Below are 54,444 nucleotides of genomic sequence, written 5' to 3'. Positions count from 1 at the left end.
CGTTGATCACCCCGCCGCCGGCCACGATCAGCGGCCGCTCGGCGGCGTCGAGCATTTCGAGCGCCTTCTCGATCTGCTTGCGCGTCGCCACAGGCTTATAGACCGGCAGCGGCGAATAGGTCTCGTCGTCGAACTCGATCTCGGCCAGTTGCACATCGAGAGGCAGATCGATCAGCACCGGTCCCGGCCGCCCCGAGCGCATGATGTGGAAAGCCTGGCTGAACACCCGCGGCACCAGCGCCGGCTCGCGCACGGTGACGGCCCATTTCGTCACTGGCTTTGCGATCGCCTCGATGTCGACGGCCTGGAAATCCTCCTTGTAGAGCCGCGCCCGCGGCGCCTGCCCGGTGATGCAGAGGATCGGAATCGAATCCGCGATCGCCGAATAGAGGCCGGTGATCATGTCGGTTCCGGCGGGACCCGATGTGCCGATGCAGACGCCGATATTGCCTGCTTTCGCCCTGGTATAGCCTTCCGCCATATGCGAGGCGCCTTCGACATGGCGCGCCAGAATGTGCCGGATCGAGCCGTTGCGCTTCAGCGCGGAGTAAAGCGGGTTGATCGCGGCGCCGGGAACGCCGAACGCACAGGTGATCCCCTCGCGTTCGAGAATGCGCACTGCTGCATCGATTGCTCGCATTTTCATCTGATGATCCCGCTTCGCTATGGGTTGGCTTGAGCGTGATCATCAGGCCCGGGGTCATCGATCTCAACGCAATCGATTGGATTTTCCGCCCAGTGGCAGCGCTTGCGATTTCCTGCATCCCTCCAAGAGATTAGCGCCTGCGAAACAATGGAAGCCGGCAACGGCGAGAACAGCAGCAGGCCTTGCGCCTGCTACGGCTGCGTGCGGCTGCTGCCGCGAAGCTCTGCCGAGAGCTCGGCTGCGATCTGATGCACGATGGCGCCAATCTCCGGCAAGCGCTCGTCCGTCAGCCGATCCGCCATCCCCGATACCGAAACGGCGGCGAACGGCTCGCTGCAATCGTTGAAGACGACCGCGGCCACACAGCGCAGGCCGAGCCGCGCCTCTTCATCGTCCACCGCGTAGCCCTGGCGTCGCACGGTCTCCAATTCCCTGAACAACTCGCCCGGCCGAATGATCGACTTCTCCGTCAGGCGCGGCATGCCGCGACGGCGGATGATCGCGTTGATGTCGGCGTCGGAATACGCGGCCAGCACCGCCTTCCCCACGCCCGAGGCGATCAACGCCACGCGTCCGCCGACCTTGGTCAGCGAACGCATGATCTCCCGGCTTTCGATGCGGGATACGACGATGATGGAATCATCGTCGACCACTGCAAGATTTGCGGTTTCCCTGGTCTGGTCGCGCAACTTGCGCAGATAAGGCAAAGCCCGCGCGGAAAAGTTGCGCCGGCGCATGAAGGTCGAGCCGACCACGAAGCTTTGCGCACCGATGTGCCACTTCGACTCCTCGCGATCGAACTGCACGAACCTGCGGTTCTCCAGCGTCGTCAGCAGCCGGTGAGCCGTCGACGGCGGCAAGCCGATGCGGATCGCAAGATCGGTCAGCCGATAGCCTTCGTCATCCTCAGCAAGCGCTTCCATGATTTGCAGCGCGCGATCGACCGATTGAACGCCGCCGTCTCGCGCGTCTTGATCCGACGGAGTGCGAAGATCGGGATCGGACGGCTTGCGCCGGATCGGCTCTCTTTTCATCACGACCTGCCCCTAACCGGTTGCGGTTCAGAACGAAATTGCTCGCCGACAACGAGCGTCACATTTGGCATATGGCATACCAAATGACCGAGGAGTCAAGGTAACAGAATTCGCGAATAGGTCAGTCTTTTTGCCATTTTTATCACAGAAAGCGGCGATTCTTTTGTTTGACTTCTGGGATAATGTATACCACGATTGTTTCTTAACGGCCCAATGATACAACCGGGAGGACCATACCATGTATGTCGGGGACATCCTTCGCGCCAACCGCGCGCACGTGGTGACGATCGGCTCGAGCGAAACCGTGAGCATTGCGGCGAACTTGATGTACGCGAGCAATGTCGGCGCGCTCGTGGTCAGGAACGGCTCGCGCAGCGTCGACGCCGCCGTGGTCGGAATGTTCACCGAGCGCGATGTCGTCGCTGTGATCGCCGAGCGCGGCACGGGTGGTCTTGCCGCGAAGGTCGCGCAATTCATTTCGCCGCGGCCGCTGGTGTCCTGCACGTCGCAGGACGCGCTCAGCGATGTCGAGCATCTGATGGTCCGTCATGACATCCGCCATGTCCCCGTCATCGACAACGGCCGGCTCGTCGGCGTCGTGAGCATGCGGGACATCGGCTTTGCCCTGGAAGAAGCCGCCTGCGCGGCCTGACTGACTTTCGCGAGGCCATCGCCACGCAATTCGGTTCGAGCCGTTGTGGCTCATGCTGTGTCCCCACTCTGCTCGAGAGGATTTCATGAAGGTCTGCATTTACGGCGCCGGTGCCATCGGCGGCTATCTCGGTGTCGAATTTATGCGCGCTGGCGCCGATGTCAGCCTGGTCGCGCGCGGTGCGCACCTCGCCGCGATGCGGCAGAACGGCCTGAAGCTCCTGATCGGCGACGAGGAGCGCGTGGTGCATCCTCGCTGCACCGACAATCCCGCCGAACTCGGCGAGCAGGATTTCGTCATCATCTGCCTCAAGGCGCATTCGATCACCGGCGTCATCGAACCGATGCGGCCCCTCTTGGGTGAGCGGACCCGTATCGTCACCGCCGTCAACGGCATCCCCTACTGGTATTTCTACAAGCACGGCGGACGGCACGAGGGATCGGCGCTCGAAAGCATCGATCCCGGCGGACGGCAGTGGAACGAGCTCGATCCCGCGCGTGCCATCGGCTGCGTGGTCTATCCCGCCACCGAGATCGAGGCGCCCGGCGTGATCCGTCACGTCTATGGCAACAGCTTTCCGCTCGGCGAACCCTCCGGTGAGATCACACCTGATGTCGAGCGGCTTGCCGCCCTGTTCGCGGCAGCGGGCATGAAGGCGCCGGTGCTCGACCGCATCCGCGACGAGATCTGGCTCAAGCTGTGGGGCAACGTCTGCTTCAACCCGATCAGCGCCCTCACCCACGCGACCCTCGACGTGATCTGCACCAATCCCGGCACGCGCGCGCTGTCGAGGGCAATCATGCTGGAGGCCCAGGCGATCGCGGAAAGCCTCGGCGTCAAGTTCCGGGTCGATGTCGAACGCCGCATCGAGGGCGCGCGCAAGGTCGGCGCGCACAAGACCTCGATGCTGCAGGATCTCGAGCGCGGACGTCCGGTCGAGATCGATCCGCTGATCACCGTGGTGCAGGAGATGGGCCGGATGACCGGGATTGCGACGCCCGCCCTCGATGCGGTGCTGGCGCTGGTCGCGCAGCGCAGCAGACTGGCCGGCCTCTATGACGGGGCGGCCGGCGTCGAAGCCCAATCGCTTGCGGTGGCGTGATCGCGATGGCCAATGTAACGCGCTGGGTCCGCTTCCGCCACCATGCCGAAATCGGCTTCGGGCAACTCACCTCGTCCGGCATCTCCGTGCACGCAGGCGAGATGTTCGGCGAGACACGACCGACCGGCCAGACGCTGGCGCTTGACGATGTCGAGCTGCTCGCACCGACCGAGCCGAGCAAGATCATCGCGCTCTGGAACAATTTTCACGCACTGGCGGCGAAGCTGAAATCACCTGAGCCGGCCGAACCGTTGTACCTGTTGAAAGCCCAGACCAGCGTGACCGCGCCTGGCGCCGTCATCACACGCCCCCCGGGTTACGACGGCAAAACGACCTACGAAGGCGAGCTCGGCATCGTCATCGGCAAGAGCTGCACGGCCGTCACCCCCGAACAGGCCGACGGCTTCATCTTCGGCTATACCTGCACCAACGACGTCACCGCCGCCGACATTCTCAATCGCGATCCGACCTTCCCGCAATGGGCGCGGGCCAAGGGTTTTGACGGATATGGCCCGTTCGGTCCCGTGATTGCCTCGGGCGTCGACCCCGCACGTCTCGTGGTGCGCACCATCCTCAATGGCGTGGAGCGCCAGAACTACCCGATCGCCGACATGATCTTCAGCGCGCAGGCGCTGGTCAGCAAGATCTCACACGACATGACGCTGTTGCCGGGCGACCTGATCTGCTGCGGGACATCGATCGGCGTCGGGGTGATGAAGGAGCCCGTCAATACGGTCACCGTCGCGATCAACGGGATCGGCGAGTTGACCAACGAATTTCGTCAGTAGGCCGCGGCAGGACATAGCCCGACGCAGCCGGACCAAACGATCAACATCTGTTTTGGGAGCACACATGACCTCCAGCACGAAACCGGCATCGTCGCCCGGCGGCTTCCGCTGGCTCCAGCTCGCGATCGGCATCGTCTGCATGGCGATGATCGCCAACCTGCAGTATGGCTGGACGCTGTTCGTCGATCCGATCGACGCGAAGTTTCACTGGGGCCGTCCGGCGATCCAGCTCGCGTTCACGATCTTCGTGATGACGGAGACATGGCTGGTGCCGGTGGAAGCCTGGTTCGTCGACAAATACGGCCCGCGCATTGTCATCATGTTCGGCGGGCTGATGATCGGATTGGCCTGGGTGCTGAACTCATACGCCTCCTCTCTGGTCATGCTCTATGCGGCGGCTATTGTCGCGGGCATCGGCGCCGGCGCCGTCTACGGCACCTGCGTCGGCAATGCGCTGAAATGGTTTCCGGACCGGCGCGGACTCGCCGCGGGCGCGACCGCCGCAGGGTTTGGCGCCGGCGCGGCCCTCACCGTCGTGCCGATTGCCAACATGATTGCCACCAGCGGCTACCAGAGCACCTTCCTGACGTTCGGAATCGGGCAAGGCCTCATCGTTCTCCTGCTGGCCTGGTTCGTCCGCCCGCCGCATGGCGTCGAGGCCCCGAGGAAAAAGCAGCTCAACCTGCCGCAGAGCGCAATCGACTACACGCCGCCGCAGGTCCTGCGCACGCCGATCTTCTGGGTCATGTACCTGGTCTTCGTCATGGTGGCTTCGGGCGGCTTGATGACCGCCGCGCAGATCGGACCGATCGCCCACGACTTCAAGATCGCGGATACGCCGGTCACCCTGGCGGGCTTCCAGATGGCGGCGCTGACCTTTGCCATCTCGCTCGATCGCGTGTTCGACGGCTTCGGCCGTCCGTTCTTCGGCTGGGTCTCCGACACGATCGGCCGTGAGCACACGATGTTCATCGCGTTCGCGACCGCGGCGCTGATGTTGCTGACGCTGTCCACCTACGGCCACATTCCGGTTGTCTTCGTGCTCGCCACGGCGGTCTATTTCGGCGTCTTCGGCGAAATCTACAGCCTGTTTCCGGCGACGTCGGGCGACACGTTCGGCGCCAAATACGCAACCACCAACAACGGCATGCTTTACACGGCGAAGGGCACGGCGGCGCTGCTCGTGCCGCTCGCGAGCATCATCTCCTCGCAACTCGGCTGGCAGGCCGTGTTCATCGTCGCGGTTGCGCTCAATGCTACAGCAGCCCTCACCGCCTTGCTGGTGATCAAGCCGATGCGGCGCGCGTTCATTCTCGGCAGTGAGACGACGGCAAAGGCCACAATCACCCCTGCACCTGGCCGGAGCGCGGCGATTGAACACTGATTGGACGGACCTGCGGGCGCGGACGGCGCTCCGGAGAATCTTCGAGGCTGCAATCGCCAGCTGCGATCCAAGGCTAACCATCGCGCGCGCCTTGCCGGCAAAGCCGAAGGGCAGATGCATCGTGGTCGGCGCCGGCAAGGCTTCCGCCGCGATGGCGGCAGGCCTCGACGCGGCCTGGCCCGATGTCGACCTTTCAGGTGTCGTGGTCACGCGCCACGGTCATTCAGTTTCCGCGGGCCGCATCGAGGTGCTCGAGGCGTCTCACCCCGTGCCTGACGACACGAGCAAGACGGCCGCCCTTCGCGTGCTCCGAGCCGTTCAGGGACTTTCCGCCGACGATCTCGTCATTGCGCTGATGTCCGGCGGAGGCTCGGCCCTGATGACCCTTCCGGCATCGCCGATGACCCTCACCGACAAGCAGGCGGTCAACCGGGCGCTGCTTGCAAGCGGCGCGACGATTGCCGAGATGAACGTCGTCCGCAAACATCTGTCGGCGATCAAGGGCGGACGGCTGGCGCTGGCCGCCCGCCCCGCCCACGTCACAACGCTCGTGATCTCGGATATTCCCGGCGACGATCCAACCGCGATCGGCTCCGGTCCCTCGCTGCCGGACAGCAGCACAAGAGCCGATGCGCAGGAGATCGTGAGGCGGTTTGCGATCGACCTGCCTGCCGCGGCGCGGCTTGTGCTCGAGCAAACCGACGAGACCCCGAAACCCGGCGAGATCGACGCCGATGTCCGCATCCTTGCCGCGCCGATCCACGCGCTTGACGCTGCGGCAAAAGTCGCGCGAGATGAGGGCCTGATCCCGATCATCCTTGGCGACGCGATCGAAGGCGAGGCGCGCGAGCTCGGAACCGTGATGGCGGGCATCGCCCGGTCGGTCGCAAGCCATGCGCAGCCCGGCCCTGCCCCCGCCGTGCTGCTCTCCGGCGGCGAGACGACGGTGACGATCGGACGCGGACCGGCGGGCCGCGGCGGCCGCAACACCGAATTCCTGCTGGGGCTTGTCATCGCTTTGTCCGGTACGTCCGATATCTGGGCGATTGCCGGAGACAGCGATGGTATTGATGGAACGGAAGATGCGGCTGGAGCTTTGATCAGTCCGGATACGCTGCGGCGCGCCGCCGCGAGCAGCCTCGACGCGCGGGCCTATCTGGCCGCTCATGACAGCTACACGTTCTTCGACCGCCTTGGAGACCTCGTGCGCACCGGTCCGACGCTTACCAATGTCAACGACATCCGCGCCGTGCTGATAGCAGCCGGCACGCCAGCAATGAGGTAACCCATGCGTCGTCATCGACGGGCCAAGATCGTCGCAACCGTCGGCCCCGCCAGCAGTTCCCCCGAGATGCTCAAGGCGCTGCTGCTGGCCGGCGTCGATACGTTCCGTCTCAACTTCAGCCACGGAACCCAGAGCGACCACGCAAGCATCCATGCCGCGATCCGAAGGCTCGAGCAGGAGGTCAGCCGGCCGATCGGCATTCTGATGGACCTTCAGGGTCCGAAGATCCGCGTCGGCACCTTGCGCGACGGCAAGATTGCGGTGGCCGCCGGCGAGACCATCCGGTTCGTGCTGTCCGGATCGGATGGCGAGCGAGGCTCAATTCCGCTGCCGCATCGGGAAATCTTTGCCGCCGTGGCTCCCGGCCACGACCTTCTGATCGACGACGGCAGGGTCCGGGTACGCGTCGCCGGGCTCGGTGACGATTTCATCGAGGCCAAGGTGATCGTCGGCGGCACGATCTCGAATCACAAGGGCGTCAATCTGCCGGGGACGGTGCTCGATCTTTCGCCGCTCACCGCCAAGGACCGCCTCGATCTGGAGTTCGGCTTGAAGCTCGGCGTCGATTGGGTCGCCTTGTCGTTCGTGCAGAAGCCTTCCGACATCATCGAGGCGCGAGGCCTCGTCGGCGACCGCGCCGGGCTGATGGCCAAGATCGAAAAGCCGGCAGCACTCGAGCGGATCGACGACATCATCCAGCTCTGCGACGCCATCATGGTGGCGCGAGGTGATCTCGGCGTCGAAATTCCGGATGAGGACGTGCCGGGGCGTCAGAAGGAGCTGGTGCGGGCGTGCCGTCTCGCGGTGAAGCCCGTGATCGTCGCTACCCAGATGCTGGACTCGATGGTCGCAGCACCCACGCCGACCCGCGCGGAAGTCTCCGACGTTGCGACCGCGATCTATGACGGCGCAGACGCGGTGATGCTGTCGGCGGAATCCGCGACGGGCAGATATCCGCGCGAGGCCGTCGAGATGATGGATCGCATCATCCGCAGCACCGAGCAGCACAAGATGTACCGCTCGATCGTCGAGGCGACCCAGCCCGGCGAAGAGCAGACGCCGCCGCATGCGGTTGCGACGGCCGCCGCCGACCTCGCCTCCGTGATTCATGCCGCAGCCATCGTGGCCTACACGTCGAGCGGCACCACGGCCGCACGCGTCGCGCGCAAGCGGCCGAGCCTGCCGATCCTCGCCATCACCCCGAGCCGCGAAGTGTCGCGCCGCCTGTGCCTGCTCTGGGGCGCGCACAGCGTCCTTTCCGACGACGTTCAGAGCTATGAGGAGATGGTCGAGCGCGCGACGGCTCTCGCGCATGAAGAGCAATTCGCATCGAGCCGCGACCTGCTGGTCGTTGTCGCCGGCATTCCCTTTGGCCAGGCCGGAAGCACCAACAACCTGCGCGTCGTTTCGCTCCCCTGACTTACGGCATGGCGCCAAACCAGATGACGAGTGCAAACATCACCAACAAGGCGACGGTGATGATCGCTTCGCTCGTAGGTATCCGCTTCATTGGCCGCCTCCGCGCGCGGGAGCGGGATGCTGCGACGGGGCGATGGTTCAGGTCAGCACAACACCGCCCGCTTAAAATGCATGCGGACGGCGCCGGCTCTAGCCCCAGGAAGGAAATGCAAAATCCCGGTAGCCATTACGTATACACGCTTGGACAGGAGATCAGGTGACGATCGGCATACTCCAAAGGGCGTAGGATCGCCGACCGCAAGGGACGCCGTTGACACCCATCCTTGGCACCCCTAGCGCCACGTCCCGTCCGGCCCAAGGGGCAAAGTTGGATGGTCGCGGTTGCTGTCGTCAGGCTTGACCTTGAACCCCTGTCGAAACGCGAACCAGATAAAGCCGCCCAGTGCGACCACACAGATCGGCGCGAGAATCCAGTCGGGCATGTCGTGATCCTCCAGTCTACCGACTATTGGTCGCCGCTATCTTGGGCAGAGTTCAATACGGTTGCCGCACGCCATTGCTGCGCCCGCCTCAAGCGCTCAACGCATTCCTGCCGGCACGCGGAAGCGCTGCACCAACCAAGCGTGGATTGGTCCGAAGGAGCAGCTGCGCCCGTGCTCGATTGGAGCCGAGGCCGCGCCGCAAGTGATTGAAAAGGCTGGAGCGGGTGAAGGGAATCGAACCCTCGTATTCAGCTTGGAAGGCTGCTGCTCTACCATTGAGCTACACCCGCATCGAGCGATCACCTAACACGGCCGGGCGGCCGTCTCAACTGCCTCGGCGGGCGTCCTTTTGCGCCGGTCAACGAGACTATTTCCGCGCGATCCGGCCGGTTCCTGGCTGGAATGGGCCGGATGGCGGCCTTAACAGCGGCAGATTCGCCACCTATATTGCTGGTCCCATCAACAAAGAAAGGAGGTGATCTAGTGTCTTGTCTCAAGCGCTGTCACCTCGCTGGGATCGCCCGCTAGGCGCTGAGCAATCAGCCTGGCATCGGGGCGCTCTCAGCCCTGGACCAGCGAGACAACAAATCCGGGGGCGCGGCGGAAGCGATTCCGCCGCGCCTTTTTTGGCTTTTCGGCCGCTGCCGCCATGCCGCCGGCGATACCTTGTCGCAGCACAAAAACCGGTCGGTCCGCTACACATGAAATGTCGGCGCAGCCGGCTCTGGGCCGTCCTTGGGCCTGCCGCATCAGAAATGAGGAGCTGACCAGATGCTTTATGCCATCCTGGCCTATCACGTCGAAGCCGAGGTCAAGTCATGGAGCGCCGACGAGGACGCAGCCGTCATGGCGGGTCTGCGCGAGGTCCATCAACGGTTGAAGGGGCGGCTCGGCCCGGCTGCACGGCTCGGCGAGACCCGCAACGCCAGCACCCTGCGCGGGCCCGGCCACGGCATGGTGATCGACGGCCCGTTCTCGGAGACCAAGGAGCAGCTGCTCGGCTTCTACGTGATCGATTGCGCCGATGAGGCCGAAGCGATCGCCGCGGCGCGCGACCTGCGCAGTGTCAACCCGTCGGCGGTCTACGAGATCCGCGCGCTCAAGCGCTACACCCCCGGCGCAGCATTTCCGGAAACTGCGGGCCCAAGCGACGCGTAGAGATTGCGCCCTGGGGAGCTGCTCAACGGCTGGAGCGTTTCGGCAACTTCGGCAATTTGCTCGGGTCGAATTTCGGCATCGGCAGATCCGGCGGCGGCTCGGGCGCCACATCGTGGCTCGGCATCAGCGTCACCTCGAAATCGAGATCGGGCACGGCGTCCGCCCTGCCCTTGCAGGTCGCGATCGCGCCGCTGAAGACACCCTCGAGCCGCACCACGAGATCGTCGGTGCCGAACACGGTCGCATGACCTTCGGAATGTCGTCTTGCGGTGAGAACCGCGGAGAAGCGTTCGCCGTCGACCTCATAGGTGCCGCTGTAGAGCATGATGGCATCGCTGCCCCACAGCCTGCCATCGGCCACGTGCACGATGCCGGTGCCGTCAGCGAGCGACGTTCGAAACCACGCCGCATAGGTGCCGTTCTTGAGCATGGAGCCCGTCTCCACTCGCTCCGTTTCTCCGCAAACGATCTGGGCACCGTTGCGTTAACAGGCAGTGAAGGAACTTGGGGTGAAGGAACCTGGCCCCGTGCTCACTGGCCGTCGATCTGCCGTCCCATGATGGCGATCGCCTTCTGATAGACCCCTGCTGCGTTCCATGCCTCGATCGCGGCGAAATTGGGTTCCCCCGGCTGATAGCCGGCGCCGGCACGCCAGCCATTGGCGCGCAGGAAGTTCGCCGTCGAACTAAGCGCGTTGGCGGCGACGTCGAGATTGCCGGTGCCATAGGCGAGGACGTTCTTCGGCATGAACTGGGTCTGGCCGATTTCGCCATGCATCGAGCCGCGGGTGCTGCCGGACAGGCTGCCGCGGTCGATCAGCTTCAGCGCGGCATAGAGTTGATCGGTGAAGAACTCCGGACGGCGGCAGTCATAGGCAAGCGTCGCGATAGACGACAGCATGTTCTGGTTGCCGCGCTGGCTGCCGAAGCCGCTCTCCATGCCCCAGATCGCGATCAGCGGTCCCGGCGGCACGCCGTAGCGCTGCTGGATCGAGGCGAACAGGGCCGCCTGCGACTGCTTCAGCGAACGGCCGCGCGCCACGATGGTCGCAGATCCGCGCTTGGCCATGAACTGCTCGAGCGACAGGCCAAAGCTGCGCTGGCCGCGATCCGCGGCGATCGTCGCACTGGCGTAATGTGCTTGCATCAACGCATCGATCGCGGTGGCGCCGACGCCCTTGGCCCTCGCCTCACCGGCAAACTGCTCCTTCCAGGCTTCGAATCCGCCAGGCCCGTTGCCGCACTGCGCCGCGTTCGCTTCTGCGCCCAGCGTTGCAACCATCGCGACGATGGCAAGCGCCGACGTCGCAATCTGCCAGCCCCTGATCATCCGAAACCTCCTCCGAAAAATGTGCCGCTGCCCTCGCGGGCGCGGCGCTGACGATGGCCTGATGTAGATGACCCGGCGATGAACGACCCGCCGCAGATTCGGCCACGGATCGTCACGATATGTCGCCGGCAGCGGATTGGCCATCCCGGCCACATCAGACAGGCCGGGACATTTGGCCCCCGCATTCGTCCCGGCGGATCGACGGAATTCAGCGGCGCCGCCCGCGAGCCCCGCAACACCGCGCTTGACATTGACGCTAATGAGAAGGTGCTAGGCCGACCCTCGACAGGAGATCGCGATGCGGATTCAGGAGGCGGCACACCATCTTGGCGTGAGTGCACGGACGCTTCGGCACTATGAGGCGGCCGGCCTGATCGTGCCGCGCCGGAATTCGAACGGCTATCGAAGCTATGCCGCGCTGGAGATCGAGCGGGCTGCGTGGGTGAGAGACCTCATCGCCGCGGGCTTCTCGACCCGCGAGCTTCGCAACCTCCTGACCGCGCTCGAAGACGGCCGGCGCGGCGCGCGCGTGGACTGCTCCCTCGTGATGCAGGAGAAGCTCGACCAGATCGATCGGGCGATCGCGGCGCTGCGCAAGCGGCGGCGCGCCCTGTCGCGTCGTCTGGCCGGACCGGATGGCGGTCGCAGCAACATCAGAACATCAGGACCTGGCGATGAAGATACTCAATATCCTGGCGAGACGTTACCTGCCGCCCGAGGGCCTGGACGAGGCCGTGGCCTTCCACGAAGCCCTGATCGGCCAGCCGGCGCGCCTTCGCTTCGACTATCCGAATATGATCTCAGGCTGGCGCAGGTCGCCTCGATCCTGTTCATTGCTGGGACGGAGCAGAGCCTGAAGCCGTTCACGGCGACGCATCTGACGTTTCTGGTCGACGACATCGACGCATTCGCCGCGCATCTTCCCGGCGTCGGCGCCACGATCCTCGAGGCCCCGAAGCCAGTCCCGACCGGCCGCAACATGCTGGTGCTGCATCCGGACCAGACCCGCGTCGAATATGTCGAGCATCGCGACAAGCATCCCGCCGATGTGCTGCCTTGAGCGTGTCAACCGCAGGGCGGCGATGACGGCAGCACCGGCTCGCCAAATGCCGCAGGCGATGTTGCGCGCTACGGCACCTCTCCTCGCCGCAGCGGGCCAACGGTCTGCGGGCGGTTGAGGAAGAACTCGCGGTTGCCGAGCGCGGCCTCCGCATACTGGTCGATCGCCACGATGATCGCCTGCACGTGGTGAAAGCACCAGCCTTCCCGCGTCGCCATGTGCCGGACCTCGGCCAGCGCCTTGATCCAGGGCGCATGATCATCGCTGTCGTGGAAATACCGAAGCGGCTCTCTCATCTTTCCTCCGGCAGATCACGTCCTCCAGCTCGGCGCGCTTGCGCGACAGCAGAAGCTGCGCCGATGCACTATCGCGTCCGGCCTGCCTGAGCCGGTTCACGGATGCGTCGAGTGCGCGCAACTCGGCGCGCAGCCGCTGCATCCTGGGTGCGTCATCACCCACGCGCTTCGCCGGCGACCAGCTCCCGCTTCACCGCACGAAGAAAGATCGGCGGCGCGGCGCGGCGGCGCGGAGCAACGCTCGCATGCACGATGATCGGCTCGCGGTCGCCCAGCGTGCCCCGCTCTTCGACGAGACGGCTCATCACCAGGCGCATCTTCAGCAGGTCGCCGGCAACGAAGGCGCAGTCCTCATCCCGGTTGATCTGCTGTCGCATGATTGCCTCGGCCTCGAGCATGCTGACGCGCAGCGCCCTGATTTGCCTACGAATTTCGTTGATGCGGTTGTCCATGGCGGCCTCCTATTCACGGTGGAGGGCAATTAGAACAAAACAAGAACACACAGTCAAGCGGCGGAGCCTGTCTGTCGTGGATTTTTGTCATCGCAGGTCACGCCAGTTCCTGCACGGGAACCACGACGATCATCATTTTCACGAACTCAACGTGAGGATGTTCGATGAAGCGAGACCAGAGAGCCACGGACGAACGCCGGCCGGGATCACGGCGAACGCGCGCAGGGCGTCCGCAGTGAAGCCGCGACAGACCGCCACAGCCGGCCGCCTCTTCATTTGCGACCTCTCTTACGCGGATGCGCATCGTCGTGATTTCCTCGGTGCACAGACCGTTCGCAGTAGACAAACAGCCGACACATGACTGTGGAACAATTCGCCCTTGGAACTTGTCTACTCAAATAGACAAATTAGAATGGAGTCGAATCTGTTTCGATCATTGCGCAGTACATGACGAAGTCTTCCAAACTGGTTGCCGCGAAACGCGGCAAGGTCCTTCTGGTCCGACGTCGATCGGACGGGCTATGGATGTTCCCCGGCGGACGCAGGCGTGCGCGCGAGACCGGCAAGGATTGCCTGAAGCGTGAGATCAAGGAAGAGCTGCCGAAGCTCAAGCTCGGCAGGCTGAGCCTGTGGAAGGAAGTGACGGCCAAGAACAAGCGTTCCGGCCGCAGGATGAGCGATGCGATCTTCATCGCCAAGAACGCCAAGGGAAGGCTGGCGATCGGCGACAAGAAGGAGATCGACCGCGCCGCCTGGCAGAAGCCCCGCGGACTCCGCCTGACGCCGACCTCGCGCTACATCCGCGATCGGCTGTTTCCGAGGAAGCAGCGGCGCCGGAGATAGGCGGCGGAATATCTGCTGCGCGGAAAATCACGGATTTCACCTTTGGCATTTGGCGGCTGCGCGGGCATGCCTTGCTGATTTGTTGAGCTTCGCACGCCATCGACGCGTGCTAGGAATGATGTGATCCGTCCGGACCGGACACGACATCAGCCGGAATTGCGTCAGAATGGGCTTCCCCTCCAACCGCCAGAGGCGGCTATTCAGAATCGTTTCCGCGCGCTGGCAGCGCCGCGCCATCTTCCTGCTGGGCGGCATTGCGGTCGGTGCGGCGGCCGTCGCGCTCGCACAGCTCGCGGATCTGGCGCAGCTCGCCTTCTCCGCACTGGTGTCGCATCTCCGCTACGCCTCGCTGGTGCTGACGCCGACAGGCTTCGCGCTGTCGGTCTTCCTGACCAACCGCTTTTTCCAGAACGCGCAAGGAAGCGGCATCCCGCAGGCCATCGCAGCACGTCATCTGACCGACCAGACCGCGCGCGAAAGCCTGGTTTCGCTTCGCATTGCCGCCGGCAAGATTCTACTGACGTTGTTTGGCCTGCTGTGCGGCGCATCGGTCGGGCGCGAGGGACCGACGGTGCAGATCGGCGCGTCGATCATGTTTGCGCTCGGCCGCTTCTCGCCGCGGCGCCAACCCGGCTTGATCCTTGCCGGTGCGGCGGCGGGCGTCGCGGCGGCCTTCAACACGCCGCTGGCCGGGATCGTGTTCGGCATTGAGGAAATGAGCCGTGCCTTCGAGACGCGAACCAGCAGCCTGATCATCGGCGCGGTGATCGCCGCCGGCCTGACCTCGCTCGCTTTGATGGGCAACTACACTTATTTCGGCACCAGCGCGACGGCCCTGCGCAACGGCGCCGACTGGCTCGCGGTGCCGCTCTGCGGCGTGGCCGGAGGTCTCGCGGGCGGCCTGTTCAGCCGCATCCTGATCGCAATGGCGCGCGGATTTGCCAATCCGCTCGGACGCACCATCAAGCGCTATCCGGTCGGCTTCGCCGCGATCTGCGGACTAGCCGCCGCGATTTGCGGGATCGCGTCCGACGGCGCGATCTACGGCACGGGATATCAGCAGGTCAAATCCGCGCTCGAAGCCGGGGCACAATTGCCTGCCAGCTTCAGCGTCTGGAAATTCCTCGCCACCACCTTTGCCTCGATCAGCGGCATGCCGGGCGGCATCTTCGCGCCCTCGCTCGCGGTCGGCGCCGGGCTCGGCTCCAACATCGCGCCGCTGTTTCACGGCGCACCGCTGCCGGCCATCATGCTGCTCGGCATGGTCTCCTATTTCGCCGGCGTGGTTCAGGCCCCGATTACGGCCTTCGTGATCGTCACCGAGATGACCGACAATCACGCCATGGTCGTGCCGCTGATGGCCGCCGCCCTGATCGCGCACGCGAGTTCGCGCCTGATCTGCAAGGAAGGCGTCTATCACGCCCTCGCCAAGGGATTCATCGATCGGGCCGCTCCGGCGCAGACGACGCCGCCGGCCTGAAGATGCTTCAGCCGTTATAGGCAAACAACTCGATCGGCTCGCTGAAGCCGCGCACCGGATGCTCGCCGACATGCTCGAGCGCGAAATCGTGCTCGACCAGATCCGCGAACGCACGGGACAGCAGCACCGTCTTCTTCAGCTGCTTGGTGAGGGCTTCGAGGCGCGAGGCCATGTTCACGGCAGGACCGATCACGGTGAAGTCGAGCCGGGTGCGCGATCCGATATTGCCGTACATGACGTCGCCGACATGGACGCCGATGCCGTAATTCATCGGCGCCCGGCCCATCATGCCGTTCCGTTCGCTGAGCGCCGCCATCGCCAGCCGCGCCTCGGACACCGCGTGCAGCAGGTTGGCGCAGGCCTGGGGCTCGCTGAGCGGAAAAATCGCGAGCAGGCCGTCGCCGATGAATTTCAGGATTTCCCCGCCATGCCGCGTGATCGGCTCCGACATCGCGTCGAAATAGTCGTTGAGGAGGTCGATGACGTCATCGCGCGGCCAGCTATCCGAGATCCGGGTGAAATCCCTGAGGTCGCAGATCATGATCGCGGCGCGCACCGTCGTGCCGCTGCCCCGCCGCGTCGCACCGGCCAGGATCATCTCGCCGGCGTGCGAGCCGACATAGGTCTCGAGCAGCGTCCGCGCCAGGCGGTTCTTCATGCGGATCTCGCTGACCAGCGCCAGCACCGGCAGCACCTTGCGCAGCTCGGCGATATGCGCATCATCGAAACCGCCGGCGCGGTCGGTCGCGAAGGTCACGACATGCCGCTTGCCCAGCGTATGCAGCAGTGGCCACGCCACATAGTCGGTCAGGCCCTGCGCGCGCATGTCGTCATAGAGCGCGTGCTTGCGGCCCTGCGACGGGTCGCGTTCGAGCTTCTCGTGCACCTCCTCGGCGCCCTGATGGATTTCATAGACCGGACTGCCGATATATTCGGATCGCTGCTGGACATCGTAGTCGACCCGGGTGATCTCGGCCTCGCGCTTGCCGTCGGCCCAGATGATCCGGGCGCCGAGCCATTGCGGATGCTGGATCAGGAGATTCATCGTCGCCCGCTTCAGCGGAATGCCCGCGCCCTGCAGCCGGTTGCACAACTCGGCGAAGATGTTGTCGATGAAGCGCTGGTCGCGCGTCTGGTTGGTCAGCCAGCTCACGACGTCGCCGTCGGACTGCGGCGGGACGGGATCGATGTTGGGCGCGTTCATGGCTGGCTCCGGAGCGGCGGGTGGGGTCGGCAACCGCTATGTCGTGCTTCCGCCCGGCCACGTCAACGCCGCCAGCGGTATCGTGATCGAGCTAGTCGGCCTGTCCGGGCCCCTCGAAGGGTACCGCCGCGCGGTATGGTGACGCGAGAGCGCAAAGGGGACGGGTTGCCAAAATATCGAAAACAACCCCATGCAAAGTAGCCGGCGCTGGCCGGCGCTCGACCAGGCTCCTTGACACGTCGGGCAACTCAGGGATAGATTTCTAAAATTCCGAAATCATTCAGACGCACACTCGCCCTCCCCCGCACGCGGGGCGAGGTCAAGCAGAGCCTACCCGCCGAGCCGGTCGACCTCGGCATTGCCGGCCTTCATCACAAGCGGGATGTGCTCGCCCTGCCCAAGCAGGCAGGTGACATCGCGCAGCGGATTGCCCTCTACTACCAGCAGGTCGGCGAAAGCCTCCGGCGCGATGCGGCCGAGTTTGCCTTCCATGCCGAGCACCTCGGCGCCGACCATGGTCGCGCTATGGATCACGGCCTGCGCACCGAGCAGCTCGGCGCGGATCCGGAACTCGTCGCTCTGCAAGCGCTGCGACGGTCCGAGCAGATCGCTGCCGTACCCCATCTTGACGCCGGCCTCGCGGTAGATCGCGAGCGAGCGCAAGCCGGCGTCGCGCACGTCGGCGACCTTGGCGACGCTCGCCGCAGGCAGGCCGTATTTGGCGCCTTCGGTGGCCAACGCCTCATAGGTGACGAGCGTCGGCACCACGTAAGCGCCCTGCTCTGCCATCAGCCGCGCGGTCGGCAGATCGACCAGATTGCCGTGCTCGATGGTGCGCACGCCGCAGCGCACCGCGCGTTCGATCGCCTCCGCGGTGTAGGCGTGGGCCAGCACATAGGTGTGCCGCGCCTTCGCCTCCGCGACGATGGCGCGGATCTCGTCCTCGGAATAGCCGTAGGCGCCGATCGGATCGGTCGGCGATGCGACGCCGCCGGACGCCATGATCTTGATCTGGTCGGCGCCCATCTGCAGCTCCTCGCGCACCGCCTTGCGCACCGCATCGACGCCGTCGACGACGCGCGCGATCGCGCCGACCCGCACGCAGCAGGAGCAGGTCGGGTCGGCCAGATAGTCCGAGCGGCCGCGTCCGTCGCCATGGCCGCCGGTCTGGCTCAGCGCGCGGCCGGAGACGAACAGCCTCGGACCATCGGTCAGGCCGGTGTCGATGGCCTGCTTGAGCGCATAGCCGGCGCCGCCGGCATCGCGGACGGTGGTGAAGCCGCGCTTCAGCATGCCCCGCAGCAGCATGGTCGAGCGCAGCGTCACCAGCACGTTCGCCATCCGCGCCTGCTGCGACAGGTCGAGCTCGACGGCGACCGCGTGCACATGCAGGTCGATCAGGCCGGGCATCAGGGTCTTGCCCTTGAGGTCGATGACGCGATCGACTGAGGCCTCGATCGGCCGGTCGGAGACCTCCTTGACCAGGCGGTCCTCGACCAGCACGTGGTGGCCTTCGAGCAGGTCGGAGCGCAACGGATCGAGCAGCGCGGCATTCTTGAAGAGGGTTCTGGACATAAGGGTCTCCTGTCGAGATACAGCGGCCGCGATCACGCAGCTTCGCTTGCGATGTCTTCGAGTGACCGGCCGCGCGTCGGCACGCCCATCAAGAGGACGGTGACGGCGCCGATCAACAGTACGGACGTGGTGACGCCGAACACGCCGGCGAAGCCGAAGTTCGGATAGAGGTAGCCGACCAGGATCGGCGCAATGATCGCGCCGATGCGGCCGATCGCGGACGCGAGCCCTGCCCCCGTGGTCCTGATTGCGGTCGGAAACACCTCGGCCGTGTAGGCATAAACTCCGGCATAGGTGCCGTTCATGAAGAACGACAGCAGCAGGCCGGCCGTCATGATCTGCCCGTCGCTCGCGGCAAAGGCGAGCCCGAGCGCGCTGGCGCCGCCGAGGATCATGTAGGTCGCAATCGTGGACTGCCGGCCGATCCGCTCGTTGAAGAAAGCGGCGGTGAAATAGCCGGGCACCTGCGCGCAATACATCGCCAGCGAATAACCGAAGCTCTTGGTGATGCTCATGCCGTTCTGCACCAAGAGGCCGGGAATCCAGACGAAGAAGGAATAATAGCTGAACGTGATCGACAGCCACATGATCCAGGTCATCGTGGTGATCCGCGCCTGGCGGCCGGCCAGGAGCGCCGCAAAATTGCTCAGCAGCGTTCCCGACGATACGGCCGGCACAACGGGCTCGGCGACCGGTGGCGGCAGCACGCGGCCCTCGCGCGCGAAGCTTGCCTCGACCTTGTCGAGCACCGCCTCGGCTTCCTTCACCCTGCCGCGGCTCTCCAGCCAGCGCGGCGATTCCGGCAGCGACCTCCGCCACCACAGCAGCATCACGACCGGTATGGCGGTGATCACGAGCACGATGCGCCAGCCGTTCTCGTAGGCCGGCACGATGAAATAGCCGAGCAAGGCGGCAGCGACGAAGCCGAACGAGAAGAAGCCGGCGAGCGCGCCGGTGAAGGCGCCGCGGTAACGCCGCGCCACGAACTCCGCGAAATATGGCGCGATGATCGCGCTTTCCGCACCGGTGCCCATGCCGGCGACGACGCGCGCTGCGAAGAATGCCGGCCAGCTGTCCACCGTCGCGCTGACCAGCGAGGCCACGCTGTAGAGCGCGAGCGCCGACATCATCACCGCGCGGCGGCCGATCAGGTCGCCCAGCGTTCCCGCGAGCAGCGCGCCGAACAGATAGCCGACGAAGGTGCTGCTGCCGAGCACGCCGGTCTCGACATTGGTCAGCCCCCAGGCGGTACGCAGCACCGGCAGGATGAACGCCAGCACGGCGGCATCCATCGCGTCGAACAGATAGCCCAGGCCGCCCATCAGCAGCAGGTGCACATGGAAACGCGCGAACGGCAGGCGCTCGATGCGCGCCGAGATCATCGACATGAAATAGCCCCCCTCCGCCCCACGGTCGGCACGCGCCGCGGGGTCAGCCTGGGAATGATAGACAAAGCTCAATTATCGCAATAATTTATAATTATGATCTAGTATATCACCAGCATGAATGTCGCCGATGCCGTTTCGCACGCTCGACCTCAATCTCCTGAAAGTCTTCGAGGCGTTGATGACGGAGGGCAGCGTCACGCGCGCCGCAAACGCGCTCAAGATGACGCAGCCCGCGGTCAGCAATGCGCTGGCACGACTACGTGACGCGCTGAGCGATCCCCTGTTCGTCAGATCAGGCACGGGAATCCGCCCGACCCAGCGGGCCGTGGCGCTGTGGGATCCGATCGGCGGCGCGCTGGAGAGTATCCGCGGCGCGCTCGACGAGGAGGTCTTCGATTCACGCCGTGCGCAGACCGAGTTCAGCCTGTCGATGTCGGACTACGTGTCTGCCCTGGTGATGCCGCGGCTATTGAACCGCTTCGCCGAGATGGCGCCGACGGCGCGCATCCGCACCGTGCCGAACACCATCATCGGGATCGCCGACCAGCTCGAGGACAATCGGGTCGATTGCGTGCTGAGCGTTTATGTCAATGAAGCGCTGCATCAGGGACTGATCCGCTCGCGCTCGCTGTGGACGGTGGACTATGCCTGCTTCATGCGGCGTGATCACCCACTTGCGGGCAAGAAGCGGTTGAATGTGCGCAGTTTCCTCGGCGCCAGGCATGTCGATGTGAGCCTGGCCGGCCGAACCTTGCCAACCTACGACCAGTTTCTCGGCTCGCGCGGGCTGTCGCGCAACCTCGTCGCCATCGTCAATCACTACAACGCCGCCTACGAAATCGTGCGCCAATCCGACCTGATCGCGGTGCTGCCGCGCGACCTCAGCGCACAATCCCGCCAGGCGCCTTATCTGCACGCCATGCCAGTGCCGCTGCCGGCGCCGCCGCGCATCGTCAGCCTGTTCTGGCACCAGCGCAACGACACCGTCCCCGCGCAGCGCTGGCTGCGCGAGACGCTGGTGGAGATGTTCGCGCGGATGGAATAAGGGGCAGATGCGACCCGCTTTCGTCATGTGCTCCTCCTCGTGGCCCTTGGCACTCGTAATGTAGGTCAGATCGAAGTCACGCTGAACTCGACGGCGAGAGATCGCCGGGACCCAGGTGAATCTCTCGCAAGCTTAGACGCTGCCCTTTCGCCAGCAGCGTAACCGTTAACGGAATCAAGGTCGTACTGGGCGAACACGACATCTGGCCACGATCGATCCATAGCGATGAGGTGACCACTTGGGAATTTGGGAAGTCATCCCCAAACTTCCGGTTGAATACTCGAATTTCTGCCTATCTCGCGAGGTGAATATCTCGATACTCTACATTGCTATGAAAATTCTAAGGCTGAGATTGCAGAATTATAAGAGCTTCCGAGATTCCGGATGGCTTGAATTCGCTCCCGGATTCACAGTTGTGATTGGGCAGAACAATTCCGGCAAAAGCGCTCTGCTGGAGGCATTCCGTTTGCACCGAAATCCACATCACAAGCATAAGATGGTTGGTGTGGATGCTGGTGTACCTTTAGACGAAACGTCCTCAGCAGAGTTCGACCTCTCAATCAGTGGCGAGGAATTGCGCAATGCCATTCTGGCTAACGGCGGGGTTGTCCACGTCCCAGCGTTGCCAGTTAACTCCGAACAAGATGCAACTAAATTTGCACTGTCGGTACTGCAGAAGGAGCAGATTACGTTGCAGCTTAAGGTCCCGTTTAGTTCTGGTTGGCTTGGTCGGGATTATCCATCTCACGCCTTATTCGATAAAGGGCAATTTGAAAGATCACTGGGAGTTATCGGAAATCGAGCCCGTCGGTCTGTCGAGCCCGTCGGCCTATCAAGCGGCCAGATGGACAGTTTGCCCCAGATTGCCCAGCGTGAGTGCGACAGCACCATCTACGTTTTTAGAGCTGAGCGCTTAGCTATCGGAACGACTCCTGCACAAGAAGCAACGATCTTGTCGCCTGACGGCCAAAACCTAGCGGCCGTATTGCATACCTGGCAAGGCAGCCACAGGGGGCAGTTCGAAGAATTCAACCGGCACGTTGCCGAGATATTCCCTTCAATAAGGTATGTATCGGTTGGTCTCGTGCATAATCAGTCGGAAGTAAAGGTTTCGCAGTTCGATGCCTCGATACAACGAGGAGACTTAGCGGACCCCTTACAGAACTGCGGAACCGGTGTCGGGCAGGTACTTTGCATACTTTATGTGGCTATGACAGTTCGCCGTGGCGTAATCGTCATCGATGAGCCGAGTAGCTTCCTGCATCCCGGTGCCGCGAAAAAGCTGATGCAAGTGCTTCAACAATATAACCACCAGTACATCATCGGCACCCATTCCGCCGAACTTCTCGCGACGGTTAAGCCACAGATTATCTACTCGGTCGAATGGAAGCACGGTGAAAGCTCCGTCCGAAGGGTGGAAGCAGATCAGGTCAATGACCTGAAGATGCTATTGACCGACTTGGGAGTAAGCTTTTCAGACGTATTTGGGTACGATCGCGCAGTCTGGGTAGAAGGTCCTACAGAAGAGATCTGTTTTCCCCTCATTCTCGAGAAGATTTTGAAGGAGGTGGAACTCGGCTTGGTATTCGTAGCCATGAAGAACACGGGAGACTTTGAAAGAAAGAATAAAAGGCAAGCAGCACTCATATGGAGCATCTATAAGAAGGTTAGCTCAGGCGCAGCACTTCTCCCCGCCACGGTGTCATTTAGCTTCGACCGGGAAAGTCGCACCCAACAAGAGATCGATGATCTCGTACGAGAATCGAAAGGCGCCGCTCACTTTTTACCTCGATTGTGCTATGAAAATTACCTGCTCGAACCGGAGGCCATCGCCGCACTTCTAAGATGGATTGCACGCGACAAGTCGGCCCCTGTAGCCCCGTCACGCATTGAGGAAGCGATGCGACGCGCCGGTGCAACTCCCGGGTGGAGTGGAGATTTGGCCGACGTTAATTGGCTTTCCAACGTCCACGCACCCAACCTATTGAAAGCGGTGATTGATGAACTAGGTGAACCCGGCAACGCCTATGACAAGGTTCGCCACTCAAAGTTCCTCACCGAGTGGTTGATCGAACATAAGCCGCAGCTTCTTCGGGAACTAGCAGCATATATTCATAGTGTGGTGGAGACCACGCGAAGACCAGCAACCTAGCTGCGGCGCGATCTCAGCGCGCAGTCCCGCCACGCGCCGCATCTGCATGCAGTGGCGGTGCCGCTACCGGCGCCGCCGCGCATCGTCAGCCTGTTCTGGCACCAGCGCAACGATACCGTCCCCGCGCAGCGCTGGCTGCGCGAAACGCTGGTGGAGTTATTTGCGCGGATGGAGTGAGGCGAGCGCACGGCGTGCCGCTTCAGGTCGACGTGGTCGCCGGCTCGATCGACGCCGCGTCCGCGCTCGGCGACGGGACGCTCCGCGCCAGTGGACGCCCAAACAGCCGATGCAGCCCAAGATAGCTCACCATCGCAACGCCGATCCCGGTGAGCCATGACAGGTCGACCCCGCCGGTCGCCAATGCAAGCGGGCCTTGCATGGCCTTGATCGTGCCCATCTGGAAGGCCCATGCCGCTACGAAGCCTGCCGCAAAGGCGATCAGTCCCGCCCAGTTGAAATCACGATCCCGGCCCGGCTCCTCGTAGAGCGAGGCGACATCGATGCGGGCGCGTCGCACCAGATAGAAATCCGCGAGCGTGACGCCGGCCCATGGGCTGATCCAGACGATCAGAGCGACCATGAAATTGTCGAAGGCGTGGGCAAAGTCGCCCGACTGCAGGAAGCCGTACAGGATCGCGGAGGCGATCAGGCCGGAGGCCACCGAGATCACCCAACGCGGCCGCCGCAGATCGAGCGCCAGCGACGACAGCGCCGCCGAATAGATCACGACGATGTTGGTCGCGATCGGGCCATGCAGCAGCACCAGCAGCACCGGCAGCGCCATCGTGCCAAACGCTGCGATGATCAGCTTCGACGGATCGGAACCAGCGCCGGCCGATGCAATCGTCGCACCGAGGAAGGCAAGCCAGACCGTCGGCAGGAACATGCCGAGGAATGTCGCCCGAAACACCTTGGCCGCGCCGAGCGACGGCCTGGTGAAGCGCGTATAGTCGGAGGCATAGGTCAGCCACGAAATGCCCCAGCCGATGCCGATCGCGGTCATCAGCTGCGTCGCGGCGGCGAATGCCGGCATGCCGGTGACATTGGCGGACTGCCACTTGATGTCGACGTGCAGGAACGCGAGCGCGGTCATGACCGCCATGATCAGCAGAATGAACGGCATGGTGTAGCGCTCGAACACCTTGATGGCATTGAAGCCCCAGGCCGCGATGCCGATCTGGAACAGCATCACCAACACCGCGATCGCATATTTGAGCTCGATGCCGCCGCCGATACCCATCCGCTCAAGCGCCGCCATGCAAAGATCGAGCACGATCCAGGTGTTGATCGCGACCCACCCCATCGGCATCAGCACTTGCGCCAGTGCCGGCAGATAGGCACCGCGGCGACCGAACGCCAGCCGGCCCAGCACCATCTGCGGCACGCCGGTGCGATGTCCCATCAGGCAGAAGGCGGCAAACAGCGCCGCGCCGAACAGGTTGCCGATGACGATGACGGCAAGCGTTTGCAGCAGGCTGAGGCCGAGCTGGATGCCGAGCGCGCCCAGCACCCAGTTGATCGGCGCGATGTTCGCGCCGGTCCAGATCCAGAACTGATCGAACGACGACGACGTGCGGTGCGCCGCAGGCACCGGCTCGATTCCGTGGGCATCGAAGCCGGCCTCATCCTGCACCGGAAGCTGTGTCTGCTTGAGCAACATGTTTCCCCCGTTGTCCGGCGCATTGATCTGGGCCGGGATGAGGCATCTGAGCAGCAGGCAGCGTTGAGGCGATAATGAGAAATCCTCAAGCCGGGTTGAGGCGGCATCGAGAGTGAAGTTTGCGTGCAGCGAGCCGGAAAATACGGCCGCCATCAGGAGCGATCGCAGCGTCACCGTGGCACGCCGCTTCACCGTTGAGATTTTCTCAACTGACCTGCCGGATTCGTCAATCACGCCGATCCCGACATTTGGTCATTGTGGAGCCGACGCATTGCTCCCCAATCAGCAGAGGCCAGGGATGACGACACTTCTGCATATCGATGCCAGCCCGCGCGGCGACCGTTCGGTCAGCCGGAAACTCTCCAAATCGTTCGTCGAACACTGGCTGACGCACGAGCCCGGCGCCACGGTCATCTCGCGCGACGTCGGCCGCGACCCGCCACCGCTCATCACGGAGGCTTGGGTGGCCGCCGCCTTCACCGCGCCTGGCGACCGTACCGCGGAGCAGCATGACGAACTTCGTCTGTCCGACGAACTGATCGACGAGCTTGAACGCGCCAATGTGATCGTGATCGGGGCACCGATGCACAATTACGGCATGCCGGCGGCGCTGAAGTCGTGGTTCGACAAGGTGATCCGGATCGACAAGACCTTCAGCTTCGATCTCGCCCGCGGCGAGTTTCCGCTCGAGCCGATCATGCGCGGCAAGACGCTGGTGGTGCTGAGCTCGCGTGGCGAATTCGGCTTCGGCCCCGGCGGAGTGCGGGAGGCCATGAACCATCTGGAGACCCACATCTTCACCTGCGCCCACTATCTCGGGGTGCAGGAGAGCCATCTGATCGCGGTCGACTATCAGGAGTTCAACGATGAGCGCTACCGGCGATCGGTTGCCGACGCCTTTGCCGCGATCCCGGTGCTGGTCCGGCAGTGTCTTGGAATCGACGGGCCTGTTAATGTCGCGGCGGAATGATGCGCCGCTTGTCCGCCGGCTGCACGAGGATGATCCGATGATCAAGAATCCCATCCCCTGGCCGAACGGGGCGCGCTGCGCCTGCGCGATCACGTTCGACGTCGACGCCGACAGCCTCATCCACATCGCGCGGCCGAAGGACTCCTTCGACCGGCTCTACCCGATCACGATGGGACGATACGGGCCGACCGTCGGCGTGCCGCGCATCCTGGAGACCTATCGGCGCCTCGGGCTGAAGCAGTCGTTCTTCATGCCGGCCTGGACCATGCAGCGCTATCCGGATGCCGTGGAAGCCATTCTCAAGGGTGGCCACGAGATCGGCCATCACGGCTACATCCACGAGGACCCGACGGAGATTTCCTCGGCGCAGCAGCGCGAGGCCTTCGAACGCGCGCTTGCCATTCATGTCGCAATGACTGGGCGTAAGCCGCGCGGCTACCGTGCGCCGGTCTACAACGCCAACCAGACCACGATCGATCTCCTGATCGAGCACGGCTTCGTCTACGATTCATCGCTGATGGCCGATGACATCCCGTACCAGATGCGCACCACGCGCGGATCGCTTTACGAGATGCCACCGCACTGGGGATCGGACGACTGGCCGCCCTTCGCCCACTACGCAGAGATCGGCTACATGATGCCGGTCAAATCGCCGAGCGAAGGCCTTGCCGCCTCGTTCGAGGAGTTTGAGGCGGCCTATGAGGCCGGCGGATTCTGGATGGGGATCTGGCACCCGTTCCTGACCGGCCGGCTTGCCCGCTGGCGCGTCGTGGAGCGCTGGCTCGAGCGGATCGTTGCCGAACGCAAGGTCTGGTTCGCATCGCTCGAGGAGATCGCCGCGCATCTCGACGGCCTGGTCAAGGCGGGCACCTACCAGGTCCGCGTCGAGACCCTGCCCTATTTCACGCAGCCCGTGTCATGACCTGGTCGGGAGCCGCCCGGAATGCGGCGGCTTCCCCGCGCAGCCAGTCGATGAACGCCGTCACCGGTTTGCGCCGGGCAGCGCCTGGCGCATCGACCAGGCGATAGGCAAAGCCCGCAAGCGCGGGACCGTCGAGCCGGCGCAGCGTGCCCTGACGCAATTGCTCGTCCACCAGCGCATCGCTGCACAACAGCGGTCCGAGCCCGCGTTCGGCGGCGTGCAGCGCCAGCGGCTCCTCGCTGTACCAGGAGATGCGGAAGTCCCGGTCCGGATCATGATCGGCCGCCGCAAGCCAGGCCGACCACCCCGGCGAATCCAGTGCGGCATTCTTCCAGCGGAACGCCAGCAGCGAGCGCGAGCGGACGTCGTCAATGCCGAGACGGGCACCGGGCGGACAGATCGCGTTCGCCGCAACCGCAATGTAGCGATCGCTGAACAGCACCGATGTCTCGCCGGCGCGATCGGCGCGGCCGTAGCGGATCGCCAGATCGACGCCGTCTGCGCCGGGCATCCGCACCTCCTCGGTCGCATCGATGTGGACGACGAGGTGAGGAAACGCCGCGTTGAAGCGCGCGAGCCGCGGCATCAGCCAGCGCTCGGCGAAGGCGCGCGTGGTCGATACCGTGATCGCATCGCCATCGGCCGGCGGCCGGATCGCCGCGAACGCGCTCGCCATGCGGTCGAAGCCGTCGCGCAGCATCGGGAACAACGCATGGCCCTCCGCGGTCAGCACCACCGCGCGGCCGGAGCGCTCGAACAGCTTGTGGCCGAGGATCGCTTCGAGTTGCCGGACCTGGTGGCTGATCGCCGTCACCGTGACACAGAGCTCATTGGCGGCGGCGGTGAAGCTCTCGTGACGCGCCGCGGCTTCGAACGCGCGGACGGCATTGAGCGGCGGCAGCTTGCGCATGATCGGTTCTCCGCGCGGGCGCGTGTCAGGCGATGAGAAAATGAGCGTCGGTCGGCCGCATGTCGTTCACCGGCACCATGTCCTGCGGACAGGCGGAGAACACGATGACCAGATCCATCTCGGCACGCAGCGTCACATACTGCCCGGCCTCGCTGACGGGCGACTTGAAGTCCAGTTGTCCGCTGTCGGTGACCGGTACATTCATGAACAGATTGAGCGGCGCCGGCGTCACCGCAGCCGTGAGGCCGACCGCCTCGAGCGCATGCGCCAGATTCTGCGTGCAATTGTCGTGATGGCCGACAGCGCCGAGCTGGCGATAGCGGTGAATGTCGCAGGCCGCGATCAAGGTGTCGTGGATTCCCGGCGTGGTGTCGGCGACCAAGGTGAGGATCGCGCGGCGCCGGTTGGTGGTCAGCGTGTCACCGACGCGCGGAATCAGCCGCAGCATCGATGCGCGGCTGTGCTCCATCGACATGAACTCGCCGGTGTCGCGGGCATTGAAGGCCCAGGTGTCGACCACCTGCTTGCCGTGGGTGTTGACGACCATGACCGTCTCACCCGCATCGAGGCGCGCTGCCACGCCGTTGCGGGCGGGAATCAGACGGGCGCGGGTCAGATCGATGATTGCTGCGGTCATTTGGTGGCTCCTCAATGGCTCGTTGCGCCATTGGAGCACCGCTCGTCATGCAATTCTAATAATATTAATTGTGTCCATTATAGCAGATTCGTATAGTCGTCCGATGCGCCTCAGACAGCTCGAATGCTTCCGCGCCCTGATGCTCCACGGCACCATGACCAGGGCGGCCGAGCTGCTCGGCATGTCGCAGCCCGGCATCAGCACGATGATCGCGGGCCTCGAGCACGAGACCGGCCTCAATCTCTTCCTGCGCCGCGGCGGCCGCCTGCAACCGACCCCGGAAGCCAAGCTGTTCTATGTCGAGGCCGCGCGCGCCCTCGAAGCCGCCGAGAACGCATCGCGCGTTGCGGCCGAGATCAGGTCCGGGCGGCGCGGTCACCTCGCGATCGCGGCCTATCCGAGCATTTCGATCAGCCTGCTGCCGCGCCTGCTGTCGCAGTTCGCCAGGAACAAGCCCGAGCTGCAGATCAAGATCATCACGCGCAATTCGGCGACCGTCCGGGAGCTGATCTCGACTCAGCAATTCGACCTCGCGGTCGCCGAGCTGCCGCTGGATTATCCGACCTCGCACATGGAGGTGTTCTCCTACGAGTGCGTGTGCATGCTGCCGCCTGCGCATCCACTGGCGAAGCTGAAGCAGATCACCCCTGATGACTTGGATGGCGTCCCCTTCGTGACGCTGTTTCGCGGCGATCCGATCTACCAGCAGCTGGCATCCGCCTTCTCCGAATATGGCGCGCGCTGGAACGTGGTCGCGGAGACCGAGTTCTTCTCGACCGCGTGCCAGCTCGTCGCCGAAGGCCGCGGCGTCGGCATCGTCGATCCCGTGGTGAGCAAGCCGTTCACCGAGGGCCTCGCCATCCGCCCGTTCAAGCCGAAGATCCAGTACCAGATCGCGATCCTCTCCCCGACGCACGAGGCGCCGTCGCAGATGGCGCAGGATTTCGCCAAGCTGCTGCGGCGTGGGTTGCGGGGGTGAGTCGGGGTGGCGGCGGCGCAACGCTGGTGGAGATGTGCGCGCGGACGGAGTGGGAAGTCGGTGTGCGTCCGATGCAGCCCGCCTTCGCCCGTTGGGCTTCGGCGCGGCAGCCTTCACTCACTTCGCTATGATGGAGACTTGCTGGCTTGCCCAGCCGTAGCTCGCGAAGCGAGCGAAGGCTGGTGGGGGAGGCAGGACTCGAACCTGCGAAGCCATGAGGCGGCTGATTTACAGTCAGCTCCCTTTGCCACTCGGGACACTCCCCCGTCCAACAGCGTCGAACCGGCCGCGCGAGTGGCGGCGGACCGGGTCATCGAAATGACGCTGATAACCGGCCGACCCGAAGCGGGTGCGCGGTCGGGCGCGTTTATGGGCGAAGGCGGTCCCCAAAGTCAACCAAGCCGGCGCGCAATTTGCCGGTTAAATTGCCATTCTGCGACACCCGTGACACAAGCCTCACATGAGCGATCGCGACCGCAAACCCAATTTCCGAGGCAAGGGCGGTAAACCCTTCCAAAGAGGGCCGAAATTCGGCCGCCCGCCAGCCCGGCGGGAGCGCGAATCCGGTTCCGACGGACCGGTGATTCTGTATGGCTGGCACACGGTGGCGGCGGCGCTTGCCAACCCGGACCGCCAGATCCGCAAGCTTTACCTCACCGAGAACGCCGCCAAGCGCCTCGCCGACGAAAACATCGCGACCCGAGTCACCCCGGAGATCGTCCGGCCCGGCGATATCGACCGGCGCCTCACCCCCGATGCCGTGCATCAAGGCCTGTTGGCGGAGGCCGAACCCCTGCCCTCGCCCGGCATCGACACGCTGGCGCAGGAGGGCATCGTGCTGGTGCTCGACCAGATCACCGATCCGCACAATGTCGGCGCCATCCTGCGCTCGGCCGCGGCATTCGCGGTGAAGGCAATCGTCACCACCGCCCGCCACAGCCCGGAGGCCACCGGCGTGCTGGCGAAGTCCGCCTCCGGCGCGCTCGAGCTGGTGCCAATGGTGACCGTCCAGAATCTGGCGCGCGCGCTGAACGAGCTGAACGACCACGGCTTCCAGACCGTCGGCCTCGACAGCGAGGGCTCGGAAGATCTCGGCAAGGTTCCGTTGCAGCAACCGCTCGCGCTGGTGCTCGGCGCCGAAGGCAAGGGGTTGCGGCAATTGACGCGCGAGACCTGCAGCACTGTCGCCCGCCTCGACATGCCCGGCGAGATCAAGAGCCTCAACGTGTCGAACGCCTGTGTGCTAGCGCTCTATATCGGCGCCAGCCGCCTCGGGTTGATGTAGCAACGCCCGCTCGCTTGACGCGAACGGGCGCTGATATCTTGTCGATCGATTGTCGGATCAGTAGTAGCGGCGCAGCACCGGATGACCGTAGCGATGCGGCGCATAGCCGTAGCGGTGCGGCGCGTAGCCGTAGCGATAGCCGTAGTGCGGACGGTACGGCCGATAGTGATGGCGGTAGCCGTAGTGGCGATAGCCGTAATACGGGCGGCCATAGCCTTCGCGGTAATACGGACGCGGCGCCCAATTGCCCGGGCCGGTGTAGCTCGGTCCCTGGTTGACGTAATAGTACTGCTGCGCTGCGCCGGGATAGGCCGCATCCGGGTCAGGCAGGCGTTCGACCGCGCCGTAGCCACCATAGCCATAGCCGTAGCCACCGCAGCCGCCGCAGCCATAGGTCACGGCAGGCGCGGCATAAACCGGCGCGCCGCAAGGGTTGAAACCGCACGCCATTGCGGGCGCGGTCACCATGACGGCCACGGCCGCAATCAGTCCTTTGATCATTTGACGCATTACTCTCTCCTGATGGTCTCTCTGTTCGTCGCGTAGCTCTTGGTGGCTATGAAGGCACCCCATTAGGGGCTGTAGATTTGGGGCAGTTGGCTTAGGGTCCTCGGGGACGCGGTGGCCGCAGGACCGGTCCCGGCAGTCGCTGCGGCCCGTTGAATTGCGGCGCATAGATCACCGGCGGCGGATCGACCGGCACGTTGGACTGTGCGGGCAGCGGCGCGGATTGCGCCCCCCACGATTGATGATAGCTCTCGGCCGGCTGCGGCAGGCGGCGGTTGGCCGGCGGCTCGATCTCGAGGCGGCCGTAACCCGGCATGTGGCCGAGGCTCGGATAATAATGGCCGACATTCGGCTGGGGATCGATCGGGCGGCCGCCATAGACGGTCGGCACCATCGACTCGTTGCGGGCGAGCCCCATCGCGCTTTCGACCACGGCGTAGGACGCGTCGACGCCATTGATGATGATGGGCACGCCGGGACGGTTGGGCACGACGATGTCGAAGCCGCCGCCGGCAAGCGCCGTCGAGGTCATCCCAGCCAATATCGCCAGCGCAAGACTTCCGCGCATGTTCACCCAGCGTCCCGAATTGTTCCACAAGCAGCCTAATCCAACGGCTTGGCGGAAGGGTTAAGGGCGCGGGCCAAACTGGCGGTAAGCCTAACGCGTAAGCATCCGCATCCGGTCAATGCGGCCGTGCGGGATCAGGAATCGTTAACGGCGGCGAATACGCGCCGCTGCGTCAGGTGAAGGCGTTCTCGATGATCGCGTGGATGCCGATCGCAATCGTCACCGCGCCGACCGCGATTTGCAGGCCGCGGTTGGCCCAGGTCAGCCAGCGTGCGGAGGCCGCGAGCGGCACCGCGATCACGCCGGACAGCACGCCCATCCCGATCATCGAGCCGACGCCGAACAGCGCGACATAGCCGAGCCCGACCACCGGGTTCGGCGCCTGCGACACCGTCAGCACCAACAGCGCCGCCGAGCCCGCCATGCCGTGCATCAGGCCGACCAGCAGCGTGCGCCAGCGGAAGCCGTGGGCATGGCTGTGCGGCGCCCGGGCATGCGGCAGAGTGGACGCAGGCGCCACGATGTCGCCCCCGTGGCTGTGGGCGTGGAAATGCGTCTTGCCGTCGCCGTGCGAATGGGTGTGGAAGTGCACGCGATCGCGCCACAGCCGCCACCACACATGCGCGCCGAGGCCGACCAGCATGACGCCGACCGCGGTCTCGATCGGCTGCGCCACCGTCTCGGGGATCGCGTGCCCGAGCAGGATCGCGGCGCCGGCGAAAACGAACAGCGTGAGCGTGTGACCGAGGCCCCAGGTCAGGCCGTGCTTGACGATGTCACCGACATGGGTACGGCGCGCAGCGATGCTCGATACCGCCGCGATGTGGTCCGGCTCCAGCGCATGCTGCATGCCGAGCAGAAAGCCAAGACTCAAGATTCCGAACATCAATCCCCCGCGCCGGTGCGTGACGGCAGATCAAACACCACATCGCCGATCTTGTCAGGCCGACACCTCGTCAAACCAGCACCTCGTCGAACAGGCCTTGCATCGCCGCCCAGGAGCGGCGGTCGGCCCGCGCGTCATAGAGCGCCGACTTCATGATCGAGCCGTCGGCGGTCGGGTTGGTAAAGCCGTGCAGCGTGTTGCCGTAGCTGATCACCTGCCAGTCGGCAACCTTGCCGGCGCGCATCTCGTTCTCGAACGCCGCGACCTGGTCGGACGGCGCCAGCGGATCGTCGGCCCCGGTCAAGACCAGCACGCTCGCCTTCACCGCACCTGCTGCGGCAGGCTGCGTGGTCGAGAGCACGCCATGGAAGCTGACGACGGCCTTGAGGTCGGCGCCGTCGCGCGCGAGCTCGAGCACCACCGTGCCGCCGAAGCAGAAGCCGATCGCCGCGCAACGGGTCGCATCGACCTCGGGCAATGCCGTGAGCGTCGCGAGCGCGGCGCGCGCCCGCGCGCGGAGCGTTGCGGGATTGGAGCGCAAATGACCGATCAGCGTCATGGCCTGCTGCAGATCGGCGGCCTGCCGCCGCTCGCCGAACATGTCGGCGGCGAGCGCCACATAGCCGTGCTCGGCAAGCCTGCGCGCCCGCTCCATCGCGAAATCGCCGAGCCCGAGTCCTTCGTGGAATACCAGCACGCCGGGACATTTGACGCCGCGGTCCTTGAACGCAAGATAGCCGCGCAAAATGGCGTCGCCTGCGGTGTAGTCGATGTCGCTGGTGTGCATGCAATTCTCGTCAAAGGCCGCATCATCCGGAACGCATCATGCGCGGGCTATCGGAACTTCACACTGGTTTGAACGCAGGGCAAGGCCGCGTCGGAACAGGCGTGGCTCAGCGAAATTAGCTCTGCACTACGGCAAGAGGAGATCTCGCATGACACAGCTTAAGATCGTTGGCGCTGTCGCGCTCGTCGCCGCGGCGCTTGCGAGCCCCGCAATGGCGCAGCAGTCCATCGGCACGCCTGTACGCTGCTCGAACGCAACTCCGGATGCCCGATGCCAGGCGATGGCGCCGGGCACGCCCCGCACCACCTACCACCACCGCTCCGACCGGCGTGACCGCGACTGGCAGGGCAGCTACAACCGGTATGACCCCGGCCCGTTCGGGCCCGTCGACGCTGCGGCCGGTGTGGTGGGCGGCGTGGTCGGTGGCGCCGTCGGAACAGCCGCCGCGATCGCGACCGCCCCGATCGGCGGCGAGGAATATGCCCGGCAGAACGGCTTTGTCTGCACCCCCGGCACCTGGTTCCGTGGCAGCGACGGCCTCCGGCATCCCTGCCAGTAGCTCAGGCGAACGCTGATGCGCAAAAGGCGGCCCTCGGGCCGCCTTTTTGCCACCAGGCCGGTGGAGGCGACGCGGTCGATCAGCTTTCCGGGTTCTGGCCTTGCGGTTCTGGCCTTCAGGTTCTGGCCCTGTCCCGCCAAGTCTGCTATGCGAGCCCGCAAATCATTCCATGTCGCCGGCTTAGCTCAGCGGTAGAGCAGCAGTTTTGTAAACTGAAGGTCGGGGGTTCAATCCCCTCAGCCGGCACCATATTTTCACGAAATCAATCAGACGGGTCAGTGGGCCGTGCCTCGGTACGGGGTACCCAACATGGTCGCCTTGGCGGGCAGAGCGTTGGACAACCGGGTCGTGGAGGCTTGCACTCGCTGCAAACATTCCGCAAAATTGTGCAGTTGGGGAGCCACAAGCGGATTTCGGGCAGGCACCGGATGACGGAAAAGCAGTTGCGGACGAGGACGTCGTTGCTGAAGGCAATGCTGTTGGTCTGTGCCCTGCTGATGGGCTACTCGGATCTCACCACCACCAACGAAATCTTGCAGCGGGGAATGGGCGAACTGAACCCGTTCATGTGGCTCACCCAGGAGTGGCTGGGTGAATGGTGGCTCATTGCCAAACTGGGCCTAACCTACCTCGTGATGTGGTTGCTTTGGCATGGCAACAGCGAACGCCAAATGGCTTACGTGGTCGCCCTCATTGCACTGCCCGTCTACAACAATCTGTTCATCCTCGCGGGCGCCAATTGAGCTGACCCTACGGTTGTGCTGACGAGCCGCCAGTCGCGCTGCTTGGCAGAGTGCAGAGGCTCAGTTGTTTCACAATGGACGCTGCCAGGCGCGGTTCTGATGATGGACTGGTCCTACTATCTCGTCGGCGTTGCTGTCGTCCTGCTCCTCGTCGCCTATCGCCTGCATGGCGGGCTGTACAGGAAGGACAAGCTGCGGGACGAGCGACTGAATCGACTGATCGATGAACGCATCGATCGCCTGGACCTGAAGCGCGACAACAAGCACCAGCCGTCAGAGCCATGAAGGCCGGCCGGCCACGCCTCGTCGCGCGCAGCTTCAGTCGGCCGAGATCGACCGTCGACCGCAGCAGCCCCGCCAGCTTGTCGGAGAATATGGCAGCTCCGAGCCTGGCGAAGCGGGCTTTCGCGCCGGCGAACCGTCTGTAGCAAGGTTCTTCGACGCAGTTGCCGACGCGGTCCGCTGCTGCAGATCTCTTGATGATCCCGTGAATGCCGACCGTGCTGCCGCCGATGTTGCCTTCAAACCGAAGTGCCTGGGCATCGAGTCCTCCATCCAGATCGACGCGGCTTGCGCCGCGCATGGTGCTTGAGCCAAGCCGAGCATGTATTCGCGGCTCAATTAAAGAGCCTCGCCTGGATTACCCACAACGTTTCATGGAAGGCCGTAGTCTCCCGGGCTCCATGGGAATTGGATGATATACGTCATCTCAATATGCGTTGCGCGACGCAACGCGCAAGCCTGCCGCCGGCAGCCAGCGGCGGACCGCTCGCCAATCACGCTTGCGCTGGTCTGAGCGCGCCCCGGATGTCGGCGATCAACCCGCGTAGCCGGTCGATACCGACGGCAGCCGGCAACAGCCGGACGCCCTGTGCATTGGCAGGAATCGTGGGATCATCCCCGTAGCATCCCCCATCCCTCGCCTTGTTTCTGTCCTTGCAGCCCGAAACGCGGTATGCAGAATGCGGGATGGGACTCAGCCAATGACCTATTTGATCCTTGCCCGGGATGGCACCAGTCAAATCGTGCTGAAGCGCGACAGCGAAGACGCGGCCGAGAAGAAGGCGCGCGAGCTGAAGGAGATGGGTTGGTTCGAGGTCGAGGTCCGCGAGGACAAGGCCGGCCATCCGGTCGCGGCCACGGTGACCGATCGGCCCAGCACCCTTCAATAGCGCCTGCCTTCAGTGACGTCCTTCCTTCAATGACGTCTTGATGAACCTTTGCCGGACGCCCCTTACACATGTGTGAGGAGCCTACGATGTCCGACACAGCCCATTATCGCTTCCAATCCGATCAGGCACGACGGCTGGCCCGCCAGGTCACCGACGCCGTGGTGCGAGAAAAGCTGCTCGAAATGGCCGAGGAGTATGGCCGCTACGCCGATCAGATCGAAGCCCGCAGCATCGAACCGGCACCTGCCCAGGCGGCAGCGCACTAAGGCAGCCCGATCCGCTCACGCCGCCGCGCCGGGTCCGAACGTTCAGTCGCGATCCTGATCCCGCTGGGCCGACCTATCTTCTGAATCCGGACGCTCTGGGCCCCCGGCCGCTCCCGACCCACTTTCTCAAGCCGGGACCCGACCGCGCGAAAGCGCCTTAGCATTTGTTTGGAACATGATGCCCCCTCACGCGATTTTCCCTCCATGAGGGTGCGCGAGACCAACCACGATTTGATGCTTCTGGGCAGCTTCACGCTGCTCAGCGTCGCCGCTGCCGGCATCGTCGCCCTGCTCGATCCGGCGCCCGCGCCGGCCAGCGCCGCGCCTCGGCCGGCCGCGAATCAGGCGCCGGCACCGAGCCAGACACCGGTCCGGATCGTCGGTATCCCGTTCGTCCCGAACACCAATCCCCGCCAGCGCTGACCGTGCTCGTGCGCAGGCACGTCACAATTTTGTCACCGTGCCTGCAAAACAGGCGTCTTCGTCAACCATCATGGTGGCGAGAGCTTGATTCCCCCGGGTTGCTCTGCTGCAATCCGCGCGCTCAAGGTGCGCCATGAAGTGGATGAAGGAACGCGATCTCCTGATCGCGCAGACAATGGCTTTCGTACAGTCGGTGAAGGGCAAGCTGCCCGACGCCGAGTTGCCTGCGGCTGCCCAGCGGACCGCCGTACCGCCAGCACCTGCCCCGCTGCCCACCACCGCGGCGGCCGTGGTCGAGGCAGGCCTTGAGGCGAAGCCGGCCCTTGAGGCGAAGCCCGCCTTTGAGACAAAGCCCGCTTCGGAGGCAAGGCCCGCCCTGGAGATCAAGCCGGCGGCCGAGGCCCCAAGGGTGGTCATGCCGCCGCCGCTTCCGGTGCCGACCGTGCTCGAAGGCCTGCCCCCCGCGCCCTTGACGGTGACCGTCGTGGAAGTCCCGCCGCCACCGGCGCAGCCGCCGCAATTCACCAAGCTCGACATCAGCGGCGACTTCGGATCCGAGGTCCGGGAGCGCGTTGCCAACTTCCGCGCGCAGCAGCAGCGCTTCCTCAAGGAGCGCGAGGAATATTGCACGACGACCATGGCCAAGGTCCGCGCCGCGATCCGCGACCACAGCGAGCTGCCGCGCTCCGGCAAGTAACCGGCGCTCTCCAAGCTCTGGCCGCTCGCCGAGCTTCAGCCCCGCGCGCCCGATTTCACCGGCTCGGTCAGGAAGCGTCCGCTCGATCGCATCAGCATCGGCTCTTCCATGGCATCATCGGCAGGCTGCTTGTCTTCCAGCATCGCTCGCAAGCCTGTTATCGCCTGGGTCATGCGCTCGGCGAATTTGGCGGCGGCACCATCGAGGAACGCCCTGTCCTTCGGCTTCGGCTTGGCGATCCGCAGCTCGAAACGGGACGTTCCGTCCGGGCCGTCGAGAACGGCGCGGGTCATGATGATGCGCGGCGCTCCGGGCACCGGCAGCGTGATCCCGACCGTGAAATAATCGTCCGGACGCCAGTCGAGCGTTTCCTCGACGTTGGTATGGTTGCCGTGCGCGCAATGGTTTTTGGTGCCGACACCGCGTCGCCCCTTGCCTGACTCCTCGATGATGTCGTCGGCGTCCCACCATTTCCGCCATTGCCCGGGCACGGTGATAAACTCCCACACCGCTTGCCGCGGCGCGGCGATGTCGAACTCCAGGATCGCGTAGGCGTCTTCGCGCGTCACCTCCATCCGCGTTTGCGCGTCGTCGTGCTGCCACGCCGCTTCGAGATCGCGCACCCACAGCGTCACATCGCCGATGATGTCGATGGTCTCCTGATGCGGGACGAGACCTTGCGCCACCGGATCGACGCCCATGGCGCGGATCGCCGCGTCGCTGTAGAGCGCGTAGGCCCGACCGTCGAGCTTCTCGCCCACCGTGTTCTTCAGCAGCCGGTGGACCAGAATGACGTCGCGCCCGGCGAGTTCCTCCCTGCCGCCCATCTTCTGCTTCACCATCTCGCCATGATGGACGACGAACTTGAAATCGAGATCGCCCATCGCGACGCAGGCCTTGCACTCGCAGGTCGAGGCCTGGCGAACGTCGCGCAGCCGCCGGCGGAATTTGAGATAGGCGCCCTCGATCGCGTCCTGCAGCAGCGAGCCGTCGATTGCCCCGGTCGAGTAGACGAACGCTGCGTCACCCTCGAATTTGGCGAGGCGAAATGGCGGGCGCAGCCCTTTCACCACCACGTCCATGAAATCGGCGATGATATCCTGCGCATGGTCGAGTTCGACCGCCGCGAGGAAATTGGTGTAGCCGGAAATGTCGGCAATCGCGAAATATGCCGCTTCAGCCTTCGGAAGCATGGGGACCTCCCGCGCAATCTTTTGGTGACGATGACGAAACGCAGTCTGTCATACCGCAGCGCTCGAGGTCGAGGGCCGTTAGGGCGCGGTGAGATTACGTCGAACAGCTGCCGCGAGCGCACTACGCTCCCCCTCCCCGTTCTGACGGGGAGAGGGTTAGGGCGAGGTGAAGCCACCGCGGGCTACCCGCCGCTGATCTTCTCCAACACCGGCAGCAGATACGTTGCGAACTCGCCTGGGTTCTCGCTCATCGGGAAATGCCCGAGGCCTTTCATGATGGTGGCCTCGCTGCCGGCAATGCTGTTCGCCACCGCCAGCGTCTCCTCCGGCGTGCAGGAATAATCGTACTCGCCCGACAGCAGGAACAGCGGGCAGCGTCTGGTGTCGATCTCGGCGATGCGGGCGCGGATATCGCCGTCGATCTTGTAGAAATAGAGGTCGCCTTTGAACACGCCGGGCCCGCTTTGCATGTAGTGCCACAGCGTCTCCCACCGCTCTTTGTCCGGCGCGTCGGGCCCGACCAGGCCCGAGACGATCGCGGCCGCGACCTCGCCGCCATGCACGTCCGGCCGGTGCAGGAAATTCAGGTCGTAATACGGATCGACATGCGCGCCGGCCTGCAGGCCGATGATCGCGCGGAAGCGTTCGGGATGTTCGAGCGCGAGATGCAGCGCGATCCGGCCGCCGATCGAGCAGCCGATTACGATAGGCCTGTCGAGGTCGAGCGCCTCCATCACGGTCAGGATCATCGCCGTGTATTGCGCCGAGGTGAGCTGGTACTCCTCATCGTGCCAGCCCTCGGGCGGCGACGACTTGCCGTGCCAGGGCATGTCGAAGGCAATGACGCGATGGTTGCGCGTGACGCTGACATCGTTCATCAGGCCGCGATATTGCCGCCCGTCGGCGCCTGCGGTGTGCAGGCAGAGCAGCGGCGTGCCCTCGCCCGCCTCCTCGACATAGACGCGGTGCGCCCGGCCCGACAGCTCGAGCTGCATGTAACGGCCGATGATCGGCTCGAACTTGGCGCTCATGCGGCCGCTCCCTCGCGGCGCAGCTTGCCGAGCGCCTCCTTGAAGTAGCGCAGGTTCGCCATGAAGATCTGCAGCTCGCCCTCGGCCTTCAGCACGCGGCGCTTGATCAGCGCCATCAGGTCGTTCGAGCCCGGCGGCGGCCGCTGTTCGCAGAACCGGTCCCATTCCTCGTCCGAGGTGCGCAGCGCAAACGACGACGACGGCATCACGAACGGGCCCTTGGTCACCGCGACGATGCGGCCCTCATGGATCGCGATCAGCCAGGCGGCCTTGCCGATCTCGAGCAGGAATGTCGTTGTCAGAAAGCGGCCGCGCCGCACCAGGCCGGCGTCGCAATTGACCCGTTCCTTCAGCATCTCGATCATGTCAGCTCCACCCCGATGGCGGCCCATCCGCGCAAGCCGCAGCGGGCACCTGTTCTGCGGCAATGATGGAAGGAATGGCTGGCTCGTCAATCGATGCCGGCGTCGCGCGGCTACGGCGTTTTCGCGTGGGCCGCTACATACAGATTTCGGCTGGGGCTAAATTATTGCCTGGAGCCAGATTTTCCCTAAAGCCACGACCAGACCAGCGCCACGTTGGCGGCGCAGGCTGCGAGCAGCGCAACCGCAAGCGCGAGATGCACGCGTTCGTAGGGGGGCTGGTGGATCGCTCTCATGGCTCGGAGCATCCGGCGATTCTACCCGGGGAGTCCCGGGGATTCTTTTTTCCGGGGTTTACCGCTCATTAAGGACTCAGGCTCCACCAGCGAAAGGTCCGAAATGACTCATGTTTTCAGATGCTTGCCGCGGATCCTCGTTCACGGTTCCGTGATCGGAACGGCGATCTGGCGTGAAACCCGGAACGGCCCTTGGCGTTGTCGTCGGTTGTTTGGGGAAACGACGAATGCCGTACGCGCTGTTCTATCAAGACGCCAAGCTGAGCAAGGCGTATCCGACCGAGGCCGACGTCTGGAAGCTTGCCCGGAAATCGGGCCTGGTGGTGGATACCGTTTCCGAGGAGGAGAAGGCCTCGCCGCGCCCGGTGCTGGACAATGACTATGAGATCCGGCCCTGCCAGCTCGAGCCGAACGAGGACCCGGTCAAGAACAAGGCCGATGCCGATCGCGAAGCGCGTCTCGAGCCTCGGTTGAACTGAAGGACGTTGAACCGAGGGACAGCGGATCGTCCGGTGCGCATGGGCGGACCGGATGCCGATGCGGCCGTCGTACTGCCCCTACGGCGTCGCCGTCGCCAGCGACGCCTGTTCGGCGGCGAGCGACACGCAGATCTTCCGCCGATGCAGACCGCGGATCGACCCGGTCACCTTGAGCACCTTGCCGGCCATACAGGAGGCGTCCTGCACGAAGACGACCTCGTAGGGCGCAAGCGCCAAGGGTTCGGATTTGAGGATGGTCTGGGCAAAGCACGGCACAGAGACCGCAGAGATGATCAGCCCTAACGCAAGACTACGCATGTTTGTTTGTCCACCAGCCCGGCGATCCCACAATAGCGCATCACGATGAAAGTTCCGTGCAATGCAGGAATTATTTTTTGCATTGCACGATCAGGCGTGAATATCGGCTGAACAAGCAAGCGTCAGGCCAACAAAAAAGGCCGACCCGAAGGTCGGCCTTTCGATCTAGACGATGCGAAAACGCGATCAGTAGCGGGAGCCCACCGGACCGCCCCAACCGAAGCGGTAGTTGACCCCGAGCTTGACGGTATGTTCGTCGTTCCGGAAGCTCGCGCCGACAATGTCGGCCGGACCGCTGGTGAACGTGGTCTTGCCGAAATTGTAGTACTGGTACTCGGCCTTCGCCGACCAGTTCGGGGCGAACATGTATTCGAGGCCCGCGCCGACCGTGTAGCCGTCCTTGTGGCCGCCATCGGTGGTGAAGGCCGCCGGCACGCCGCCGACCGACGCCGTGATGTTGTTGTTGTCACGCCAGGCATAACCGCCCTTGGCGTAGAGCAGCGCCGGACCCCAGGTGTAGCCGAGCCGACCGGTCACCGAACCGAGCTGGTCGGTATTGCCGGTCACGACCGTTCCGGCGGGGAACACCAGGCCGTTGTTCGTGGAGCTCGGCAGCCAGGAGTACTGCGCCTCGATACCCATCACCCAGTTGGGCGCGAACTGATAGTCGAAGCCGCCCTGCACGCCGCCCATGAAGCGCGCGTCGCTGCCCATCAGATTGGTGCCGTCGGTGAACGCGCCGCCGACATGGCCGCCGATGTAGAAACCGGTCCAGTTGTAGACGAGCGCCGGGGCGGTATAGGGCGGCGGTGCCTTGGTATAGGTGCGGGCCGGCATGTCAGCCGCAAATGCCGGGCCCGCAAGGGCGGCCAGCGCGACTGTGCCGAGCAAAAACTTCTTCATCTTTGATCCCCGTTACGAACGCTGCGCTGTTAAGACAAACAACGTGACGTCAATTAGGTTGCTTTGGGGCAATGCCTGACCTGTGATGTTTCCGAGCTGTGACGGGGTCGCAACAACGCCCGTTGGTTCCTTGGCACGGAAGGTTTTTTCACCGGTTAAGCGGCCGTATTTCGGCTGTATGTAAGTCGCAAACGGCTAAGGTGAAGTTCAGCGCTCCCCGAAAAGTGATCGGAGTTCGCTAACAATCTGCTCGGGCTTGCTGCCGCGACAAGCCGCCGCGTGTCAGCGCGACATCTTTTCCAGATCGGGAAAGGCCGCGTAGGACACGCCGGCGCAGGCCTCGGCGGCATTGTCGAGGATGCGGTCGAGCCGGCCGTCGACGAACAGGACGCCGCGTTCCCGGGCCGGGCGGTAGTTGCCGTCGGTCTCCCTTGCGCTGTAGCGCAGGCAGACCACGTAGCGCAGCCGGCCGCCGACCGTGCGCTGCACCGGCTCGGCGATCCCGCCTTCGCGGACCCCGACCGGATTGTTCAGATAGGTCCGCATGAAGGCCAGGATCTGGTCGCGGTACCGGTCCGGGAACGGCTGGTTGGCGACGCCGCGATCGTCGGTAAAGGTGGTTGAGCTGCCGCCGTCATCGCTCGTCAGGCAGCCGGCGAGCGGAATCGAGAGCAGCAGGATCGCCGCCAGCCTTGATGAAGTCCGCAAAGTCAGCTGTTTCATGGGTCCCCGGTGGCGTCTCATAAACCGCCCGGCGGGGAATTCGCAACTCGGTTGTTCGAGCCTGCAACGGCAACGTCCGGCTCTCAACCGAAGCCCGGACGCACTCCGGCCCGCCGCCATTGGGGAAGCAATGGACGGACGGGCCGGTTCTGCATCCGTGCGCAAAGGCTTTGCCTTTGTCGCTGAGGGCGTAGCGGGGCAATGTGGATCGAACGACGCCCCTCGGATCAGCTTCAGTCGCGCTTGATCAGCCGCGCTTGGCCGGCACGACGTGCTTGGTGGCGACCTTGGCGTGGACGTGCCTGGTCGCGTGCTTCGGCGCCTTCACCTTCAGCATGCCCATGTGCTTGTGGTGGCGGTGATGGCGATAGTGCTTGTGGTGCATCTTGGCGTTGGCGTTGCGCACCTTCGACGGCAGCTGCTCGCTCTTGATGACGGGGGCGGCCTTGGTCGCCGGGGCGGTCGTGGTCGTCGGCGCCGGGGTTGCAGTCTTGCCGGCCTCAGCGGCGAGCGCGGGCGCTGCGATCACGGAGATGGCGAGCAGCGCGGCGGAAATGGTCTTCAGCATGGTGGTCTCCTCTGCGGGATCGAGAGGTCTCCGGCCGGATGGTCGGCCTCACCGATCAATGCACGTGACCTTATGGGCCGCGCACTGAACCCGTTCTGAAGGACATGGACGGAATTCATTCATGTGAATGACATCTTGGTCATGTTGGCCGCCCCTGCCGCCGATCGCGGGAATCACGCAATCGTGGCGTCGGCCGGGAATGTTCTGCACCCTCGGGTGTTCAAGTCAGCAGGCTCGGGTGTAGGATTACCGAGCACGATCAGGAACGATCAGGAGCAACCAGGAATGAGCAGGACGACGAAGATTTTGGGCCTCGCAGTGCTCTCGATGACGCTCGCCGCCGGGCCGGTCATCTCGGCCTACGCCGCAGGCGGCGACAATCCCTCTCCGCCGGCTTCCGACAGCGGCAGCAAGGGCAAGAAGGCGAAGAAGGACAAGAGCTCGGCGATCGATGATCAGAAGTTCCTGGCCGGCTATCACGCCGCCTATGCCACCATCTACGACAAGCACGACTATACCGCCGCGATCGAGCAGTTGAAGGCGCTCGGCCAGGATGACCGTGCCGACGTCGCCAACCTGATCGGCTATTCCTATCGCAAGCTCGGCGACTACAAGGTTTCGCAGATCTGGTACGAGCGCGCGCTGAAGGCCGACCCGGCCCATGTGCGCACCTGGCAGTATTACGGCCTCTGGCAGGTCGAACAGGGCAACCGCGATCAGGCGCAATACCACCTGAACCGCATCGCCCAGCTCGCCGGCACCAGCAGCGACGAATATCGCTCGCTCGCCGCCGCGCTGGAGAAGCCCCCGGGCACTGGCCTGGTTTACTGAGCGAACCAACGATCTTCTTGATCAAGCCGGCGTGATCATTCAGGCCCGCCGGCTTTTGCTGTGCCGTACAGCAGGATGGGTGGAGCCAGCCTACGGATAATGCTCGAGGCGTCGGTCAGGCTTTTGCGGACGGCTGGCGCCGACCGTGTTGCCGGCCGTGACATCCCCTGGCTTCGCCGGGTGCGCGGCCTTCGCAGTCGGCGGGCCGGCGTCACCGGTCTGCTTGCCGGTGTTGATCGCCTGGCCGGTGGTGACGTTGGCTGCCTGCCCGGCTCCCGCCGAGCCGGCCGACGGACCGGAGCTCTGCGCCAACACGGTTCCCGATAGCACCAAAGCCGCCATCAGTATTGCCGCGTTGACTGTCATGGAGGGGGCCTTCTGCGCACGAATGATGCACAGCAACGCGCCGCCGCCACAGACGTTCCCCCGGGCCCAACTTTTAAGGTAAATGTGAGGCGAATTCTGAACACCCTACCCTACCGCTGACGGAAGCTGCGTTCTTCTGGGGCTGCCGGCTGCATCAGCCGACAGCCCAACCAGGTGACGCGGGCGTCGGCTCACTTCGCCTTCTGGATCGTGGTGACGGTGTAGCCGCCGTCACCCTCCTCGGCTTCGAACTTGACCTTGTCGCCGACCTTGACCTGCTTGAGCAGTGCGGGATCCTTGACGCGGTAGACCATCGTCATTGGCTCATCCATGCCGAGGCTCTTGGCCGGGCCATGCTTGAGCGTGATCTTAGCCGCGCCCTCGTCGATCTTCTTGACCTCGCCGTTGATGGCTGCGGCCTGCGCGAAAGCGCCGCCCAATGTCACCGCCAGCACAGCTGCAGCTGCAATCCGGATCATCCTGTTCATCTTTGTCTTCCCTTCTTTTGTTGCTGGTCTCATTTCACGATGACGCGGCCGGTCATCCCGTAATCGCGGTGATCGGGGATCAGGCAGGAATATTCGAAGGTTCCCGCCTTGCTGAACTTCCAGACGATCTCCGCGGTCTTCTTGGGCGCGAGACGGACGCCGTTCGGATCGTCATGCTCCATATGCGGATGCTTCTTCATCACTTCGGCATGCTTCAGATTCTCCTCGGTGGTCGCGAGCAGGAATTCGTGATCCTCGGTGCCGACATTCTTGATCACGAAGCGGATCTGTTCGCCGCGCTTGACCTCGATGCGGAACGGCGTGAACTCCATCTCCTTCATCTCGACCTCGACCGTGCGCGACGGCTTGCTGGGATCACCGGGCTCGCCGGCCGAATAGGATTGGTGATCATGTTTTTCGTGACCGCGCGACGGCGCCGCGGTGATCGACAGCGCGATGAGGGCGATGCCGATGGTCGTGAAGTGCTTCATGGGACTCTCCATTCCGTGTTTGATGGTTGCGTGTGGTGGGAAGGCGCGTTGATCCGCTACATCTTCATTCCCTTCATCGATGGTTTGCCCTTCTGCGCAGGAGCCGCCGGCGGCTGACGCGCGGGCTCGGCGGCGGGCGCCTCGACTTCATAGGCGACGGTGCCCGGCGGATAGTTGTAGGGACCGGGATCGGTGTAATCGTCGCGGCCGAGGCCCTCGCGGATCTTCATCACCGTGAACATGCCGCCCATCTCGATCGGCCCGAATTGTCCGGTCCCCGTCATCATCGGCAGGGTGTTGTCGGGCGCCGGCATCTCCATGTTGCCCATCGCCATCCCGGTCGATCCCATCACCATCGCATCGGGCGCGAGCTTGCCGACCGCCTTCGCCAGATCCTGGCGCGACACACCGATGAAATTTCTGACGTCGTGGCCCATCGCATTCATGGTGTGGTGCGACTTGTGGCAATGGAACGCCCAATCACCCGGATTGTCGGCGAGCATGTCGAACGCCCTGACGGCGCCGACCGGCACGTCAGTGGTGGTCTCCGGATATTGCGCGCTCTGCGGCACCCAGCCGCCGTCGGTGCAGGTCACCGCGAAATTGTGCCCGTGCACATGGATCGGATGGTTGGTCATCGTCAGATTGCCGATCCGCACGCGGATCTTGTCGCCGAGCCGGATCGGCATCGGATCGATGCCGGGATAGACGCGGCTGTTCCAGGTCCACATGTTGAAATCGGTCATCTCGTTGACCTTCGGCAGATAGGTGCCGGGGTCAATGAGGTAGCTGCTCATGATGAAGACGAAGTCGCGGTCGACCGGACGGAATGCCGGATCGCGCGGATGCACGATGAACATGCCCATCATGCCCATCGCCATCTGCACCATCTCGTCGGAATGCGGGTGGTACATGAAGGTCCCGCTGTTCTTCAGCTCGAACTCGTAGACGAAGGTCTTGCCTGGCTTGATGTGCGGTTGGTTGAGACCACCGACGCCGTCCATGCCCGATGGCACGATCATGCCGTGCCAGTGCACCGTGGTATGCTCGGGCAATTTGTTGGTGACGAAGATGCGGACCTTGTCGCCCTCGACCGCCTCGATGGTCGGTCCCGGCGCCTGGCCGTTATAGCCCCAGAGATTGGCCTTCATGCCGTCGGCGAACTCGCGCACCACCGGCTCGGCGACGAGATGGAATTCCTTCCAGTCGCCGTTCATCCGCCACGGCAGCGACCAGCCGTTGAGCGTCACCACCGGCCGGTAGTCCGGCCCGCTCGACGGATGCAGCGGCGGCTGCATCACGGCCTTGTCCATGGTCGGCGCCTCCGGAATGGCGGCAGCCTGCACGCGGCCGCTGACCGCGCTTGCCGTGACGAGCGCCGCGCTCCCCAAAAATCCTCGACGTGAAAACATCTACGTCTCCTCTCAATGATCGCCGGCCGCGGGCGCGGTCGAGGCGATGGCGGATGGTGTCGACGGCGCGGCCGAAGCGCCGCCGCCGTTGATCGCGGTCTGCAGGTCGGATTGCGCCAGCCAGAAGTCGCGTTTGGCGTCGATCGCTGCGCGCAGCGAGCCGAGCCGCTGCCGGGCTTCGGTCAAGAGCGCGAACACGTCGACCTGCATGCTGGAGAAGCGCAGCTGCATCTCCTCGGTGATGATCTGCCGCAACGGCAGCACCTCGCGCTGATAGTGGCTCGCGATGTCCCAGGTCGAGCGGTAGACGCGGTAGGCGTCGCGCGCTTCCGAGCGGACGTTGATCGCCTTCTCGGTCAGGCGGTTCATCGCCTGCCGGTAGGTTTCCGCCGCCTGCCGCACCCGCACCTCGCCGCCGTCGAAGATCGGAATCTGGAACTGGACATCGAACCCGCGCTCCTTGAAGGGCGGCCCTTCCGGATCGCGCGTCCGCCGGTCGATGCCGGCGACGTCGAGCAGTGTGACGAAGCGCGTGGCCTCGGTGAGATCGAGCGCCTTGGCAAGCGCTACGATCTCCATCCGCGCAATCTGCAGATCGACGCGATGACCGACCGCGGCGACCTCGATCGACGGCTGTTCCAGCGGCCGCTTCGGTAGCGCCGGCAACCGGTTCGGAATCCGGAAGCCGAGATCGCCGTCCCACAATCCCAACAGACGCGCCAGCCGCTCGCGCGAGCTCGCCGCGTTCTGCCGCGCGCTGGCGAGGTCAGCGGTGATCTCGGCGTAGAACACCTGCTCGCGGGCCTGGTCGAGCTTGTTCATGCCGCCGGTCTCGCCGAGCTTCTTGGCAAGTTGCGCGGTTGATTCGGCGGTCGCCTTCGCGTCCGTCAGCAGCGCGACCGTCTCGTTCGCGGCCACCGCGGCGACATGGCTGCGCCGCACCTCGGCGGCGAGCCGCAAGGTGGCGAGCGCGGCCCTGAGCTGCGCCTGACGAAAGCGCTCGCGCGCAATCTCGGAACGGGCCGGCAAGGTCGCCAGCGCCAGGATGTCGCCGACCACCTGCCGCTCGACCTCGCTGGCGCCGTTGCCGGTGATGCGGGACACCGAGAAGGTCGGATTCGGCGGCAGGCTGTCGGCGACGAGATCGGTCTCCGCCAGTGCCAGCTCGTTATAGGCGGCCTGCAAGCCCTTGTTGTTCAACAGCGCGAGCTGGACGGCGGCATCCGCCGTCAGGCTGCGCGCCAGCAGCCGCTTCACTGCGGCATCGACGGTCGCGGCCTCGTCCGCCGAGCGAACGAAGGCGACGTCCTTGCCGATCGCCTTTTCGGTCACGTCGGAGACGACGCCAATGCCGCTGTCGGGCGAGAACGAGGCGCATCCCGCGAGCGCGGATGTCAGCAGCAGGATCGGCGCAATGGCCAGATATCGCATGGCGCCCTCCTACCGATCCGATTTGTGGTCGGAATTGGTTTGCGGCGTCACGCCATCGTTGCGCTCGCGCCAGGGCAGCGGCGTCGCCGGGCGCAGGCTCTCGTAGGGCGCGATCGTCGAGCGGTAGCCGACGCTGGCCGTGCGCGCCGACGGGTTTGCAGGATCGCCGGCGATGGCGACCGGCCGACCGTCGGCCATGCAGCCGGCGAGCGACGCGGCGGCGACGACGGCGGCGATCCGCGATAGAAGTATCGATTGCGCGCGCAGGCCAAGCCGTGCGGCCACGGCGCCGAGCCTCGCCCCGAGATGCGAAAACATGGATCTGTCCCGATCATCAAATGAATCACAGGCATGCGCACGCGAGCGCGCGGCGCAGCCACGATGTCAGCTGAGGATCAGGCGATGGGGGGACGATAGAGCCGTGCCGGCGCCTCGCCGCGCAGGCTCTGGAAGACTTCAGCGAGACGATTGGCGATCGGGTGCAAAGGCCCGGCGACGAGCGGAAGATCGGCCGGCAGCGCCGACACGCACATCAAGGCGCAGCACGGCCCCGGCGAATTCTTGCCGTCATGGCTGTGCTTCGCAGGTGGTTCAACACCACCAGCTGCGTGATGCGTATGCATGCCACCATGATCGTGCGCGGCATGATCGTGGGCGGCAGCTTCGGCATGCGCCATCGGCATCGATGCATCGTGCACATGCACCGCCACCGGCTGGACCTCATCGGTCAGGCACGGGAACGGCGCTCCGAACGCGAGCGCGAGGGACGGCGCGAGCACGCAGAACAGATAGGCCAGGATGATGGAACATCCCGCCCGCACCCGCCCCGACTTCGTCAACCGCACCAACACCCGCTTCGCATCTCCGACCATCGGCAAGCTAACCGCAAATCAGCCCGCCGCAAACCACCACCAGCTATATACCCCCGCGGGGTATCATTCAATCCGATTTGAATCCGCGAATAGAAGTCATGTTCCCGTCACAACCCCTGGCGCGCGGCGCACGACGCAACCTCCCGCTCCGCCATCGTCACGCGAAGCCCAAAGCCCTTCACGACGGCGAAGATCGCGGGAATCACGATCAGCGTCAGCAAGGTCGACGAGATCATACCACCGATCATCGGCACCGCGATGCGCTGCATGATCTCGGCGCCGGTGCCGGTGCTCCACATGATCGGCAATAGCCCGGCCATGATCGCGACCACGGTCATCATCTTCGGCCGGACCCGTTCGACCGCGCCTTCGATGATCGCACGATGCAGGTCGTTGCGACCGACCGCACGTCCCTCGGCAGCGCAGCGCGCGGTGATCTCCGCCAGCGCCTGGTTGAGGTAGATCAGCATCACGACGCCGGTCTCGGCGGCGACGCCGGCCAGTGCGATGAAGCCGACCGCAACTGCAACCGACAGATTGAAGCCGAGCATCCACATCAGCCAGAGCCCGCCGACCAGCGCGAACGGCAACGACAGCATCACGATCATGGTCTCCGCCACCGAACGGAAGTTGAGATACAGCAGCAGGAAGATGATCAGAAGCGTCACCGGCACCACGATCCTGAGCCGCGCCGCGGCGCGTTCCAGATACTCGTACTGCCCGCTCCAGACCACGTAGGTGCCGGGCGGAAACTGCACGGCGGCCTGCACCGCGCGCTGCGCGTCCGCGACATAGCCGCCGAGATCGCGATCGCGGATATCGACATAGATATAGGTCGCGAGTTGCCCGTTCTCGGTCCGGATCGTGGTCGGTCCGCGCGCCGGCGTAATGTCGGCGACCTCGCCGAGCGGCACCGCCCCGCCCGCGGGCATCGGCACCAGGATGTCGCTGGCGATCGCGGCCGGATTGTCGCGCAGGTCGCGCGGGTAGCGCATGTTGACGGTGAAGCGCTGCCGTCCCTCGACTGTCGTGGTCACGGTCTGACCGCCGAGCGCGGTCGCGATCGTGTCCTGCACGTCCTGCACCGCGATGCCGTAGCGCGACAACGCCTCGCGGTTCGGCGTGATCTCGAGGTAGTAGCCGCCGAGGCTGCGCTCGGCATAGGCCGACGAGGTGCCGGGCACGCCCTTCACGACCTGCTCGACCTGGCGCGCGAGCTTGTCGATCACAGCGAGATCCGGACCGATCACCTTGACACCGACCGGGGTGCGGATCCCGGTCGACAGCATGTCGATGCGCGCCTTGATCGGCATGGTCCAGGCATTGGAGACGCCGGGGAACTGCAGCGCCTTGTCCATCTCGGCGATCAGGCCGTCGAGCGTGAGGCCCTTGCGCCATTGCTGCTTCGGCTTCAGGTTGACCACGGTCTCGAACATCTCCGACGGTGCCGGGTCGGTCGCGGTGGCGGCGCGGCCGGCCTTGCCGTAGACCGAGACGACCTCCGGAAAGCTACGGATGATGCGGTCCTGCATCTGCAGCAGTTCGGCCGCCTTGGTCACCGAGATCCCCGGCAGCGTGGTCGGCATATAGAGCAGCGTGCCCTCGTTGAGGTCGGGCATGAACTCGGTGCCGAGTTGCCGGGCCGGCCAGACCGTGACGGCGATCGCTGCGAGCGCGAGCAGGATCACCAGCGTCTTGGCCCGCAGCACGCCGTTGATGACCGGACGGTAGATCCAGATCAGGAATCGGTTGATCGGATTCTTGTGCTCGGGGACGATCCGGCCGCGAACGAAGATCACCATCAATGCCGGCACCAGCGTCACCGACAGCAGCGCCGCGGCCGCCATCGCAAACGTCTTGGTGAAGGCGAGCGGCGAGAACAGCCGTCCCTCCTGCGACTCCAGCGTGAAGATCGGCATGAAGGACACGGTGATGATGAGCAGGCTGAAGAACAGCGCCGGTCCCACCTCCGCCGCGGCCTCGATCAGGATCGCGACCCGCGACCGGCCGGGCTCGGCGCGCTCCAGGTGCTTGTGCGCGTTCTCGATCATCACGATCGCTGCATCGATCATGGCGCCGATCGCGATCGCGATGCCACCGAGACTCATGATGTTGGAGCCGATCCCGAGCAGCTTCATCGCGCCGAACGCCATCAATACGCCGACCGGCAGCATCAGGATCGCGACCAGCGCGCTGCGGACATGCAGCAGGAACACGAAGCAGACCAGCGCGACCACGACACTTTCCTCGAACAGCGTGCGCTTGAGCGTGTCGATCGCCGCATAGATCAGGTTGGAGCGGTCATAGACCGGCACGATCTCGACCGATTTCGGCAGGCTGGTCGCGATCTCCTTGAAGCGCTTCTTGACGTTCTCGATGACGTCGAGCGCATTGACGCCGAAGCGTTGCAGCACGATGCCACCAGCCACCTCGCCCTCGCCGTTCAGCTCGGTGATGCCGCGCCGCTCGTCGGGGCCGAGCTCGACGCGAGCGACGTCGCGCAGCAGCACCGGCGTGCCGTTATCGGTCTTCAGCACGATGTTGCCGAGATCGTTGATGTCCTTGAGATAACCCTTGCCGCGAATGACATATTCGAACTCGGAGAGCTCGACGGTGCGGCCGCCGACGTCGGCATTGCTGGCGCGGATCGCATCGCGCATCCGCTGCATGGTGATACCGCGGTCGCGCATCCGCTGCGGATCGAGGATCACATTGTACTGCTTGACGAAGCCGCCGACGCTCGCAACCTCGGCGACGCCTTCGGCCCGCGCGAGCGCGAATTTCAGATTCCAGTCCTGGATGGTGCGGGTATCCGCCAGATTCAACTGCTTCGACATCACAGCATACTGGTAGACCCAGCCGACGCCGGTCGCATCGGGCCCGATGGTCGGCGACACACCCGCAGGCAGCCGCGACGCCGCGCCGTTGAGGAACTCGAGCACGCGCGAGCGCGCCCAGTAGATGTCGGTGCCGTCCTCGAAGATCACATAGACGAACGAGACGCCGAAGAACGAGAAGCCGCGCACGACCTTCGATTTCGGTACCGTCAGCATCGCCGTGGTCAAGGGGTAGGTGACCTGGTCCTCGATCACCTGCGGCGCCTGGCCGGGATACTCGGTGTAGACGATGACCTGGGTGTCGGAGAGATCGGGGATCGCATCGAGCGGCAGATGCAGCAACGCGTAGAGACCCGCGGCGGCCGCAAAGCCGGTGCCGAACAGCACCAGCAGCAAATTGCGCGCCGACCAGGCGATGACACGGGCAATCATGGCTTGCCTCCATCTGTCATTTGGCCGTCGGCCGCCGCCGCTTGCGCAGCACCGGCCTCGGCAAAGCCCTTGATCGCGGCCTTCAAGTTGCTTTCGGCATCGATCAGGAAGGTCGCCGACGTGACGACCGCATCGCCCTCGGCGATGCCGTCGCGGATTTCGACATAACCGTCGCCGCGCCGCCCGAGCTTGACTTCGCGCGGCTCGAACCGGCCGTTGCCGCGGTCGATCAGCACGGTCTGGCGGCTCCCGGTGTCGAGGATCGCGTTGTCAGCCACCGTCAGCACCGGTGCCGCGCTGCCGATGTCGATCTCGGCGTCGACATACATGTCCGGCAGCAGCGCGAGATCGGCATTCTGCAATTCGATCCGCACCCGCGCGGTGCGCGTGTCCTTGTTGACCTGCGGATAGATCACGCTGATCTGGCCCATGAAGGTGCGGCCGGGATAGCTGCGGGCCCGCACCGCGACCTTCTGCCCGACCACGATGTTGCCGAGATCGCGCTCGGCGACATCGACCAGTGCCCACACGACAGAGACGTCGGCGATCCGGAACAGCACGTCGCCGGGCTGGGCGCGCATGCCCTCGATCGCGGCGCGCTGCAACACGATGCCGTCGCGCGGCGACAACCACTGGATCGCGAGCGGCACCGTGTGGTTCTTTTCCATCTCGGCGATGACGGTCTCGGGAACGTCGAGATTGGTCAGCCGCTGTTTGGAGCCGCGTCCGTAGGGCTCGATGTTCGCGATCGCCTTCGAGGTCATGGTCGCGACATATTCGGCCGCGGCGGACGACACCGCCGGGCTGTAGATCTCCATCAACGGCTGCCCCTTGGTCACCCGGCTGCCGGTCGTGATGTCGGCGACCTTCTGCACATAGCTCTCGGCACGCATCGCGATCACCGACACCCGCCGCTCGTCGAGCTGAATCGTGCCGGGAGCGCGGACCAGCGTGCGGATCCGGCGCAGCTGCGCCGCTTCGGATTTGACGCCGGTGCGCTGGATTTTTCCCGGCGACAGCGTGATCGAGCCGTCGTCGCTGTCTTCGCCGTCATAGACCGCGATGTAATCCATCCCCATGGAATCCTTCTTCGGCACCGGCGAGGTGTCGGGAAGGCCCATCGGGTTGCGATAATATTTGACCTTGCGCTCACCCTTGACGTCGGCGGCGGGCATCGCCATTGGCGGCTCCGGCTCGTCGAAGCTGAGATCGGCGCCGGCGGCGACGGGCTGATAGTCGCGGCCGTCAGGTGTCTTCTTCGGCGTCAGCGAGTAGGACGGCTTGCCGTCCGGGTCGCGGAAATAGATCGGCGCGCCGGCTTCGGCCGCCTGCGCGGCAGAGGCAGCGAGATTTGCGCCTGGCCACGGCGGCAGGCCACGACCGAGATATGCGACGCCTGCCGCTGCAGCGATCGCGGCGGCAGCGCCTGCCAGAGCAAGCCGGTTCATTTTCCGGCCGTGACGACGAGCTTGCTTTCGACCGTGCCGGTCTCGCCCTGCACCTTCGCACCGAGCGACAGCTGCCAGCGCCCGGCCATGCCGAAATTCGCCTTGAACCGATAGGTGCCGGGTTCCGTCCCCGGCATCGGCGTGACCTTGGTGGCCATCTCCTGCATGCCGTCCGGAGCCATGTCGAGCCGCGTCGTGAAGATCACGGCATCAGGCACAGCCTTGCCGGTCTTCATGTTCATCAGCCGGACGGTGACGACCCTGTCCGGACCGGCCTGGATGGTCTGGTCGACGAGCTGGAATTCGTAGTCCTTGATGTCTGCGAGCGCGACGGTGGCGGTGCCTGTCAAGGCTAGGCCGATGAGCGCGGCCGCGACGGCACGCGACGTATTGAACGACGGCATTCGTTTCATTCCTCGATTGGATTTGATCTGCCGCTTGCGCGGCACGCAGCGTCCACGCGCCCTAGAGGTCGCGCGGCAGCAACCGGCGCCTGCGGCGCCAGTCAGACCAAATATCGAGGAGGATGATCGGGCGGCGGACGGACCAGCCCGTCGGCGACCAGATCGTCATGCGGAAGCAATTGCAGCTGCGTCGACGGCCGCACCGCGAGGCCGACGGTCGATGGTCCCGCGTGCAGCACCTTCAGCATGCAGATCGCAACCAGCGGACAATCCCGGCAGTCGTTGCTGTTCTGCTTGTCGGGGCAGCACGGCATATCGGCCGCCATGTCCGACATGTCCGCCATCTGGCTCATACCGGTCAGCGCAGATCCGGCCGCCGCGGGCACAGCCAGCGGCGCAATTGTCAGGCCTGCCGTCACGAGGACGGCGAGCAGCAATCTGAACAATTGGCGAACATTCATGTCGCGACAGTCTCACAAAGGACGGGTGCTGAAAAGGTCACCCTGTTCACAACTGCACCAGCGGCAGATTGGGTGGTTAATCGTCCGCTGATCACAATCTTGCTAGATGGGGCCTTGAAGCGTGCAGTCGCCGAAATGACATGAGGCAACACTGACCATCGGACCCGCGGCCCATGCAACTCGTGTCGACCCTGACTTGTCCGGCCTGCGGTTTTGCCGCGACCGAAACCATGCCGACCGATGCCTGCCAGTTCTTCTACGACTGTCGCGGCTGTGGCACCCGCCTCAAGCCGCTTGCCGGCGATTGCTGCGTGTTCTGCTCTTACGGGACGGTGCCCTGCCCTCCGGTGCAG

The 54,444-nt window shown here is 64.5% G+C and carries 62 protein-coding genes, 3 tRNA genes and 1 pseudogene (2 of these 66 only partly in view); 29 read left to right on the top strand and 37 right to left on the bottom strand.

From position 1 onward, the window contains the following. Both gcl and CO675_RS23680 read right to left on the bottom strand, forming a co-directional pair. Positions 1-646, bottom strand: partial view of a glyoxylate carboligase gene (gene gcl, locus CO675_RS23685; RefSeq protein ID WP_097674242.1) — the beginning only. It extends 1,142 nt beyond the left edge of the window; only the first 646 of its 1,788 coding nucleotides appear in the window; the start codon lies at positions 644-646; its stop codon lies beyond the left edge, outside the window. A 191-nt stretch (positions 647-837) separates the two neighbouring features. Next, positions 838-1,680 (bottom strand): IclR family transcriptional regulator, encoded by an 843-nt coding sequence (locus CO675_RS23680; RefSeq protein WP_097674241.1) that lies wholly within the window; start codon positions 1,678-1,680, stop codon positions 838-840. Between the two features lie 238 nt (positions 1,681-1,918). Between CO675_RS23680 and CO675_RS23675 the strand changes: the two genes are divergently transcribed. The 6 genes from CO675_RS23675 to pyk all read left to right on the top strand — a co-directional run bounded on the left by CO675_RS23675 (position 1,919) and on the right by pyk (position 8,310). Continuing rightward, on the top strand, positions 1,919-2,332 hold the full coding sequence (locus CO675_RS23675; protein WP_097674240.1) for a CBS domain-containing protein: 414 nt from the start codon (positions 1,919-1,921) through the stop codon (positions 2,330-2,332). A gap of 85 nt (positions 2,333-2,417) precedes the next feature. Continuing rightward, positions 2,418-3,434: a 2-dehydropantoate 2-reductase gene (locus tag CO675_RS23670; protein ID WP_097674239.1), complete on the top strand. Its 1,017-nt coding sequence runs from the start codon at positions 2,418-2,420 to the stop codon at positions 3,432-3,434. A 5-nt stretch (positions 3,435-3,439) separates the two neighbouring features. Further along, entirely contained in the window at positions 3,440-4,222 is a 783-nt protein-coding gene (locus CO675_RS23665) for a fumarylacetoacetate hydrolase family protein (RefSeq protein ID WP_097674306.1), read from the top strand. A 64-nt stretch (positions 4,223-4,286) separates the two neighbouring features. After that, a complete protein-coding gene (oxlT, locus tag CO675_RS23660) occupies positions 4,287-5,606 on the top strand; it encodes an oxalate/formate MFS antiporter (protein ID WP_097674238.1) in 1,320 nt (439 codons plus the stop codon). Beyond that, complete coding sequence (locus CO675_RS23655) at positions 5,596-6,891, top strand: glycerate kinase type-2 family protein (protein WP_097674237.1); 1,296 nt, start codon at positions 5,596-5,598, stop codon at positions 6,889-6,891. The genes oxlT and CO675_RS23655 overlap by 11 nt, the downstream gene beginning before the upstream one ends. A 3-nt stretch (positions 6,892-6,894) precedes the next feature. Next, the gene (pyk, locus tag CO675_RS23650; protein ID WP_097674236.1) at positions 6,895-8,310 is read left to right on the top strand and encodes a pyruvate kinase; all 1,416 of its coding nucleotides are present in this window, start codon (positions 6,895-6,897) and stop codon (positions 8,308-8,310) included. Positions 8,311-8,642: 332 nt separating this feature from the next. On the opposite strand, the gene CO675_RS41090 is transcribed toward pyk, so the two are convergent. Beyond that, complete coding sequence (locus CO675_RS41090) at positions 8,643-8,792, bottom strand: hypothetical protein (protein ID WP_198964717.1); 150 nt, start codon at positions 8,790-8,792, stop codon at positions 8,643-8,645. 216 nt (positions 8,793-9,008) lie between these two features. After that, positions 9,009-9,082 (bottom strand) — tRNA-Gly (locus CO675_RS23645). A 481-nt stretch (positions 9,083-9,563) separates the two neighbouring features. Between CO675_RS23645 and CO675_RS23640 the strand changes: the two genes are divergently transcribed. Beyond that, entirely contained in the window at positions 9,564-9,950 is a 387-nt protein-coding gene (locus tag CO675_RS23640) for a YciI family protein (protein WP_097674235.1), read from the top strand. 22 nt (positions 9,951-9,972) lie between these two features. Here CO675_RS23640 and CO675_RS23635 read toward each other — a convergent pair whose 3' ends face one another. Together CO675_RS23635 and CO675_RS23630 are read right to left on the bottom strand one after the other, a co-directional pair. Further along, entirely contained in the window at positions 9,973-10,380 is a 408-nt protein-coding gene (locus CO675_RS23635; RefSeq protein WP_198964716.1) for a hypothetical protein, read from the bottom strand. A gap of 101 nt (positions 10,381-10,481) precedes the next feature. Beyond that, positions 10,482-11,279, bottom strand: coding sequence for a lytic murein transglycosylase (locus CO675_RS23630; RefSeq protein WP_097674233.1), 798 nt, complete (start codon positions 11,277-11,279; stop codon positions 10,482-10,484). Positions 11,280-11,577: 298 nt separating this feature from the next. On the opposite strand from CO675_RS23630, the gene CO675_RS41085 reads away from it, so the two are divergent. After that, entirely contained in the window at positions 11,578-12,339 is a 762-nt protein-coding gene (locus CO675_RS41085) for a MerR family transcriptional regulator (protein ID WP_198964715.1), read from the top strand. 68 nt (positions 12,340-12,407) lie between these two features. On the opposite strand, the gene CO675_RS23615 is transcribed toward CO675_RS41085, so the two are convergent. Further along, positions 12,408-12,635, bottom strand: a complete 228-nt coding sequence (locus tag CO675_RS23615; RefSeq protein ID WP_021081740.1) for a hypothetical protein — start codon at positions 12,633-12,635, stop codon at positions 12,408-12,410. 155 nt (positions 12,636-12,790) lie between these two features. Next, positions 12,791-13,087 (bottom strand): hypothetical protein, encoded by a 297-nt coding sequence (locus CO675_RS23610; RefSeq protein WP_097674232.1) that lies wholly within the window; start codon positions 13,085-13,087, stop codon positions 12,791-12,793. A gap of 447 nt (positions 13,088-13,534) precedes the next feature. Between CO675_RS23610 and CO675_RS23605 the strand changes: the two genes are divergently transcribed. After that, positions 13,535-13,930, top strand: coding sequence for an NUDIX hydrolase (locus tag CO675_RS23605; protein ID WP_092115072.1), 396 nt, complete (start codon positions 13,535-13,537; stop codon positions 13,928-13,930). A 166-nt stretch (positions 13,931-14,096) separates the two neighbouring features. After that, complete coding sequence (locus CO675_RS23600; protein WP_097674231.1) at positions 14,097-15,410, top strand: chloride channel protein; 1,314 nt, start codon at positions 14,097-14,099, stop codon at positions 15,408-15,410. Positions 15,411-15,417: 7 nt separating this feature from the next. Here the strand turns inward: CO675_RS23600 and CO675_RS23595 are convergent, their stop codons facing one another. Continuing rightward, positions 15,418-16,614, bottom strand: coding sequence for an adenylate/guanylate cyclase domain-containing protein (locus CO675_RS23595; RefSeq protein ID WP_097674230.1), 1,197 nt, complete (start codon positions 16,612-16,614; stop codon positions 15,418-15,420). Between CO675_RS23595 and CO675_RS40650 the strand changes: the two genes are divergently transcribed. After that, the gene (locus CO675_RS40650; protein ID WP_158231296.1) at positions 16,613-16,756 is read left to right on the top strand and encodes a hypothetical protein; all 144 of its coding nucleotides are present in this window, start codon (positions 16,613-16,615) and stop codon (positions 16,754-16,756) included. The genes CO675_RS23595 and CO675_RS40650 overlap by 2 nt on opposite strands. Before the next feature lie 188 nt (positions 16,757-16,944). Here the strand turns inward: CO675_RS40650 and CO675_RS23590 are convergent, their stop codons facing one another. After that, entirely contained in the window at positions 16,945-18,189 is a 1,245-nt protein-coding gene (locus tag CO675_RS23590; protein WP_097674229.1) for a metal-dependent hydrolase family protein, read from the bottom strand. Between the two features lie 32 nt (positions 18,190-18,221). Then, positions 18,222-19,577 (bottom strand): MFS transporter, encoded by a 1,356-nt coding sequence (locus tag CO675_RS23585; protein ID WP_097674305.1) that lies wholly within the window; start codon positions 19,575-19,577, stop codon positions 18,222-18,224. A 127-nt stretch (positions 19,578-19,704) separates the two neighbouring features. On the opposite strand from CO675_RS23585, the gene CO675_RS23580 reads away from it, so the two are divergent. The 3 genes and pseudogenes from CO675_RS23580 to CO675_RS41795 all read left to right on the top strand — a co-directional run. After that, entirely contained in the window at positions 19,705-20,622 is a 918-nt protein-coding gene (locus CO675_RS23580) for a LysR family transcriptional regulator (protein ID WP_097674304.1), read from the top strand. A 238-nt stretch (positions 20,623-20,860) separates the two neighbouring features. Beyond that, a complete protein-coding gene (locus tag CO675_RS23575) occupies positions 20,861-22,774 on the top strand; it encodes an AAA family ATPase (protein ID WP_143279085.1) in 1,914 nt (637 codons plus the stop codon). Further along, positions 22,775-22,951 (top strand): annotated as a pseudogene (locus tag CO675_RS41795) (LysR family transcriptional regulator); the annotation flags it as partial. A 22-nt stretch (positions 22,952-22,973) separates the two neighbouring features. Here the strand turns inward: CO675_RS41795 and CO675_RS23570 are convergent. Beyond that, a complete protein-coding gene (locus tag CO675_RS23570) occupies positions 22,974-24,434 on the bottom strand; it encodes a purine-cytosine permease family protein (protein WP_097674303.1) in 1,461 nt (486 codons plus the stop codon). Between the two features lie 298 nt (positions 24,435-24,732). On the opposite strand from CO675_RS23570, the gene CO675_RS23565 reads away from it, so the two are divergent. Together CO675_RS23565 and CO675_RS23560 are read left to right on the top strand one after the other, a co-directional pair. Beyond that, entirely contained in the window at positions 24,733-25,404 is a 672-nt protein-coding gene (locus tag CO675_RS23565; RefSeq protein WP_097674227.1) for an FMN-dependent NADH-azoreductase, read from the top strand. 37 nt (positions 25,405-25,441) lie between these two features. Continuing rightward, positions 25,442-26,326 (top strand): polysaccharide deacetylase family protein, encoded by an 885-nt coding sequence (locus CO675_RS23560; protein WP_097674302.1) that lies wholly within the window; start codon positions 25,442-25,444, stop codon positions 26,324-26,326. On the opposite strand, the gene CO675_RS23555 is transcribed toward CO675_RS23560, so the two are convergent. Next, positions 26,307-27,236: a LysR substrate-binding domain-containing protein gene (locus tag CO675_RS23555; RefSeq protein ID WP_097674226.1), complete on the bottom strand. Its 930-nt coding sequence runs from the start codon at positions 27,234-27,236 to the stop codon at positions 26,307-26,309. The genes CO675_RS23560 and CO675_RS23555 overlap by 20 nt on opposite strands. 25 nt (positions 27,237-27,261) lie before the next feature. Next, positions 27,262-27,873, bottom strand: coding sequence for a DUF1989 domain-containing protein (locus CO675_RS23550; protein ID WP_097674225.1), 612 nt, complete (start codon positions 27,871-27,873; stop codon positions 27,262-27,264). 103 nt (positions 27,874-27,976) lie between these two features. Here CO675_RS23550 and CO675_RS23545 point away from each other — a divergent pair, with 103 nt between their 5' ends. Beyond that, positions 27,977-28,852 (top strand): LysR family transcriptional regulator, encoded by an 876-nt coding sequence (locus CO675_RS23545; RefSeq protein ID WP_097674224.1) that lies wholly within the window; start codon positions 27,977-27,979, stop codon positions 28,850-28,852. A gap of 180 nt (positions 28,853-29,032) precedes the next feature. Here the strand turns inward: CO675_RS23545 and CO675_RS23540 are convergent. Further along, positions 29,033-29,118 (bottom strand) — tRNA-Tyr (locus CO675_RS23540). A 194-nt stretch (positions 29,119-29,312) separates the two neighbouring features. On the opposite strand from CO675_RS23540, the gene rlmB reads away from it, so the two are divergent. After that, complete coding sequence (gene rlmB / locus CO675_RS23535; RefSeq protein WP_097674223.1) at positions 29,313-30,137, top strand: 23S rRNA (guanosine(2251)-2'-O)-methyltransferase RlmB; 825 nt, start codon at positions 29,313-29,315, stop codon at positions 30,135-30,137. 57 nt (positions 30,138-30,194) lie between these two features. Here the strand turns inward: rlmB and CO675_RS23530 are convergent, their stop codons facing one another. The 4 genes from CO675_RS23530 to CO675_RS23515 all read right to left on the bottom strand — a co-directional run bounded on the left by CO675_RS23530 (position 30,195) and on the right by CO675_RS23515 (position 32,885). After that, positions 30,195-30,647 carry a hypothetical protein gene (locus CO675_RS23530; RefSeq protein WP_198964713.1) on the bottom strand — a complete coding sequence of 151 codons (453 nt, stop codon included), beginning with the start codon at positions 30,645-30,647 and terminating at the stop codon, positions 30,195-30,197. Between the two features lie 91 nt (positions 30,648-30,738). Continuing rightward, complete coding sequence (locus tag CO675_RS23525; protein WP_097674221.1) at positions 30,739-31,212, bottom strand: hypothetical protein; 474 nt, start codon at positions 31,210-31,212, stop codon at positions 30,739-30,741. Between the two features lie 172 nt (positions 31,213-31,384). Next, positions 31,385-32,098, bottom strand: a complete 714-nt coding sequence (locus CO675_RS23520; RefSeq protein ID WP_097674220.1) for a HoxN/HupN/NixA family nickel/cobalt transporter — start codon at positions 32,096-32,098, stop codon at positions 31,385-31,387. Positions 32,099-32,168: 70 nt separating this feature from the next. After that, positions 32,169-32,885, bottom strand: a complete 717-nt coding sequence (locus tag CO675_RS23515) for a dienelactone hydrolase family protein (protein WP_097674219.1) — start codon at positions 32,883-32,885, stop codon at positions 32,169-32,171. 148 nt (positions 32,886-33,033) lie between these two features. Here CO675_RS23515 and CO675_RS23510 point away from each other — a divergent pair, with 148 nt between their 5' ends. The 8 genes from CO675_RS23510 to CO675_RS23475 all read left to right on the top strand — a co-directional run bounded on the left by CO675_RS23510 (position 33,034) and on the right by CO675_RS23475 (position 36,745). Beyond that, positions 33,034-33,444: a hypothetical protein gene (locus tag CO675_RS23510; protein ID WP_097674218.1), complete on the top strand. Its 411-nt coding sequence runs from the start codon at positions 33,034-33,036 to the stop codon at positions 33,442-33,444. 174 nt (positions 33,445-33,618) lie between these two features. Then, positions 33,619-33,693 (top strand) — tRNA-Thr (locus CO675_RS23505). 179 nt (positions 33,694-33,872) lie between these two features. After that, entirely contained in the window at positions 33,873-34,187 is a 315-nt protein-coding gene (locus CO675_RS23500) for a DUF5658 family protein (RefSeq protein WP_097674217.1), read from the top strand. 99 nt (positions 34,188-34,286) lie between these two features. Further along, positions 34,287-34,472 carry a hypothetical protein gene (locus tag CO675_RS23495; protein WP_097674216.1) on the top strand — a complete coding sequence of 62 codons (186 nt, stop codon included), beginning with the start codon at positions 34,287-34,289 and terminating at the stop codon, positions 34,470-34,472. A 698-nt stretch (positions 34,473-35,170) separates the two neighbouring features. Next, entirely contained in the window at positions 35,171-35,359 is a 189-nt protein-coding gene (locus CO675_RS23490; protein ID WP_097674215.1) for a hypothetical protein, read from the top strand. An 86-nt stretch (positions 35,360-35,445) separates the two neighbouring features. Continuing rightward, positions 35,446-35,625 carry a hypothetical protein gene (locus tag CO675_RS23485; RefSeq protein ID WP_097674214.1) on the top strand — a complete coding sequence of 60 codons (180 nt, stop codon included), beginning with the start codon at positions 35,446-35,448 and terminating at the stop codon, positions 35,623-35,625. Positions 35,626-35,829: 204 nt separating this feature from the next. Beyond that, the gene (locus CO675_RS23480) at positions 35,830-36,048 is read left to right on the top strand and encodes a hypothetical protein (protein ID WP_097674213.1); all 219 of its coding nucleotides are present in this window, start codon (positions 35,830-35,832) and stop codon (positions 36,046-36,048) included. 133 nt (positions 36,049-36,181) lie between these two features. Then, a complete protein-coding gene (locus tag CO675_RS23475; protein ID WP_097674212.1) occupies positions 36,182-36,745 on the top strand; it encodes a hypothetical protein in 564 nt (187 codons plus the stop codon). Positions 36,746-36,780: 35 nt separating this feature from the next. Here CO675_RS23475 and CO675_RS23470 read toward each other — a convergent pair whose 3' ends face one another. The 3 genes from CO675_RS23470 to CO675_RS23460 form a co-directional block, all read right to left on the bottom strand. After that, a complete protein-coding gene (locus CO675_RS23470) occupies positions 36,781-37,938 on the bottom strand; it encodes a DUF2652 domain-containing protein (protein WP_097674211.1) in 1,158 nt (385 codons plus the stop codon). Between the two features lie 182 nt (positions 37,939-38,120). Next, complete coding sequence (locus CO675_RS23465; protein ID WP_097674210.1) at positions 38,121-38,969, bottom strand: alpha/beta fold hydrolase; 849 nt, start codon at positions 38,967-38,969, stop codon at positions 38,121-38,123. Next, entirely contained in the window at positions 38,966-39,334 is a 369-nt protein-coding gene (locus tag CO675_RS23460; RefSeq protein ID WP_245452876.1) for a hypothetical protein, read from the bottom strand. Before CO675_RS23460 ends, CO675_RS23465 begins: the two co-directional genes overlap by 4 nt. Positions 39,335-39,854: 520 nt before the next feature. On the opposite strand from CO675_RS23460, the gene CO675_RS23455 reads away from it, so the two are divergent. Continuing rightward, positions 39,855-40,106, top strand: coding sequence for a hypothetical protein (locus CO675_RS23455; protein ID WP_097674209.1), 252 nt, complete (start codon positions 39,855-39,857; stop codon positions 40,104-40,106). Between the two features lie 78 nt (positions 40,107-40,184). Here the strand turns inward: CO675_RS23455 and CO675_RS23450 are convergent, their stop codons facing one another. From CO675_RS23450 to CO675_RS23435, 4 genes are all read right to left on the bottom strand, one after another. Further along, the gene (locus CO675_RS23450; RefSeq protein WP_097674208.1) at positions 40,185-40,424 is read right to left on the bottom strand and encodes a hypothetical protein; all 240 of its coding nucleotides are present in this window, start codon (positions 40,422-40,424) and stop codon (positions 40,185-40,187) included. Between the two features lie 186 nt (positions 40,425-40,610). Then, a complete protein-coding gene (locus tag CO675_RS23445) occupies positions 40,611-41,327 on the bottom strand; it encodes an outer membrane protein (protein WP_097674207.1) in 717 nt (238 codons plus the stop codon). 282 nt (positions 41,328-41,609) lie between these two features. After that, the gene (locus tag CO675_RS23440; RefSeq protein WP_245452875.1) at positions 41,610-42,050 is read right to left on the bottom strand and encodes a hypothetical protein; all 441 of its coding nucleotides are present in this window, start codon (positions 42,048-42,050) and stop codon (positions 41,610-41,612) included. A gap of 247 nt (positions 42,051-42,297) precedes the next feature. Continuing rightward, positions 42,298-42,618 carry a His-rich protein BRANT gene (locus tag CO675_RS23435; RefSeq protein WP_245452874.1) on the bottom strand — a complete coding sequence of 107 codons (321 nt, stop codon included), beginning with the start codon at positions 42,616-42,618 and terminating at the stop codon, positions 42,298-42,300. Between the two features lie 285 nt (positions 42,619-42,903). On the opposite strand from CO675_RS23435, the gene CO675_RS23430 reads away from it, so the two are divergent. Then, positions 42,904-43,449: a tetratricopeptide repeat protein gene (locus tag CO675_RS23430; protein ID WP_097674206.1), complete on the top strand. Its 546-nt coding sequence runs from the start codon at positions 42,904-42,906 to the stop codon at positions 43,447-43,449. A gap of 90 nt (positions 43,450-43,539) precedes the next feature. On the opposite strand, the gene CO675_RS23425 is transcribed toward CO675_RS23430, so the two are convergent. From CO675_RS23425 to CO675_RS23375, 11 genes are all read right to left on the bottom strand, one after another. Continuing rightward, complete coding sequence (locus CO675_RS23425) at positions 43,540-43,815, bottom strand: hypothetical protein (protein WP_143279083.1); 276 nt, start codon at positions 43,813-43,815, stop codon at positions 43,540-43,542. A 191-nt stretch (positions 43,816-44,006) separates the two neighbouring features. Beyond that, positions 44,007-44,303, bottom strand: a complete 297-nt coding sequence (locus tag CO675_RS23420; RefSeq protein WP_097674204.1) for a copper-binding protein — start codon at positions 44,301-44,303, stop codon at positions 44,007-44,009. A 29-nt stretch (positions 44,304-44,332) separates the two neighbouring features. Continuing rightward, complete coding sequence (locus CO675_RS23415; RefSeq protein ID WP_245452873.1) at positions 44,333-44,794, bottom strand: cupredoxin domain-containing protein; 462 nt, start codon at positions 44,792-44,794, stop codon at positions 44,333-44,335. Positions 44,795-44,850: 56 nt separating this feature from the next. Continuing rightward, on the bottom strand, positions 44,851-46,206 hold the full coding sequence (locus tag CO675_RS23410; protein ID WP_097674202.1) for a multicopper oxidase family protein: 1,356 nt from the start codon (positions 46,204-46,206) through the stop codon (positions 44,851-44,853). Between the two features lie 12 nt (positions 46,207-46,218). Further along, positions 46,219-47,637 carry a TolC family protein gene (locus CO675_RS23405; protein ID WP_097674201.1) on the bottom strand — a complete coding sequence of 473 codons (1,419 nt, stop codon included), beginning with the start codon at positions 47,635-47,637 and terminating at the stop codon, positions 46,219-46,221. A 9-nt stretch (positions 47,638-47,646) separates the two neighbouring features. After that, on the bottom strand, positions 47,647-47,955 hold the full coding sequence (locus CO675_RS23400; protein WP_097674200.1) for a hypothetical protein: 309 nt from the start codon (positions 47,953-47,955) through the stop codon (positions 47,647-47,649). A 77-nt stretch (positions 47,956-48,032) separates the two neighbouring features. Further along, complete coding sequence (locus CO675_RS23395) at positions 48,033-48,482, bottom strand: hypothetical protein (RefSeq protein WP_349644032.1); 450 nt, start codon at positions 48,480-48,482, stop codon at positions 48,033-48,035. Between the two features lie 134 nt (positions 48,483-48,616). After that, on the bottom strand, positions 48,617-51,778 hold the full coding sequence (locus tag CO675_RS23390) for an efflux RND transporter permease subunit (RefSeq protein ID WP_097674199.1): 3,162 nt from the start codon (positions 51,776-51,778) through the stop codon (positions 48,617-48,619). Next, entirely contained in the window at positions 51,775-53,226 is a 1,452-nt protein-coding gene (locus CO675_RS23385; RefSeq protein ID WP_097674198.1) for an efflux RND transporter periplasmic adaptor subunit, read from the bottom strand. The genes CO675_RS23390 and CO675_RS23385 overlap by 4 nt, the downstream gene beginning before the upstream one ends. After that, positions 53,223-53,630, bottom strand: coding sequence for a FixH family protein (locus CO675_RS23380; protein WP_097674197.1), 408 nt, complete (start codon positions 53,628-53,630; stop codon positions 53,223-53,225). The genes CO675_RS23385 and CO675_RS23380 overlap by 4 nt, the downstream gene beginning before the upstream one ends. 101 nt (positions 53,631-53,731) lie before the next feature. Next, positions 53,732-54,091, bottom strand: coding sequence for a hypothetical protein (locus tag CO675_RS23375; protein ID WP_097674196.1), 360 nt, complete (start codon positions 54,089-54,091; stop codon positions 53,732-53,734). Between the two features lie 173 nt (positions 54,092-54,264). Here CO675_RS23375 and CO675_RS41515 point away from each other — a divergent pair, with 173 nt between their 5' ends. Further along, positions 54,265-54,444, top strand: partial view of a GDCCVxC domain-containing (seleno)protein gene (locus CO675_RS41515; RefSeq protein WP_097674195.1) — the 5' portion only. 39 nt of this gene lie beyond the right edge of the window; 180 of the gene's 219 nt are visible here — the first part of the coding sequence; it begins with the start codon at positions 54,265-54,267; the stop codon falls past the right edge of the window.

Origin of the sequence: Bradyrhizobium sp. C9, assembly GCF_002532045.1 — a bacterium.
Classification (GTDB): Bacteria; Pseudomonadota; Alphaproteobacteria; order Rhizobiales; family Xanthobacteraceae; genus Bradyrhizobium.
Note: the sequence above shows the minus strand (reverse complement) of the source record. Positions and strands in the feature narration are given on the sequence as shown.

Bases quoted from the DNA above. Each gene is read 5' to 3' on its own strand.
- CO675_RS23680 (WP_097674241.1), bottom strand. From the start codon at position 1,680: ATGAAAAGAGAGCCGATCCGGCGCAAGCCGTCCGATCCCGATCTTCGC.
- CO675_RS23675 (WP_097674240.1), top strand. From the start codon at position 1,919: ATGTATGTCGGGGACATCCTTCGCGCCAACCGCGCGCACGTGGTGACG.
- CO675_RS23670 (WP_097674239.1), top strand. From the start codon at position 2,418: ATGAAGGTCTGCATTTACGGCGCCGGTGCCATCGGCGGCTATCTCGGT.
- CO675_RS23665 (WP_097674306.1), top strand. From the start codon at position 3,440: ATGGCCAATGTAACGCGCTGGGTCCGCTTCCGCCACCATGCCGAAATC.
- oxlT (WP_097674238.1), top strand. From the start codon at position 4,287: ATGACCTCCAGCACGAAACCGGCATCGTCGCCCGGCGGCTTCCGCTGG.
- pyk (WP_097674236.1), top strand. From the start codon at position 6,895: ATGCGTCGTCATCGACGGGCCAAGATCGTCGCAACCGTCGGCCCCGCC.
- CO675_RS41090 (WP_198964717.1), bottom strand. From the start codon at position 8,792: ATGCCCGACTGGATTCTCGCGCCGATCTGTGTGGTCGCACTGGGCGGC.
- CO675_RS23640 (WP_097674235.1), top strand. From the start codon at position 9,564: ATGCTTTATGCCATCCTGGCCTATCACGTCGAAGCCGAGGTCAAGTCA.
- CO675_RS23635 (WP_198964716.1), bottom strand. From the start codon at position 10,380: ATGCTCAAGAACGGCACCTATGCGGCGTGGTTTCGAACGTCGCTCGCT.
- CO675_RS23630 (WP_097674233.1), bottom strand. From the start codon at position 11,279: ATGATCAGGGGCTGGCAGATTGCGACGTCGGCGCTTGCCATCGTCGCG.
- CO675_RS41085 (WP_198964715.1), top strand. From the start codon at position 11,578: ATGCGGATTCAGGAGGCGGCACACCATCTTGGCGTGAGTGCACGGACG.
- CO675_RS23615 (WP_021081740.1), bottom strand. From the start codon at position 12,635: ATGAGAGAGCCGCTTCGGTATTTCCACGACAGCGATGATCATGCGCCC.
- CO675_RS23610 (WP_097674232.1), bottom strand. From the start codon at position 13,087: ATGGACAACCGCATCAACGAAATTCGTAGGCAAATCAGGGCGCTGCGC.
- CO675_RS23605 (WP_092115072.1), top strand. From the start codon at position 13,535: ATGACGAAGTCTTCCAAACTGGTTGCCGCGAAACGCGGCAAGGTCCTT.
- CO675_RS23600 (WP_097674231.1), top strand. From the start codon at position 14,097: ATGGGCTTCCCCTCCAACCGCCAGAGGCGGCTATTCAGAATCGTTTCC.
- CO675_RS40650 (WP_158231296.1), top strand. From the start codon at position 16,613: ATGGCTGGCTCCGGAGCGGCGGGTGGGGTCGGCAACCGCTATGTCGTG.
- CO675_RS23595 (WP_097674230.1), bottom strand. From the start codon at position 16,614: ATGAACGCGCCCAACATCGATCCCGTCCCGCCGCAGTCCGACGGCGAC.
- CO675_RS23590 (WP_097674229.1), bottom strand. From the start codon at position 18,189: ATGTCCAGAACCCTCTTCAAGAATGCCGCGCTGCTCGATCCGTTGCGC.
- CO675_RS23585 (WP_097674305.1), bottom strand. From the start codon at position 19,577: ATGTCGATGATCTCGGCGCGCATCGAGCGCCTGCCGTTCGCGCGTTTC.
- CO675_RS23580 (WP_097674304.1), top strand. From the start codon at position 19,705: ATGCCGTTTCGCACGCTCGACCTCAATCTCCTGAAAGTCTTCGAGGCG.
- CO675_RS23570 (WP_097674303.1), bottom strand. From the start codon at position 24,434: ATGTTGCTCAAGCAGACACAGCTTCCGGTGCAGGATGAGGCCGGCTTC.
- CO675_RS23565 (WP_097674227.1), top strand. From the start codon at position 24,733: ATGACGACACTTCTGCATATCGATGCCAGCCCGCGCGGCGACCGTTCG.
- CO675_RS23560 (WP_097674302.1), top strand. From the start codon at position 25,442: ATGATCAAGAATCCCATCCCCTGGCCGAACGGGGCGCGCTGCGCCTGC.
- CO675_RS23555 (WP_097674226.1), bottom strand. From the start codon at position 27,236: ATGCGCAAGCTGCCGCCGCTCAATGCCGTCCGCGCGTTCGAAGCCGCG.
- CO675_RS23550 (WP_097674225.1), bottom strand. From the start codon at position 27,873: ATGACCGCAGCAATCATCGATCTGACCCGCGCCCGTCTGATTCCCGCC.
- CO675_RS23545 (WP_097674224.1), top strand. From the start codon at position 27,977: ATGCGCCTCAGACAGCTCGAATGCTTCCGCGCCCTGATGCTCCACGGC.
- rlmB (WP_097674223.1), top strand. From the start codon at position 29,313: ATGAGCGATCGCGACCGCAAACCCAATTTCCGAGGCAAGGGCGGTAAA.
- CO675_RS23530 (WP_198964713.1), bottom strand. From the start codon at position 30,647: ATGCGTCAAATGATCAAAGGACTGATTGCGGCCGTGGCCGTCATGGTG.
- CO675_RS23525 (WP_097674221.1), bottom strand. From the start codon at position 31,212: ATGCGCGGAAGTCTTGCGCTGGCGATATTGGCTGGGATGACCTCGACG.
- CO675_RS23520 (WP_097674220.1), bottom strand. From the start codon at position 32,098: ATGTTCGGAATCTTGAGTCTTGGCTTTCTGCTCGGCATGCAGCATGCG.
- CO675_RS23515 (WP_097674219.1), bottom strand. From the start codon at position 32,885: ATGCACACCAGCGACATCGACTACACCGCAGGCGACGCCATTTTGCGC.
- CO675_RS23510 (WP_097674218.1), top strand. From the start codon at position 33,034: ATGACACAGCTTAAGATCGTTGGCGCTGTCGCGCTCGTCGCCGCGGCG.
- CO675_RS23500 (WP_097674217.1), top strand. From the start codon at position 33,873: ATGACGGAAAAGCAGTTGCGGACGAGGACGTCGTTGCTGAAGGCAATG.
- CO675_RS23495 (WP_097674216.1), top strand. From the start codon at position 34,287: ATGATGGACTGGTCCTACTATCTCGTCGGCGTTGCTGTCGTCCTGCTC.
- CO675_RS23490 (WP_097674215.1), top strand. From the start codon at position 35,171: ATGACCTATTTGATCCTTGCCCGGGATGGCACCAGTCAAATCGTGCTG.
- CO675_RS23485 (WP_097674214.1), top strand. From the start codon at position 35,446: ATGTCCGACACAGCCCATTATCGCTTCCAATCCGATCAGGCACGACGG.
- CO675_RS23480 (WP_097674213.1), top strand. From the start codon at position 35,830: ATGAGGGTGCGCGAGACCAACCACGATTTGATGCTTCTGGGCAGCTTC.
- CO675_RS23475 (WP_097674212.1), top strand. From the start codon at position 36,182: ATGAAGTGGATGAAGGAACGCGATCTCCTGATCGCGCAGACAATGGCT.
- CO675_RS23470 (WP_097674211.1), bottom strand. From the start codon at position 37,938: ATGCTTCCGAAGGCTGAAGCGGCATATTTCGCGATTGCCGACATTTCC.
- CO675_RS23465 (WP_097674210.1), bottom strand. From the start codon at position 38,969: ATGAGCGCCAAGTTCGAGCCGATCATCGGCCGTTACATGCAGCTCGAG.
- CO675_RS23460 (WP_245452876.1), bottom strand. From the start codon at position 39,334: ATGATCGAGATGCTGAAGGAACGGGTCAATTGCGACGCCGGCCTGGTG.
- CO675_RS23455 (WP_097674209.1), top strand. From the start codon at position 39,855: ATGCCGTACGCGCTGTTCTATCAAGACGCCAAGCTGAGCAAGGCGTAT.
- CO675_RS23450 (WP_097674208.1), bottom strand. From the start codon at position 40,424: ATGCGTAGTCTTGCGTTAGGGCTGATCATCTCTGCGGTCTCTGTGCCG.
- CO675_RS23445 (WP_097674207.1), bottom strand. From the start codon at position 41,327: ATGAAGAAGTTTTTGCTCGGCACAGTCGCGCTGGCCGCCCTTGCGGGC.
- CO675_RS23440 (WP_245452875.1), bottom strand. From the start codon at position 42,050: ATGAAACAGCTGACTTTGCGGACTTCATCAAGGCTGGCGGCGATCCTG.
- CO675_RS23435 (WP_245452874.1), bottom strand. From the start codon at position 42,618: ATGCTGAAGACCATTTCCGCCGCGCTGCTCGCCATCTCCGTGATCGCA.
- CO675_RS23430 (WP_097674206.1), top strand. From the start codon at position 42,904: ATGAGCAGGACGACGAAGATTTTGGGCCTCGCAGTGCTCTCGATGACG.
- CO675_RS23425 (WP_143279083.1), bottom strand. From the start codon at position 43,815: ATGACAGTCAACGCGGCAATACTGATGGCGGCTTTGGTGCTATCGGGA.
- CO675_RS23420 (WP_097674204.1), bottom strand. From the start codon at position 44,303: ATGAACAGGATGATCCGGATTGCAGCTGCAGCTGTGCTGGCGGTGACA.
- CO675_RS23415 (WP_245452873.1), bottom strand. From the start codon at position 44,794: ATGAAGCACTTCACGACCATCGGCATCGCCCTCATCGCGCTGTCGATC.
- CO675_RS23410 (WP_097674202.1), bottom strand. From the start codon at position 46,206: ATGTTTTCACGTCGAGGATTTTTGGGGAGCGCGGCGCTCGTCACGGCA.
- CO675_RS23405 (WP_097674201.1), bottom strand. From the start codon at position 47,637: ATGCGATATCTGGCCATTGCGCCGATCCTGCTGCTGACATCCGCGCTC.
- CO675_RS23400 (WP_097674200.1), bottom strand. From the start codon at position 47,955: ATGTTTTCGCATCTCGGGGCGAGGCTCGGCGCCGTGGCCGCACGGCTT.
- CO675_RS23390 (WP_097674199.1), bottom strand. From the start codon at position 51,778: ATGATTGCCCGTGTCATCGCCTGGTCGGCGCGCAATTTGCTGCTGGTG.
- CO675_RS23385 (WP_097674198.1), bottom strand. From the start codon at position 53,226: ATGAACCGGCTTGCTCTGGCAGGCGCTGCCGCCGCGATCGCTGCAGCG.
- CO675_RS23380 (WP_097674197.1), bottom strand. From the start codon at position 53,630: ATGCCGTCGTTCAATACGTCGCGTGCCGTCGCGGCCGCGCTCATCGGC.
- CO675_RS23375 (WP_097674196.1), bottom strand. From the start codon at position 54,091: ATGAATGTTCGCCAATTGTTCAGATTGCTGCTCGCCGTCCTCGTGACG.